Annotated in this window: 50 protein-coding genes and 1 pseudogene (2 of these 51 only partly in view); 14 read left to right on the forward strand and 37 right to left on the reverse strand. The window is 71.6% G+C overall.

The features are described from left to right. Together ACZ418_RS24345 and ACZ418_RS24350 are read right to left on the reverse strand one after the other, a co-directional pair. A protein-coding gene (locus ACZ418_RS24345; protein WP_468366411.1) for an esterase/lipase family protein crosses the window boundary here: on the reverse strand, positions 1-782 show its 5' portion. The gene continues 82 nt to the left of window position 1, outside the view; the window shows 782 of its 864 coding nt (coding positions 1-782); it begins with the start codon at positions 780-782; the stop codon falls past the left edge of the window. Positions 783-949: 167 nt separating this feature from the next. Next, complete coding sequence (locus ACZ418_RS24350) at positions 950-1396, reverse strand: MarR family winged helix-turn-helix transcriptional regulator (protein WP_468366413.1); 447 nt, start codon at positions 1394-1396, stop codon at positions 950-952. Between the two features lie 87 nt (positions 1397-1483). On the opposite strand from ACZ418_RS24350, the gene ACZ418_RS24355 reads away from it, so the two are divergent. Next, positions 1484-1858 (forward strand): cupin domain-containing protein, encoded by a 375-nt coding sequence (locus ACZ418_RS24355; protein ID WP_468366416.1) that lies wholly within the window; start codon positions 1484-1486, stop codon positions 1856-1858. On the opposite strand, the gene ACZ418_RS24360 is transcribed toward ACZ418_RS24355, so the two are convergent. From ACZ418_RS24360 to ACZ418_RS24380, 5 genes are all read right to left on the reverse strand, one after another. Next, positions 1836-2849, reverse strand: coding sequence for a DNA polymerase Y family protein (locus tag ACZ418_RS24360; RefSeq protein ID WP_468366418.1), 1014 nt, complete (start codon positions 2847-2849; stop codon positions 1836-1838). The genes ACZ418_RS24355 and ACZ418_RS24360 overlap by 23 nt on opposite strands. Beyond that, positions 2846-6283, reverse strand: coding sequence for a DNA polymerase III subunit alpha (locus ACZ418_RS24365; protein WP_468366420.1), 3438 nt, complete (start codon positions 6281-6283; stop codon positions 2846-2848). Before ACZ418_RS24365 ends, ACZ418_RS24360 begins: the two co-directional genes overlap by 4 nt. Positions 6284-6531: 248 nt before the next feature. Then, complete coding sequence (locus ACZ418_RS24370) at positions 6532-7431, reverse strand: S1 family peptidase (RefSeq protein WP_468366423.1); 900 nt, start codon at positions 7429-7431, stop codon at positions 6532-6534. Between the two features lie 521 nt (positions 7432-7952). Next, entirely contained in the window at positions 7953-9728 is a 1776-nt protein-coding gene (locus ACZ418_RS24375; protein WP_468366426.1) for an FAD/NAD(P)-binding protein, read from the reverse strand. Continuing rightward, complete coding sequence (locus ACZ418_RS24380) at positions 9725-10582, reverse strand: amino acid ABC transporter permease (RefSeq protein WP_468366429.1); 858 nt, start codon at positions 10580-10582, stop codon at positions 9725-9727. Before ACZ418_RS24380 ends, ACZ418_RS24375 begins: the two co-directional genes overlap by 4 nt. Positions 10583-10989: 407 nt before the next feature. Here ACZ418_RS24380 and ACZ418_RS24385 point away from each other — a divergent pair, with 407 nt between their 5' ends. Beyond that, positions 10990-11916, forward strand: coding sequence for an ABC transporter substrate-binding protein (locus ACZ418_RS24385; protein WP_468366431.1), 927 nt, complete (start codon positions 10990-10992; stop codon positions 11914-11916). A gap of 21 nt (positions 11917-11937) precedes the next feature. Here ACZ418_RS24385 and ACZ418_RS24390 read toward each other — a convergent pair whose 3' ends face one another. Then, the gene (locus ACZ418_RS24390) at positions 11938-13119 is read right to left on the reverse strand and encodes a DUF5685 family protein (protein ID WP_468366433.1); all 1182 of its coding nucleotides are present in this window, start codon (positions 13117-13119) and stop codon (positions 11938-11940) included. A gap of 268 nt (positions 13120-13387) precedes the next feature. On the opposite strand from ACZ418_RS24390, the gene ACZ418_RS24395 reads away from it, so the two are divergent. Further along, the gene (locus ACZ418_RS24395; protein ID WP_388626574.1) at positions 13388-13825 is read left to right on the forward strand and encodes a cell division protein SepF; all 438 of its coding nucleotides are present in this window, start codon (positions 13388-13390) and stop codon (positions 13823-13825) included. Positions 13826-13861: 36 nt separating this feature from the next. Here the strand turns inward: ACZ418_RS24395 and ACZ418_RS24400 are convergent, their stop codons facing one another. Together ACZ418_RS24400 and ACZ418_RS24405 are read right to left on the reverse strand one after the other, a co-directional pair. Next, complete coding sequence (locus tag ACZ418_RS24400) at positions 13862-15052, reverse strand: acyl-CoA dehydrogenase family protein (protein ID WP_468366436.1); 1191 nt, start codon at positions 15050-15052, stop codon at positions 13862-13864. A 98-nt stretch (positions 15053-15150) separates the two neighbouring features. Beyond that, positions 15151-16767, reverse strand: a complete 1617-nt coding sequence (locus tag ACZ418_RS24405; protein ID WP_468366439.1) for an MFS transporter — start codon at positions 16765-16767, stop codon at positions 15151-15153. 261 nt (positions 16768-17028) lie between these two features. Between ACZ418_RS24405 and ACZ418_RS24410 the strand changes: the two genes are divergently transcribed. Further along, complete coding sequence (locus tag ACZ418_RS24410; protein ID WP_468366441.1) at positions 17029-18345, forward strand: glycosyltransferase family 39 protein; 1317 nt, start codon at positions 17029-17031, stop codon at positions 18343-18345. A 237-nt stretch (positions 18346-18582) separates the two neighbouring features. Beyond that, entirely contained in the window at positions 18583-19611 is a 1029-nt protein-coding gene (locus ACZ418_RS24415) for a phosphatase PAP2 family protein (protein ID WP_468366444.1), read from the forward strand. 107 nt (positions 19612-19718) lie between these two features. On the opposite strand, the gene ACZ418_RS24420 is transcribed toward ACZ418_RS24415, so the two are convergent. Next, positions 19719-19934 carry an I78 family peptidase inhibitor gene (locus ACZ418_RS24420; RefSeq protein WP_468366447.1) on the reverse strand — a complete coding sequence of 72 codons (216 nt, stop codon included), beginning with the start codon at positions 19932-19934 and terminating at the stop codon, positions 19719-19721. Between the two features lie 408 nt (positions 19935-20342). Here ACZ418_RS24420 and ctaD point away from each other — a divergent pair, with 408 nt between their 5' ends. Beyond that, positions 20343-22043, forward strand: coding sequence for an aa3-type cytochrome oxidase subunit I (gene ctaD, locus ACZ418_RS24425; protein ID WP_468366449.1), 1701 nt, complete (start codon positions 20343-20345; stop codon positions 22041-22043). Positions 22044-22128: 85 nt separating this feature from the next. Here the strand turns inward: ctaD and ACZ418_RS24430 are convergent, their stop codons facing one another. Then, positions 22129-22791 (reverse strand): LysM peptidoglycan-binding domain-containing protein, encoded by a 663-nt coding sequence (locus ACZ418_RS24430; RefSeq protein WP_468366452.1) that lies wholly within the window; start codon positions 22789-22791, stop codon positions 22129-22131. A 540-nt stretch (positions 22792-23331) separates the two neighbouring features. Here ACZ418_RS24430 and ACZ418_RS24435 point away from each other — a divergent pair. After that, positions 23332-24144 carry a hypothetical protein gene (locus ACZ418_RS24435; RefSeq protein WP_468366454.1) on the forward strand — a complete coding sequence of 271 codons (813 nt, stop codon included), beginning with the start codon at positions 23332-23334 and terminating at the stop codon, positions 24142-24144. Between the two features lie 80 nt (positions 24145-24224). Continuing rightward, entirely contained in the window at positions 24225-24629 is a 405-nt protein-coding gene (locus ACZ418_RS24440; protein WP_468366457.1) for a hypothetical protein, read from the forward strand. Positions 24630-24693: 64 nt separating this feature from the next. On the opposite strand, the gene der is transcribed toward ACZ418_RS24440, so the two are convergent. From der to ACZ418_RS24465, 5 genes and pseudogenes are all read right to left on the reverse strand, one after another. Continuing rightward, entirely contained in the window at positions 24694-26178 is a 1485-nt protein-coding gene (gene der, locus ACZ418_RS24445; protein WP_388626589.1) for a ribosome biogenesis GTPase Der, read from the reverse strand. A 93-nt stretch (positions 26179-26271) separates the two neighbouring features. Continuing rightward, positions 26272-26979, reverse strand: coding sequence for a lysophospholipid acyltransferase family protein (locus ACZ418_RS24450; RefSeq protein ID WP_468366461.1), 708 nt, complete (start codon positions 26977-26979; stop codon positions 26272-26274). Beyond that, on the reverse strand, positions 26937-27632 hold the full coding sequence (gene cmk / locus ACZ418_RS24455) for a (d)CMP kinase (RefSeq protein WP_468366464.1): 696 nt from the start codon (positions 27630-27632) through the stop codon (positions 26937-26939). Before cmk ends, ACZ418_RS24450 begins: the two co-directional genes overlap by 43 nt. A 118-nt stretch (positions 27633-27750) precedes the next feature. Beyond that, entirely contained in the window at positions 27751-28836 is a 1086-nt protein-coding gene (locus tag ACZ418_RS24460) for a prephenate dehydrogenase (protein ID WP_468366466.1), read from the reverse strand. A 59-nt stretch (positions 28837-28895) separates the two neighbouring features. Beyond that, a pseudogene (locus ACZ418_RS24465) lies at positions 28896-28970 on the reverse strand (chorismate mutase); the annotation flags it as partial. Between the two features lie 146 nt (positions 28971-29116). Here ACZ418_RS24465 and ACZ418_RS24470 point away from each other — a divergent pair. Further along, the gene (locus tag ACZ418_RS24470; protein WP_468366468.1) at positions 29117-29503 is read left to right on the forward strand and encodes a Rieske (2Fe-2S) protein; all 387 of its coding nucleotides are present in this window, start codon (positions 29117-29119) and stop codon (positions 29501-29503) included. Between the two features lie 22 nt (positions 29504-29525). Beyond that, positions 29526-30269 carry a nucleotidyltransferase domain-containing protein gene (locus ACZ418_RS24475; RefSeq protein ID WP_468366470.1) on the forward strand — a complete coding sequence of 248 codons (744 nt, stop codon included), beginning with the start codon at positions 29526-29528 and terminating at the stop codon, positions 30267-30269. Here the strand turns inward: ACZ418_RS24475 and ACZ418_RS24480 are convergent. The 11 genes from ACZ418_RS24480 to ACZ418_RS24530 all read right to left on the reverse strand — a co-directional run bounded on the left by ACZ418_RS24480 (position 30195) and on the right by ACZ418_RS24530 (position 43742). Further along, entirely contained in the window at positions 30195-30944 is a 750-nt protein-coding gene (locus ACZ418_RS24480; protein ID WP_468366473.1) for a nucleotidyltransferase domain-containing protein, read from the reverse strand. The genes ACZ418_RS24475 and ACZ418_RS24480 overlap by 75 nt on opposite strands. 4 nt (positions 30945-30948) lie before the next feature. After that, positions 30949-31956 carry an ADP-ribosylglycohydrolase family protein gene (locus ACZ418_RS24485; RefSeq protein ID WP_468366476.1) on the reverse strand — a complete coding sequence of 336 codons (1008 nt, stop codon included), beginning with the start codon at positions 31954-31956 and terminating at the stop codon, positions 30949-30951. Positions 31957-32046: 90 nt separating this feature from the next. After that, the gene (locus ACZ418_RS24490; protein ID WP_468366478.1) at positions 32047-33120 is read right to left on the reverse strand and encodes a pseudouridine synthase; all 1074 of its coding nucleotides are present in this window, start codon (positions 33118-33120) and stop codon (positions 32047-32049) included. Between the two features lie 13 nt (positions 33121-33133). Next, complete coding sequence (gene scpB, locus ACZ418_RS24495) at positions 33134-33781, reverse strand: SMC-Scp complex subunit ScpB (protein ID WP_468366481.1); 648 nt, start codon at positions 33779-33781, stop codon at positions 33134-33136. After that, positions 33778-34932: a segregation and condensation protein A gene (locus tag ACZ418_RS24500; protein WP_468366569.1), complete on the reverse strand. Its 1155-nt coding sequence runs from the start codon at positions 34930-34932 to the stop codon at positions 33778-33780. Before ACZ418_RS24500 ends, scpB begins: the two co-directional genes overlap by 4 nt. Positions 34933-35298: 366 nt before the next feature. Next, positions 35299-35859, reverse strand: a complete 561-nt coding sequence (locus ACZ418_RS24505) for a hypothetical protein (RefSeq protein WP_468366484.1) — start codon at positions 35857-35859, stop codon at positions 35299-35301. Beyond that, on the reverse strand, positions 35844-36977 hold the full coding sequence (locus tag ACZ418_RS24510; protein WP_351803876.1) for a ParA family protein: 1134 nt from the start codon (positions 36975-36977) through the stop codon (positions 35844-35846). Before ACZ418_RS24510 ends, ACZ418_RS24505 begins: the two co-directional genes overlap by 16 nt. Positions 36978-37356: 379 nt before the next feature. Continuing rightward, positions 37357-38472 carry an alanine dehydrogenase gene (gene ald / locus ACZ418_RS24515; protein WP_468366571.1) on the reverse strand — a complete coding sequence of 372 codons (1116 nt, stop codon included), beginning with the start codon at positions 38470-38472 and terminating at the stop codon, positions 37357-37359. Positions 38473-38618: 146 nt separating this feature from the next. Beyond that, entirely contained in the window at positions 38619-40685 is a 2067-nt protein-coding gene (locus ACZ418_RS24520; protein ID WP_468366486.1) for a tetratricopeptide repeat protein, read from the reverse strand. Between the two features lie 697 nt (positions 40686-41382). Then, a complete protein-coding gene (locus ACZ418_RS24525; protein ID WP_468366488.1) occupies positions 41383-42009 on the reverse strand; it encodes an NUDIX domain-containing protein in 627 nt (208 codons plus the stop codon). An 83-nt stretch (positions 42010-42092) separates the two neighbouring features. Next, the gene (locus ACZ418_RS24530) at positions 42093-43742 is read right to left on the reverse strand and encodes a CTP synthase (protein ID WP_468366491.1); all 1650 of its coding nucleotides are present in this window, start codon (positions 43740-43742) and stop codon (positions 42093-42095) included. Positions 43743-44289: 547 nt separating this feature from the next. Between ACZ418_RS24530 and ACZ418_RS24535 the strand changes: the two genes are divergently transcribed. Genes ACZ418_RS24535 through ACZ418_RS24545 form a run of 3 tightly spaced genes read left to right on the forward strand, consistent with a single transcriptional unit; the run spans position 44290 to position 49191 of the window. Next, complete coding sequence (locus tag ACZ418_RS24535) at positions 44290-46092, forward strand: glycoside hydrolase family 15 protein (protein ID WP_468366574.1); 1803 nt, start codon at positions 44290-44292, stop codon at positions 46090-46092. Between the two features lie 49 nt (positions 46093-46141). After that, positions 46142-47500 carry an FAD-binding oxidoreductase gene (locus ACZ418_RS24540; protein ID WP_468366494.1) on the forward strand — a complete coding sequence of 453 codons (1359 nt, stop codon included), beginning with the start codon at positions 46142-46144 and terminating at the stop codon, positions 47498-47500. Between the two features lie 44 nt (positions 47501-47544). Then, positions 47545-49191 (forward strand): PucR family transcriptional regulator, encoded by a 1647-nt coding sequence (locus ACZ418_RS24545; RefSeq protein ID WP_468366496.1) that lies wholly within the window; start codon positions 47545-47547, stop codon positions 49189-49191. On the opposite strand, the gene ACZ418_RS24550 is transcribed toward ACZ418_RS24545, so the two are convergent. The 6 genes from ACZ418_RS24550 to ACZ418_RS24575 form a co-directional block, all read right to left on the reverse strand. Then, positions 49188-50324: a glycosyltransferase family 4 protein gene (locus ACZ418_RS24550; protein ID WP_468366499.1), complete on the reverse strand. Its 1137-nt coding sequence runs from the start codon at positions 50322-50324 to the stop codon at positions 49188-49190. The genes ACZ418_RS24545 and ACZ418_RS24550 overlap by 4 nt on opposite strands. Positions 50325-50592: 268 nt before the next feature. Then, positions 50593-51339: a hypothetical protein gene (locus ACZ418_RS24555; RefSeq protein WP_468366502.1), complete on the reverse strand. Its 747-nt coding sequence runs from the start codon at positions 51337-51339 to the stop codon at positions 50593-50595. Between the two features lie 26 nt (positions 51340-51365). After that, a complete protein-coding gene (recN, locus tag ACZ418_RS24560) occupies positions 51366-53108 on the reverse strand; it encodes a DNA repair protein RecN (RefSeq protein WP_468366505.1) in 1743 nt (580 codons plus the stop codon). A 39-nt stretch (positions 53109-53147) separates the two neighbouring features. Beyond that, positions 53148-54065 (reverse strand): NAD kinase, encoded by a 918-nt coding sequence (locus ACZ418_RS24565; RefSeq protein ID WP_351622663.1) that lies wholly within the window; start codon positions 54063-54065, stop codon positions 53148-53150. Beyond that, positions 54062-54877 (reverse strand): TlyA family RNA methyltransferase, encoded by an 816-nt coding sequence (locus ACZ418_RS24570; protein WP_468366508.1) that lies wholly within the window; start codon positions 54875-54877, stop codon positions 54062-54064. The genes ACZ418_RS24565 and ACZ418_RS24570 overlap by 4 nt, the downstream gene beginning before the upstream one ends. A gap of 56 nt (positions 54878-54933) precedes the next feature. Continuing rightward, positions 54934-55233 carry a hypothetical protein gene (locus ACZ418_RS24575; protein ID WP_468366510.1) on the reverse strand — a complete coding sequence of 100 codons (300 nt, stop codon included), beginning with the start codon at positions 55231-55233 and terminating at the stop codon, positions 54934-54936. A gap of 42 nt (positions 55234-55275) precedes the next feature. Here ACZ418_RS24575 and ACZ418_RS24580 point away from each other — a divergent pair, with 42 nt between their 5' ends. Beyond that, positions 55276-55623 carry an SCP2 sterol-binding domain-containing protein gene (locus tag ACZ418_RS24580; RefSeq protein WP_468366513.1) on the forward strand — a complete coding sequence of 116 codons (348 nt, stop codon included), beginning with the start codon at positions 55276-55278 and terminating at the stop codon, positions 55621-55623. A 4-nt stretch (positions 55624-55627) separates the two neighbouring features. Here ACZ418_RS24580 and ACZ418_RS24585 read toward each other — a convergent pair whose 3' ends face one another. The 3 genes in view from ACZ418_RS24585 to ACZ418_RS24595 are tightly spaced (at most 11 nt apart) and all read right to left on the reverse strand, a layout consistent with a single transcriptional unit that may run on beyond the window. Next, positions 55628-56485: an ABC transporter ATP-binding protein gene (locus tag ACZ418_RS24585; protein WP_468366514.1), complete on the reverse strand. Its 858-nt coding sequence runs from the start codon at positions 56483-56485 to the stop codon at positions 55628-55630. Then, positions 56482-57513: a FecCD family ABC transporter permease gene (locus ACZ418_RS24590; protein WP_468366576.1), complete on the reverse strand. Its 1032-nt coding sequence runs from the start codon at positions 57511-57513 to the stop codon at positions 56482-56484. Before ACZ418_RS24590 ends, ACZ418_RS24585 begins: the two co-directional genes overlap by 4 nt. Before the next feature lie 11 nt (positions 57514-57524). Continuing rightward, a protein-coding gene (locus tag ACZ418_RS24595; protein WP_468366517.1) for a FecCD family ABC transporter permease crosses the window boundary here: on the reverse strand, positions 57525-57671 show its end. Its footprint extends 897 nt past the window's final position; 147 of the gene's 1044 nt are visible here — the last part of the coding sequence; its start codon lies off the right edge, out of view; the stop codon is at positions 57525-57527.

Raw genomic sequence — 57671 nt, forward strand, 5'->3', positions numbered from 1 at the left:
TCGAACAGGCCGATGGCGACGTGCTCGGAGAGGTCGAGCGGGCACAGGTCCTGCAGCAGGACGTTGTGGACGTCGGAACCGCTCAGGTACTGGCTCTGCCAGGGTGTGGCCACCTCGTCGTACTTGGTGGCGATGACCGTGTAGTGCACTCCGGGGACGGTGTCGCCGCCCGCGTTGAGCTTGGTGAGGAAGTCGGAGCCGGGGATCTGGTCGGCGAGGCCGGGGGTGGTGGCCTTGATCAGGTCCGAGGCACCGGGGAAGTACGGCAGCAGGTTGGTGAGGCCGCTCAGGGTGGCGCCGTGGTTGTCGGGGGCGAGGCCGACGAGGGTGTCCACCTTGGCGGATCCGCCGAGGAACCTCAGGTAGTAGCGGGGCATCATGCCGCCCTGGGAGTGTCCGACCAGGTCGGCCTTGGCGGCTCCGGTCGCGGCGAGCACCTTGTCCACGAAGTCCGACAGCTGCTCGGCCGACTTGTCGATGGGACCGAGGCCGTAGAAGAGGGGGACGCCGGTCAGTTGGCCGTAGTCGAGGGAGTAGACGCAGTATCCGCGGTCCTTCAGGTAGGGGGCGAGGGAGAGCCAGTTGTCGACCGAGTTGCCCAGGGTGCCGTGCACCAGGACGACCGGGCGGGGGTGGGCGGTGGAGGGCTTGCAGGAGAAGTCGTTCCAGCCCCTGGAGGGGGCGGTGTCGGCGGCAGCGGCGGTGGCGGCGGGAACGGTGGCGACGGCGGCGGTGAGGAGCAGCGCGGCGAGGGGTCTGAGCACTCGCTTCCAGGGCAGCATCGGGTGATCTCCTTGCGGCTCAAGGGAGGTGGGGGCCTTACCCTGTGATCCGGATCACGAGGATGCTGTTCATTCGTCAAGTTACGGACGAGTAGCGCGCCTGTGAAGTTACGCGTCAGTAAAAACTTCCACTGATAACCAGAGGGCCGCCGAACACTGACGGACCGTCACCAGGCCGGCTTGATCGGCCCATAGGGAGCGATCCGCGCCAAACGCTCCCCCAGCGCGCGCACTTCACCCTCGCCCAGCCGCACGGCCCATGCGCCCACGACCTCGGCCGCCGCCGCCTCCGCCGCCCGGGTGCAGGCCCAGCCGCGCTCGGTCAGCACGACCAGCCGGGCCCGCGCGTCCTGCGGATGCGGCCGCCGCTCGGCGTACCCCTTCCGTACGATCTCGTCCACCAGCTGGCTCGCGGCCTGCTTGGTCACCCCGAGGTGCGCCGCGAGGTCGGTGACGGTGGCCCCGCCCGGGGCGAGCCGCGCGAAGGCGAAGCCGTGCGCCGGCCGCAGATCGGTGAACCCGCGCGCCACCACCCCGTCGTGGATGCGTTGCGTGAGGTCACCGGCGACGGCGAGCAGGGCGGCGGACAGGGCCATGGCTTCGGAGTTCTGCACGCAGGCATTGAAACACCCTTGACAGGTTGGTCAAGTAGCTTGACCATATAGTCAAGCCCCTTGACTACTTGAACGGAGATCACCGCCATGCCCGTCGTCCGCTCGTCCGAGGCCACCACCCACGAGATCCACGGCGCCCGCTTCGTCTCGTACGCCACCCCGCTCACCGGTAGCAAGGAACTCTGCGCCTGGCGCGGCGAGATCCCTGCCGGCACCAAGGCGCCCGCCCACACCGTCAACCGCGAGGAGATCTTCCATCTGCTCGTGGGTGAACTGCTGATCACCCTCGACGGCCGCACCGAGCGCATCGGTGCGGGCGACACGGTGATCGTCAATCCCGGCGCCACCCTCGCCGTGGAGAACCCGACCGATCACACCGCGCTGTCCTGGGTCACCACCTCCGTCGGCCTGGAGGCGCAGCTGGCCGACGGCACCCGTATCACGCCGCCCTGGGCCAATTGACGGACGTGGAGCCGCCGCCGCGCCCCAGCGTCCCCGGCATCACCGCCCTGGGCCCGAACTTCGCCCGTGCGCGGTCCGCGACCTCCTCGATCCGGCGGACCTTCTCGTCCACGGGGTCGAAGGTGAGCTGGTAGGAGGCCTGGTCGGCGGGGGCCAGCCCCTCCGCGCGCAGGACGAGCGCGCGGACCCGGGCGCGCTGCAGGCCGAGCGCCTCGTACATGCCGTAGGCCGCCCTGGTCAGGGCCGCCGAGTGCGCGGTCGGCTCCTTCAGGGTGCGGCTGCGGGTGGTCGAGGACCGGTCGGCGTAGCGCACGGTGAGGGTCAGGGTGCGGCAGACCTTCCGCACCGCGCGCAGCCGGGCGCCCAGCTCCTCGGCGGCGGACAGCAGCGCCCCGCGGTGCCGGTCGGGGTCCAGCTCGTCGAGGTCGAAGGCGCGTTCCGTGGCCAGCGACCGCGAGACGGCGTTCGGCACGACCCGCCCCCGGTCGATGCCGCTCGCCTTCTCGCGCAGCTCACGGCCGGCCTTCGCGCCGATCAGCCGCTGGAGCGTGGACAGCGGTGCACCGGCGACCAGGCCCAGGGTGTCCAGACCGTACTCGCTCAGGGTGCGGGCGGTCGCCGTGCCGACGCCGGGCAGCGCGGACACCGGCCGTTCCGCGAGAAACCCGGCGATGCCGTCCGGATCCTCGGGCACGACACACGTCACCCCGGGCTGGGCGTCGCGCAGCGCCATACGCGCCAGCATCGGGCCGGGACCGGCGCCGATCACACAGTCGACGCCGTACAACGCGAGGGCCCGCACCCGGATCACCGAGGCCAGCTCCACCGCGCTGCGCCCGAAGTAGCGCTCGGCACCGCGCAGATCGGCCAGCGCCCCGTCGGGCGGCAGCGCCTCCACGACCGGGGTGAAGTCCTCCAGCAACCCGAGCAGTCCGGGCAGGGCCGCCTCGTACATCGGTGGCAGCTGGAAACGTACGCAGAGGATGGTCATCCCGCACTCCCCGGACTCTGGTGCCACAACTTCCGTACGGCAGCAGGCCCTTGTGCGGCCTCCTGCCCCGCGGGCCGCAGATCGGCCCATGGATGCATCTCGTATCCGGTCGGCAACTGGATCCGCCGCCCACCGGTCGGATCACCGCCCGTCCCCTCGGCCACGGGCTCCGCGAGCCGCGCCGCCACCTCGTCGAGACCGCCCTCGGCACGCAGCTCGACCAGCTCGGCGAGATTCCAGGCGGCGGAGCCCACCACACTCAGACTGCGCGGACCGCGCCGCTGCACCACTCCCCGCACCAGCAGCAGCCACGAGTGGAAGACGGTGTGGGCGCACGCGTCGTGCGAATCGTCGAAGAACGCCAGGTCGACCAGCCCCGTGCCGTCGTCCAGCGTGGAGAAGATGACCCGCTTGCCGGAGCGGATCGGCGGGGTCTGGGTGGCCGCCTTGGCACCCGCGACCAGCACGGTCTCGCCGTGCCGCGCCTCGCGCAGCCGGCGCGCGGACACCACGCCCAGCTCCCTGAGGAACTCCCGGTGGTCGTCCATCAGATTGCGCGAGGCGTCCATGGACAGCACGCCCAGCTCGGCGCTGAGCCGTTCCGCCGACGTCAGATCCGGCAGCCCCGCCGGCGCGGTCTTCCGCCCGCCCGCCAGCGGAAGCTGTCCGCCGCCACCGCCCCGGGCTCCCCGGTGCAGCTCGGTCAGATGCAGTTGCAGATCCCGCCGGTTGGCACCGAAGGCGTCCAGCGCCCCCACCTGGGCGAGCCGCTGCGCCAGCGGCCGGCTCGGCCGCGCCCGCTCCCAGAAGTCCACCAGGGAGGAGTACGGCTGCCCGTCCGCGATCCTTTTCGCCTCGGCCTCGCTGATGCCGTGCACATCGGAGAGGGCGAGCCGCAGCCCCCACACACCCGGCTCGGACACCAGTTCGATCCGATGGGCGACCCCGGACACATTGACGTCCAACGGCAGGATCGGCACCCCGCGCCGCCGCGCGTCGGCCAGCAGCAGCCGCTTCGGATACATCCCGGGATCGTGCGTGAGCAGCCCGGCATAGAAGGCGGCCGGGTGATGGGCCTTCAGCCAGGCCGACTGGTACGTCGGTACGGCGAAGGCGACCGCATGGGCCTTGCAGAACCCGTAGGACCCGAAGGCCTCCACGATCTCCCAGGTCCGCCGAATCGTTTCCGCCCCATACCCCCTGGCCGCCGCCTGCTGTGCGAACCACACCTTGATCCGCCCCTGCGACTCCGGTTCGGACAACCCCCGCCGCACCCGGTCGGCCTCACCACGCCCGCACCCGGTCATGACGGCGACGATGTCGATGACCTGCTCATGAAAAACAACGACGCCGTACGTCCCCTTCAGCGCCTCTTCCAGATCCGGGTGCGGATAGCGCACCGGTGCCCGCCCGTGCCGCGCCTCGATGAACGGCCGCACCATGTCGGCGGCGACGGGCCCGGGCCGGAACAGCGAAATATCCACAACGAGATCATGAAAGGTGCTCGGCTGCAGCCGCCCCACCAGATCCCGCTGCCCCGGCGACTCGATCTGGAAGCACCCCAGCGTCTCGGTGGACCGAATCAGCCGATAGGTCTCCGGGTCCCCCGCAGGCACCGCGTCCAGATCGATCCGCTCCCCCGTCACCCGCTCCACCTCGGCGACCGCGTGCGCCATGGCCGACTGCATCCGCACGCCCAGCACATCGAGCTTGAGCAGCCCGAGGTCCTCCACGTCCTCCTTGTCGAACTGCGACATCGGCAGCCCCTCACCGCTGGTGGGCACCACCGGCGTACGAGCAAGGAGCGAGGCATCGGACAGCAGCACCCCGCACGGATGCATGGCAACGCCGCGCGGCAGGGCATCGAGCGCCTCGACGAGCTCCCACAGCCTGCCGTACCGCTCCCCATCCCGCTGAAGCTCCCTCGCAAGCTGCTTCAGCTCGGGCAGCTCCGCCAACGCGGCGCGCGCGTCCCGGGCCCGGATGTGCGGAAAGGACTTGGCCACCCGATCGATCTCACCCGGGTCCATGGACAGGGCGGCACCCACATCCCGGATGGCATGCCGCACCCGATAGGTCTCCGGCATGGACACGGTCGCCACCCGCTCCTCGCCGAACCGGTCGATGATCGCCCGGTAGACCTCCAGCCGCCGGGCGGACTCCACATCGATGTCGATATCGGGCAGCACCACACGCTCCTTGGAGAGGAAGCGCTCCATCAGCAACCCGTGCTCGACCGGATCGGCGTGCGCGATGCCCAGCAGATGATTGACGAGGGAGCCCGCACCGGAACCACGAGCGGCCACCCGGATCCCCATCTCCCGCACATCATCGACAACCTGGGCAACCGTCAGGAAATAAGAGGCAAAGCCGTGATGGGCGATGATGTCCAGCTCATGGTGCATGCGCTCCCAGTACGCGCGCCGGCCGCCGTACCCGAGCCGCACCATCCCGGCCACCGCCCGCGAGGCGAGGGCCCGCTGGGCGGAGCGCCGCCCGGCACCCACCAGATGCGCCTCGGGAAAGTGAACGGTTCCGATACCGAGATCCCCCTCGGGGTCGACCCGGCACTCGGCGGCCGTGGCCAGGGTCTGCTCCAGCAGCCGATGGGCGGTGTCCCGCCGATACCCGGCAGCCTCCACCACCCGCTCGGCGACATGCAGCATGGCCTGCGCGTCCTTCAGCCAGGCCTCGCCGGAGTCCAGCTCCCCGCGCGGGTCGATCGGAACCAGCCGCCGCGCGGCATCCAGCACATCGGCAACGGGCCCCGCCCCGGGATCGGCATACCGGACGGCGTTGCTGAGCACCGGCCGGACCCCCTGCTCGGCGGCGAACCCGACGGTACGGGCGGCCAGCCGCAGCGAGCCGAGCCCCATGCCCCCACGCCCGTGCCACACAGCCTCCAGCCGCAGCGCATCGCCGTAGACCTCACGCCACGCCCCGAGAAGCTCCGCGGCCCGGTCGGGACGCCCCGCGGCAAGGGCGCGCCCCACGTCCGACCCCGGGCCGAGCAGCACGGTCAGGCCGTCGCCATGGTTGTCCGACCAGGGCAGCAGAGGCAGACCCGCTCCCCTGTGCGCCGCCGTGACGATCCGGCACAGATCGGCCCACCCCCGGGCCCCGTCCCGGGCGAGAAAGGCCACCCGAGGAGCCGACTCGTCCACGAAGGCCCCACCCCGCACCGGCACCTTCCGCCGCGCACGCCGTACGGCCTCGGCCTCGCCCACCGCCAGATCCACCCCGAAGACCGGCCGCACCCCCACCCCGGCGCAGGCCTTGGCGAAGCGCACCGCCCCCGCGACGGTGTCCCGATCGGTGAGAGCGAGCACGTCCATCCCCCGCTCCGAGGCGCGCTCCGCCAGCCGCTCCGGATGGGATGCCCCGTACCTCAGGGAGAACCCGGAGACGGTGTGCAGATGCGCGAAGCCCGGCACACGCACCTCCCGCACTCGTGAGCCCCGAACAGCTCTCGAACATCAGTTCCCTACTTCCACCCCCACCATACCTCCATTCTCGAACGCATGTACGACATCCGTCCGACGCCCTCCCACCTGCACAAACGCCACGAAAGGACGGTGAGGACATGACACAACCACCGGCGCACACACCGGACCGCACAGAGCGTTTGCAAGAAGCCCCCGCACACCACAAGGCATGCGGGGGCCAACTGGAGCGGAGCGCGTCAGGGCAGCGTGACCCCGTAGTAGCTCAACGCCTCGGTCACCGGCTGGAAGAACGTCGTACCACCGGAGGTGCAGTCACCGCTGCCCCCGGAGGTCAGCCCGTAGGCCACGGTCCCCGCGTACAGCGGACCGCCGCTGTCGCCGCCCTCGGCGCACACCGTGGTCTGGATCAGCCCGTAGACGATGTCCCCGCCGCCGTAGTTGACGGTGGCGTTCAGCGCGGTGACCCGCCCGCTGTGCGTACCGGTGGTGGAACCCCGCCGGTACACGGTCGTGCCCACGGACGGCGTGGCCGCGCTCGTGATGGACTGGCTGCCCACGGAGCTCGGATGAGAGATCGAGGAGTTGGTGTACCGCACCAGGGCGAAGTCATTGCCCGGGAAGCTGTAGCCGACGTTGGTGCCGAGCACCGTGGTGTGGCTGGAGTTGCTGTACCAGGTGGAGGCCACCTGGCCGCAGTGACCGGCGGTGAGGAAGTAGTACGTGCTGCCGCTGTGCACGTTGAAGCCGAGCGAGCAGCGGTACTGACCGCCGTAGATGGCGTCGCCGCCGGTGATCAGCTTGTTGAACTTGCCGGGGGTGCGCTTGATGGTCAGCGCGCCCGCGTCGGCGCCGGCCTGCCGCTTGATCTTGGCGATCCCGGCCTTGGACACCGTGCTGTCGACGGTGACGACGACGCGGTTGGTCTTGCCGTCCACCGCCCAGGCCGTACCGGGTACGTCGGCCTTGAGGACGGCGGAGTCGGCCTTGCTGAGCTGGGCGGCGCTGAACGTGTGGGCGTCACTCGCGTTTGCCGTGGGGGCGGCGAACGCGGCCGCGGCCAGGAAGCCGGTGGCCACGGCGATCAGCCGGGTCCGTCTAGTGGTGCCGCTGCCGGAAGTGGTGCGCTTGATCCTCACTTTTCGTTCCCTCCCAGGGGAAGTCGGGGGCCCGTGTGGGGTCGGGGCCCGTGAGGCGCAGCCAGGAGGGGTACCGGATTCCGCACACGCGTGCCCCCTGGCAAGCGCTGAGGGGGAGTATTCGGTCGAACGACCGGTCGCCACAAGAGTGCCTTTCGGCCGTTGGCTTTTAAACCACCTTTGCGCGAAGGTCCCCTGACGCCTGCTCAGCGCACGCTCACCGCCCGCTCCACCGTGGCGGTCGAGGCAATCCGTCGCCCTGCTGGGCCAGGTGCGGGTGTCGTCGTACGGGGTGGCCTCGATGCCCTCGAAGGCGCGGCGGGCAGCGGACCCGGGGTCGTAGACCTGCACCCACGAAACGCCGCCCGTCCACGCTCAGTCCGTCGGCCTCCACGGCGGTGAGGACCACGCCCTCCCCTTCTGCCACCCAGGTCCCGGGAATGTCCGGAAGTCGCCCGTCCGGATGGTCCTCGACCCTGGGGGTGCCCCCAGGCCGTTCAGGCACTGGGGGAGCGTGGCGGTCAGCGCGAGCGGCCCGTAGGGCGCGGAGGCCTTTCGGGTGAGGTGCTCAGGAAGGCCAGCGCCGCCCGGGCGGTGGCGTCGTTCTGCCGGAACGCGGCCCCGCCGGTGCGCGGCCGGGTGAAGGCGCCGGGGGTGCGGGCGTCGGTGTACGGGCCGAGCGCGAAGCGCCGGGGATGCGGTCGCCCGGCGCCGTCGAGGATCCGGCCGTCGCCGGGGTCGACCCGGAGCAGTCCGTCGGGGGTCTCGGCGGCGCCGTCGGTGTGCAGTGCCCGCAGCAGGCGGTCGCGGGCCCGGCCGACGGTGGGCTCGGGCAGCCGGGCCTCGACCAGCGCCCGGGCCTCGACGACGAAGCCCGGCACGGTGGGACTGGTGGCCCGGAACACCCCGTCCTCGGCGGTGACGGCCATGTCGGCGCCGACGAACCTGAGCAGGCCGGCCCGGGACAGCGCGAGCATCTGCCGCAGCCGGGGTCCGGGCGGCCCGGACGCCAGGTAGCTGAAGAAGCCGTGCCACCAGGGGCCGGTGTTCCCGAGGCGGACGAGCTGCCCGTAGACGGAGAGCAGCCCGAGGAAGACGCCGAGGTCCGCACTGTACGAGGCATCGTGCCGGCGACTCAGGTCCGCCTCGACATACCCCCGCAGGCCCTCCTGAAAGTCCTCGTGGGAGGCGTACCGTACCCCGTCCAGCGGATGGTCGAGCGCGGTGAGGTCGAGCCGGTCGGCCGGATCGGGCACGGCGGCGGCGACGAGCGCCTGCACCTCGGCGAAGTCGCTCGCGGCCGCGTACTTCTCCTCGAAGTCGGCCCAGTCCATCGCCGTACGCTCGGCGTGGGCGGTGAAGAGGCGGTGGTAGTGGGCGAAGCCCAGCTCCTTCTCCACCAGCGGCCACACATCGCGCCGGAAGTCGAGACCGCCGGGACGCGCCCGCAGGGCCTCGACCTGGGCCGGGCCGAGGAAGCGGGGCAGCGGGGGCCGGTCGCCGGTCCAGTCGTAGCCGATCTTCGCGTGGTACGGCACTCCGCGCCGCGAGCCGACGTGGAGCACCGGCTCCCGCCCCGAGGGAACGTAGGTGTCGCCCTCGTACCGTCCGCCACGCCCCTCGGTGAGCAGCACCATCAGGTCGACGAAGGCCAGCCCGAAGCCGCGCACGAGAACGGGTTCGCCGGGCCTCAGCGGGGACAGGTCGCTGTCGGCGGTGAAGTCGGGCGGCAGGTGCACCAGATCGTGCTCGCGGGCGTAGGCGGCCAACTCTGCTTGTTCACCGTCGAGTTGGGCGTCCAGGTGGCCGATCGCCAGGATCACCAGGTCCGCGGGGAGGGGACACGGGCGGCCCTCCAGCCACACCTGCTGGCGGCCCTCACGCGGACCGCTGATCCGCACGGCACGCCGGGGATGGTGCCGAACGGTGATGCCCGCGGGCAGCTCGGCCCGGGCGCGCTCGTACACCCAGCGCAGATAGCGGCCCTGGAGCTGCCGGTCGGCGAAGGTGCCGCCGTCGAGGCCTGCCCACTCGTGCAGGGTGGGGCCCTCGCGCACCGGTCCTTCCATGGTCACCGTCTCGTCGGTGAACATGGTGACGTCCTCGGCGTGCGAGTTCATCCACAGCAACGGGGACTGCTCCTGCCGCCAGATGCGGCCGCCGCCCGGCGGATGCGGGTCGACCAGATGGACGTCGAGGCCCCGGCCGGCGTACAGCTCGGGCACGTTGGCGGCGATGCGCTCCAGCAGTCCGGTCCCCCGCGGCCCGGCTCCCACGATCACCAGCTGCGGCCTCATCGGGCGTGCTCCGTGCCGCGCGCGTAGTACTTCTCGATGTAGTGCTGGCCGAGGCCGAGAGCCGAGGTGACGACCGCGTACCAGAGCGTCGCGACCATCAGCAGCGGGATGACCTGGTAAGTGCGGTGGTAGATCAACTGGGCGGAGAACAGCAGGTCGTTGACGGCGATGACGCTGACGATCGAGGTGCCCTTGAGAGTGCCGACGAGCATGTTGCCGGCGGGCGGCACGATGGCGCGCATGGCCTGCGGCAGCACGATCCGCCACCAGCGCCGCGACCGGCTCAGTCCCAGCGCCTGGGCGGCCTCGATCTGACCGCGGTCGACGGAGAGGATGCCGGCCCGGACGATCTCGGCGGCGAAGGCGGCCTCGTGCAGGGTGAGTCCGACGATCGCGACGGCGACCGGGGTGAGCAGGTTGACGGTCTTCACGCCGAGCACCTGTGGGTACAGCGCCCCGATGTTGAACCACAGCAGCAGCTGCACCAGGATCGGGATCGAGCGGAACAGCCACACATAGCCCCAACCGACCACGCGCAGCACGGGGTTGGCGGAGAGCCGGAAGGCGGCGAGCAGGGTGCCCAGGGCGAAGCCGAGGACCATCACGACCGCGGTCAGCCACAGCGTGAGCCAGAGCCCGCGCAGGATGGAGCCGGTGGTGAAGTAGTCGGCGACGACGTCCCACTGGAACGCCTTGTTGCGCAGGACGGAGTTGACGGCGAACCCGAGCAGCACGAGGACGACGACGGCCGCCGCCCACTGGCCGTACCGGCGCTGCGGGACGATCCGCGGGGCGTCTGCGGGCTCGGGAATCCCCGATGGGGTGGGGGTTTTGGCGAGGGTGTCGGATGACATGCGAAGGCTCCGTGACGCGAAGAGACGTCAGAACACGGGTGATGCCTTCACACGGACGCGCCGTGCGGCGCGGGTACGGCCGAGCCCCTCAGCAGGGCCGTCCACCGAGAGTACGTGGGCGTTTCCCTCCGCTGTCAAGGCTGTCCGAACTCTGAGCCGTACGTCTCAAGTCAGTTGACGCGGAACCGGATGCCTGTTCCACTTGGCCCATGCATCCACAGCAGTGGCTGGTCACCCGCTCCCACATCGACTTCGGTCGCGTGTGGTCCTCTTCCTGTTGAGCTGACCCCCCTGCATGCGCCTGCCCTCGGGCGGGCGTACTCGCGTTCTCCCCTTCTCCTCGCCTTCACACGCGCACCCTTCCCCTCGCGCTCTGCACCCTTTCTGCTCCCAGGAGACCGCAACCGATGCGCAGGCGTCATTTTGTACCCTTTGTTGCCATTACGTCGGCCGCTCTGCTCCTCACCGCCTGCGGCTCGGGCGGCGGGACCGACACATCCGCGGTGGCAGCCGAGTCCGGCCAAGTGCCCACCGCCGATGTCGTCTCCGCCGAGAAGAAGGACAAGGCGGCGGCCGAGTTGCTGCCCGCAGGCACCACCCGCCTCACCGTCGCCATCAGCGTCGGCGGCACCCCGCCCGGCACCACATATCTCTCCGACGGCAAGACGCTGACCGGCCAGGACGTCGACTTCACCAAGGCGGTCGCCAAGCTCCTCGGCCTCAGGCTGAAGGTGGAGCAGGCGAGCTTCGAGGCGATCCTGCCCGCGCTGGACAGCGGCAAGTACGACTTCGGCGCGTCCAACTTCGGCGTGACCGACGAGCGCCGCAGGACCATCGACTTCGTCACCTACATCAACGACGGCCAGGGCTTCGCCACCCGCAGGGACAGCAAGCTGACAAGGATCACCGACCTGAAGCAGCTGTGCGGGCTGAACGTGGCGACCGGGGCCGGCACGACCTTCGAGGCCACACTGGAGGAGAACAAGCACGTGTGCACCGACGCGGGCGGAAAGCCGTACCAGGTGCAGACGTACTCCGAGCCCGGCGCGATCTGGACCTCGGTGCAGCAGGGCCGCAGCGACGTGGTGATGTCCACCATCAACGGCCTGCGCTACGCCGTCGCGCACCAGCCGGGCCTGAAGTTCCTGAACGAGTACCACCGCCTGGACGTCGGCTTCGCCTTCAAGAAGGGCACCAGGCTGGCGCCCGCCTTCCAGGCGGCGGTGAACAGACTGCTGGCCGACGGCACGTACGAGAAGATCCTCAGGAAGTGGGGCACGACGGGCTCGGCCATCACCAGGTCGCGGATCAGCCCGCCGGAACTGAAGAACTGAGCGGGACGGTCACAGCCTCGGTCACAGCCCGCAGTCACAACACGAGCAGCACTCACAGCACTCGCAGCACTGGCAGGCCTCGCAGCACGACAGGTCGCAGTCACAGTCGCAGTTGGCGCAGCAGCCCTCGCGCTTCTTCCGCGACCAGGGACCCTCGAACTCGTCGGCGCAGCACACCTTGCAGGTGCAGCACAGGCCGAGGGCGGCCGCGCAGCCGGCCCAGAAGCCCCGCTTGCCGGGGTGCGGCGGCTGCCCGCCGAAGGGGTTGCCGTACGGGTGGCCCGGCGCGTTCGGCGCGTGCCGACCGGGCGGCGGTCCGAAGGAGGCCTCGGGCGCGTGTCCGCACGCGCGCGTGCCGAACGCGCGGTCCACCGAGCGCTCCAGCTCGTGCACGAGCAGCAGGTGGACCAGCCTGCCGTGGGCGAACTCGGCCTCCCGCAGGGCGAGCCGGATGCCGTGCACGGCGTCGTCGGCGAGCCGGCGGGCCTCGGTCCGGGAGGTGCCGGTCGCGGTGAGGGGGTTCCAGGCGCCCGACGCGGCGTCGGCCTCCTGGTCCTCCACGGCGTCCAGCAGATGCGCGAGCCGCCCGAAGAGCCGGCCCGCCTCCGCGAGCGGCGCCGCGTTGCCCGGCCGGCCGGCCAGCACCGCGGTGTGCGCGAAGGCGGCGGCGGTCGCGCTCTCGGTCGGCTCGGTGACCGTCAGGATCGGGGTGCCGTACCCGGCGAGGGCCTCCAGGCCGAGCTGCCGGTCGACGGCATCGACGAGGACACCGGTGTCGAAACCGACCGCTGCGCCGCTGTGGGCGCCCGCCCTGCCCCAGCCCGCAGCCACCCGGCGCGCGGCGGCCGCCACGGGCGGGCGGGCGAGCAGCCCGTCACGGTCGGCGACATGGTCGCGCACCTTCGCCGCGGCGAGCACCAGCGAGACGGCGGCGGCGAGCCGCGCGCCCTCGCCCTGGGCGACGGAGGCGGTGCGCATCCCGCGCAGCGCGCACGGCCCGGCCGTACGGCGACCGTCGGCGGTCCGTCCGGTCTGAGCCTCCGTCAGGACCGATATGAGAAGGCCGTCATAGTTCGTCACGATGCGCGCGAGTTGTCCGTGGTCGCGCCGCAGGGCGAGGCAGAGCCCGCACAAGTGCGCCATCCACTCGACCTTGAGGCTTTCGCCGAGTCGATGAGAGCACGGTCTGACGATTCCGAACACGACGATCCCCCGCGATGTGGTACGACGTTGACATTCACCCGTACGCACCGATCATCACCCATCCGCCGCCGACAATCATATTTCACTCTCAGTCAGCAGCCGTATGAGTCGCGACCCTTGGGGCACAAGGACTCTCGACGGATCGGCTGTGCACCAGTACCGTCACAAACCCCCCGCGCGGCGTCTATCCACTTGGCGCGCCGTCCGCATCATGGATGACCATAGGGACGCGGAAAGCAGAAAAAGACCGCTGTGAGAGGAGGCGTCCATGGGATCGGTACGCAAGGCGAGTGCGTGGCTCGGCCTCGTCGACGACAACGATGACGAGCGTTACTACGACGACGAGTACTCCGAGGGCTCCGAATCCGGGGACGCCTGGGTCACCGACCCCCGGGTGAAGGTGGCCTCGGACACGGCCGAGGAGAAGGGCCGCCGGATCGGCACGGTCACCCCGGACAGCTTCCGGGACGCCCGCGCCATCGGCGAGCTGTTCCGGGACGGTGTCCCGGTCATCATGAACCTCACCAACATGGAGCCCGGCGACGCCAAGCGCGTCGTGGACTTCGCGGCGGGGCTCATCTTCGGGCTGCGCGGTTCGATCGACCGCGTGTCCAACCGGGTGTTCCTGCTCACGCCGGCCGACACCCAGATCATCAGCGGCGAGGCGTCCGCCCACCGCGAGGACGGCTTCTTCAACCAGAGCTGAGGCAGGGCCGCTCACCGGCCCTGCCCGCCCCGGGCCTCACCGGAAGGCGTCGAGCCCGGTGAGCGCCTTGCCCAGCACGAGCTGGTGCATCTCGACGGTGCCCTCGTAGGTGAGCACCGACTCGAGGTTGGTCGCGTGCCGCATCACGGGGTATTCGAGGGAGATCCCGTTGGCACCGAGGATCGTCCGCGCCGTACGGCAGATCTCGATGGCCTCGCGGACGTTGTTGAGCTTGCCGAAGCTGACCTGCTCGGGACGCAGGCGGCCGGCGTCCATCCGCCGCCCCAGATGGTGGGCGAGCAGGATTCCCTTGTGCAGTTCCACCGCCATGTCGGCGAGCTTGGCCTGGGTGAGCTGGAAGCCGCCGATGGGCCGCCCGAACTGCTCCCGCGTCCTCGCGTAGTCGAGGGCCGCCTCGAAGCTGCTGCGCGCCGCGCCCATCGCACCCCAGACGATGCCGTACCGGGCGTGCGACAGACAGCTGAGCGGTCCGCGCAGTCCGGTGACCTCAGGGAGTACGGCGTTTGCCGGCAGTCGTACGTCGTCCAGCACCAGTTCGCTGGTGACGGAGGCGCGCAGGGACCACTTGTGCTTGATCTCCGGCGCCGAGAAGCCTGGGGTGTCGGTGGGGACGACGAAGCCGCGGATGCCGTCCTCGGTCTGCGCCCAGACGACGGCCACCCCGGCGACCGACCCGTTGGTGATCCACATCTTGCGGCCGTTGAGGACCCAGTCCTCGCCGTCGCGCTTGGCGTGGGTGCGCATGGAGGCGGGGTCGGAGCCGTGGTCGGGCTCGGTCAGCCCGAAGCAGCCGATCACCTCGCCGGCCGCCATGCGGGGCAGCCACTGAAGCTTCTGCTCCTCGCTGCCGAACCGGTGGATCGCGTACATGGCGAGGGAGCCCTGCACGGAGACGAGGGACCGGATGCCCGAGTCCGCCGCCTCCAGCTCCAGGCAGGCCAGCCCGTACTGCACGGCCGTCGCCCCCGCACAGCCGTACCCGGTCAGGGACATACCGAGGGCGCCGATGGAGCCGAGTTCGCGCGCGAGCTCACGGATGCCGGGCAGCTCCCCCTTCTCGTACCACTCGGCGACGTACGGCAGCACGCGGTCCGCCGCCCAGGCTCGCACGGTGTCCCGCACGGCCAGGTCCTCCGGTTCCAGCAGGTCGTCGATCCCGAGCGGGTCGGCGGGATCGAAAGGGGGCAACTTCGCGGACGCGGACATGGGACACCCTCCGGCACACAGAAAACTAGCACCGCTAATCACTTATGTGCCGCCGACGTTACGGTGCGGTGTCCCGCACGTCCAGTACGTCGGACAGCTCAGGCCGAGACCCGGGACTCCACCACTTCGCGCGGGGCGGGCAGCTCCACCGCCTCCACCGCCGCCGCGGTTTCCGCGCACTGCATGACCCGCGGCAGCCGCAGCGCCATCATCGCGCCCAGCAGCAACAGCCCCGCGCTCACCAGCAGCGTCACATGCAGGCCGTGCACGAAGGAGTCCCGCGCGACCCGGCGCAGCGCGGCCCCGGTGGACCCGCCCAGCCGTCCGGCGACGGCGTAGGCCTCGCCGAGCGAGTGACCGGCCGCGTCCGAGGCGGGCCGCGGAACGCCCGGCACCGCTCGCAGATGCGGTGCGTAGGCCGCGTTCATCACGCTGCCCAGCAGCGCGATGCCGATGCCGGCGCCGAGCTGGTACGACGTCTCGCCGATCGCCGCCGCACCGCCGGCCTGCTCCGCCGGGGCCTCGCTGAGCATCGACTCGTACGCCCCGAAGAGCGTGGTCTCCAGACCGAAGCCGAGCAGCACGAAACCGGAGAGCAGCAGCGGTGCGTCGTCGGTGCCGCCCATCGCGGTGAGCATCAGGACCGCGGCGGCGGTGAGGCAGAAGCCGAAGCAGACCATCCGGCGCGGCCCGAAGCGGCGCAGCATCCGCGCGCCCGCCAGGCCCGCCGCCATCGCCGCGACGGTCAGGGGCAGCAGCCTCAGCCCGGTCTGCAGCGGGGAGAGCCCGAGCACCAGTTGCAGATACTGGGCGGCGATCAGCTCCAGGCCGACGAGCGCGAGCATCGCCAGCACGATGCAGCAGACCGAGGTGCTGAACGCGGGCCGGCGGAACATCCGCAGGTCCACCAGCGGATGCGGAAGCCTGCGCTGCCGCCGTACGAAGAAGAAGAGGAGGGCCGCGCCGGCCAGCAGCGGCAGCACGGTGAAGGGGCTCGCCGGTGCCTCGCCGCCGCCCAGCCGCTTCACGCCGAGGACGACGCCGAACAGTCCTCCGGCCGCCATCAGGGCGCCGACGACGTCCCAGGGGCCACGCCGGTCACCGCGCGACTCGGGCAGCAGGATCCGGCCCACCGGGAGGCTGATCAGCATCAGCGGGATGTTGACGAGGAAGACCGCGCCCCACCAGTAGTGCTCCAGCAGGAAGCCGCCGAGCAGCGGGCCGACGGCCGCGCCGACGGCGGCCACCGCACTCCAGACGCCGATGGCGAGCGCGCGTTCGCGCCGGTCGGGGAAGACCTGACGGAGGATCGACAGGGTCGCCGGCATGATCATCGCGCCGCCGACGCCGAGCAGCGCGCGGGCGAGGATGAGCATCTCGGCGGTCTGCGCGAAGGCGGCCACGGCGGAGGCGACGCCGAACAGGCCGTAGCCGAGCAGCAGGACGCGTCTGCGGCCGACCCGGTCGCCGAGGGTGCCGAAGAGAATCAGCAGCGAGGCGCAGACCAGCGGATAGACGTCGACGATCCAGAGCAGTTCTATGGCGCCGGGCTTGAGGTCCTCGGTGACGGCGGGGACCGCCACGTGCAGCACGGTCGCGTCGAGGGCGACGAGCAGCAGGCTGGTGCAGAGGACGACGAGGACGACCCAGCGGTTCGCACCGGGCCCGGCCGTCCTACGGCGCGGCCGTACGGCAGCCGTGGTCGTCCCGGACATGTACGTACCTCCCAGATGTGCCGCGCGTGGGGGCGGACCGACGGGGTGGGGACTCCCTGTCGTACGGCCGGAGAGGAGCGGGGTCTCCGGCCCGCGCACAACCCACGCGGGTGACTCGTCAGCGTACGCGAGTTCGGCACGGGGGCACGTGGCGGACCTCTCACACGCGGGATGGAACCCGTGTGGTGTACGCCACGTCGCTCCCTCTTGACCACGCCCCGGGTACCGGTCCGGTTCCGCCGCCCGTCGATAATCGAGTCCGTGACCGATCTTGAGACGCGCGTGGCCCCACCCCACGCTCCACTTCTGCGCCGGGCGATCCCGGCCCTCCTGGGCTGTGCGGCGGTCCGCGCCCTGGGGCTGGTCGTGCTGGTGTTGTGGAGCGCCGCGCGCGGCAAGAGCGCGTACACCCTGCTGACCGCGCGCTGGGACTCGCTCTGGTACACGCGGGTCGCCGAGCTGGGGTACGGCTACGAGGTGCGGCTGCCGAACGGCGATGTGCACTCCAATCTGGCGTTCTTTCCGCTGCTGCCGTGGCTGGAGCGGCTGGGGCACGCGACCCTGCCGCTGTCGTACGCGGACGCCGGTTTCGTCGTCAGCCTGCTCGCCTCGCTCGCCGCGGCCTGCGGGATCTTCGCCGTCGCCGAGCGGGTGTACGGCCCCCGGGTGGGGATCTGTGCCGTGCTGCTGTGGGCGGTGCTGCCGGTCGGGATCGTGCAGTCGATGGCGTACAGCGAGTCGCTGTTCACGGCGCTGGCGGCCTGGTCGCTGTACGCCCTGCTGACCGGCCGGTGGATCACCGCGGGCACGCTGGCGGCGCTGGCGGGGCTGACCCGGCCGGTGGGGGCGGCGGTGGTCGCGGCGGTGTGGGTGGCGGGGGTGCTCTCGTTCGTGCGGTACCGGAGCACGATGCGCACGTCCGGCGCACACAACGGAAAACACGCCCCGGCGCACATATCCAGCGCATCCGACAGCACGCGCGCTCCGGCGCACACGCCCGGCGCGGACACCACTTCGCACAACCCGCGTCTCCCTGAGTCCCCGAACGACACCCACGCCTCCGGCGCCCCACCAGCCCCCGCATGGCGCCGGACCCTCGGCATGGTGATCGCGCCGCTCGGGGCCGCCGGTTATGTGCTCTGGGTCGGACAGCGGACCGGTAAGGGATTGCTCGGTTACCTGGACGTCCAGGCCGGATGGCGCAATGGGTTCGACGGCGGCTATGCGTTCGCGCGCTTCGTGGCCGACAAGTTCACGTCGTTTCCGTCCGCGTTCGCCGGCGCCGGTCTGATCATCGGGGTCGCCCTGCTGCTGTGGCTGTACGCGACCGGCGTCCGAAGGCGTCAGCCGGCCGAACTGCTGGTGTACACGGGTGTCGTCCTCGCCCTCGCCCTGTGCGCGTCGAGCTACTTCGGCTCCAAGCCGCGGCTGCTGATGCCCGCCTTCCCGGTACTGCTGCCGCTCGCCTGCGCCCTCGCCCGGCTGCGCACGTCCCGATCCGTGCTGGTCACCGCCGGGTTGGCGGTCGCCACGGCGGTCTACGGGGCCTTCTGGCTGAACGGCTCCGGTCCTCCGTGATCGGCTTCACCGGCCGATGACGCTCCGGAAAATTCCGCACCAGGACCGGGTTAACGCATTCATAAGCGCGATATAAACAACGCCCGGCATGATCAAAGGAATTGAAGGGAACCGCCTCACAGGATTGCGGAATGCCTGGAATTCGGGCGACCCTTGAGAGGTTTCCCACATCACATCGTCATCACAAAGCCGCTGTTTCGACCGGGAACACAGCTCACTCGCTGTAACGTCGATTGGGTGCGTACCGAACGAAACCTCACCCGGCGTCTGGACCGGGTGTTCGCCAGACTCGACCGTGAGCCGGAACGACCGGCCCACATCGATGTGCCAAGGATGAGCAGGCACCGGGTCGTTCTGTTCACCGCGACCCTGGCTTTCTACCTGGCGATCGTGTGGGCCGTGGTGATCACGTCCTGGCTGGTCCGGCTCGACTGGCAGGTCATGTTCTTCCGGCCGTACCAGCAGTGGCCGCAGATCCACGCCTTCCTCGACTACTACGTGGTGCTCGGCCAGCGCGGCCCCACCGCGGTGATGGTCGCGGCCTGGCTCGGCTGGCGCTCGTGGCGGCAGCACACCCTGCGCCCGCTGCTCACCCTGGCCACCTCCCTGCTGCTGCTGAACATCACGGTCGGCGCCGCCAAGCTCGGCATGGGGCGCCTCGGTCCGCACTACGCGACCGTGATCGGCTCGAACGAGATGGGCCTGGGCGGCGATATATTCCCCAGCGGCCACACCGCCAACGCGGTCGTGACCTGGGGCATCCTGGCTTATCTGGCCTCCACCCCGAGAGCGCGCCGCTGGCTGTCGGCGCTGTCCGCGATCACGGCGCTGGGCGTCGGCCTCACCACCGTCTACCTCGGTACGCACTGGCTGAGCGACGTGCTGCTGGGCTGGGCCGCGGGCCTGCTGATCCTGCTCGCCCTGCCGTGGTTCGAGCCGCTGATCGCCAGGGCCGAGACCGCGCTGTTCGACCTGCGCGACCGCTGGCGCGCCCGCCGCAGCCGGCCCGTGCCCGAACCGGCCGTCCCGGTCACGCCGGTGGTGCTCAGGCCGGCTCGCGCACGGGCCGAGCAGCCGGCCCCGGCGCGCGAGCCGGCCGCCTCGACCCGTGCCTCCAGAGGGCTGGCGCATCTGGCCCCGGGACCGCACACGACCCGCTCGGAACGCACCCCGGTCACCCCGGCGGGCAGCCGGCGCCCGTCACACGCCGACCACCGCGTGCCGCGCGGCACGACCCAGCCGGTCCGGCCGCTCACGGGCGGCTGATGCCGGGGCCCGGTACGCACAACGGCCCCGCGCATACGACGAAGGCCCCGCTTCCCGAAGGAGGGAAACGGGGCCTTCGCCCTGTATGTGCCCGAAAGGCTCGGCCCTCAGCCTTTCCAGGCGCGAGCCACCACGCCCTCCCTCACCTCGAAGTTCAGCCGCCCCACCCGGTACTCCATGGTGATGATCGCGCCCGGCGGCAGCGACCGCACCGTCGACCACCCCCGCTCCCGAGCGAGCCGCTCGGCGTGGGTGGCGTCGAGGCCGACATACCCGTCCGGACTGTCCTGGGGCTCCGCTGGCGGAGTGGGAATCGGTGCCATGCCGCCACGCTACCGCGCAGCGCAAGGTAAGAGTCGTATCCGGCTCCCGTCACACTTCTGTCACAGCCGCCCGGCCGCGTTTCCCTCGAACTCCATCACACGTACGGGCGTTTCCGCGGGGGGCACCGGGGTAATCGAACAGAATTCACGCGCCCCTGAGCAACCCGCCGAATTACCCGCCGGAAAGTCCCGCTGCCGGGATCCCGACGGAGCCCAGGAGTGTGATTCCCCGCGCAATCCGGCAGCGAGGCCAGGTCATCTGACACCGCATAGGAATTTTCACGGATTCAGCACATCAGCGCCCTACGCCCCCTGTCGGAACGGGCGATCCCGCGAGCATCATGGCGCCAGCCCGCGGGTACGCGGGTCGGCGGGCCCGGGCGCGGCGATGCGAAGGGCGGGCGATCGATGGGGACCGAGACCGTAGGGGCGGCGGCAGGGCGGGCGCGCGGCAGGAACCGGGCCGGCCGGATGGTGGTCGACTGGCTCACCACCACCGACCACAAGAAGATCGGGCATCTGTACCTGATCACGGCGTTCGGCTTCTTCCTGGCCGGCGGGGTCATGGCGCTGCTCATGCGCGCCGAACTGGCCCGGCCGGGCCTGCAGATCATGACCAACGAGGAGTACAACCAGCTGTTCACGCTGCACGGCACGATCATGCTGCTGCTCTTCGCGACCCCGAGCTTCGCGGGCTTCGCCAACGAGCTGATGCCGCTGCAGATAGGTGCGCCGGACGTGGCCTTCCCGCGTCTGAACATGCTGTCGTACTGGCTGTTCGCCTTCGGCGGGCTGATCGTGCTCGGCTCGCTGTTCACCCCGGACGGGCCCGCGGCCTTCGGCTGGTTCGCCTACGCGCCCCTCAACGACTCCCTGCACTCCCCCGGCATCGGCCCGGATCTGTGGATCATGGGGCTGGCGCTGTCCGGCTTCGGGACGATCCTCGGCGCGGTCAACTTCATCACCACGATCGTCGGGATGCGCGCGCCGGGCATGACGATGTTCCGGATGCCGATCTTCACCTGGAACACGCTGTTCACGTCGATCCTGATCCTGCTGGCGTTCCCGGTGCTGGCGGCGGCACTGCTGGTACTGGAGGCGGACCGGCGGTTCGGCTCGCAGGTGTTCGAGGCGGCGAACGGCGGGGCGCTGCTGTGGCAGCACCTGTTCTGGTTCTTCGGGCATCCCGAGGTGTACATCATCGCGCTGCCGTTCTTCGGGATCATCACGGAGATCATCCCGGTGTTCAGCCGAAAGCCGATCTTCGGCTATCTGACGCTGGTCGCCGCGACCATGGCGATCACCGGGCTGTCGATCGTGGTGTGGGCGCACCACATGTTCGCGACCGGCGCGGTGCTGCTGCCGTTCTTCTCCTTCATGTCGTTCCTGATCGCGGTGCCCACGGGCGTGAAGTTCTTCAACTGGACCGGCACGATGCTGGGCGGCTCGCTGTCCTTCGAGACGCCGATGCTGTGGGCGACGGGCTTCCTGGTGACCTTCCTGTTCGGCGGCCTGACCGGGGTGATCCTGGCGTCCCCGCCGCTGGACTTCCATGTCACGGACTCGTACTTCGTCGTCGCGCACTTCCACTACGTCGTGTTCGGCACGGTCGTCTTCGCGGTCTTCGGCGGCTTCTACTTCTGGTGGCCGAAGTTCACCGGGAAGATGCTGGACGAGCGGCTGGGGAAGATCCAGTTCTGGACCTTGTTCACCGGCTTCCACACCACGTTCCTGGTGCAGCACTGGCTGGGCGCCGAGGGCATGCCCCGCCGGTACGCCGACTATCTGGCGGCCGACGGCTTCACCGCGCTGAACACGGTCTCGTCGATCGGCTCCTTCCTGCTGGGCCTGTCGACGCTGCCGTTCCTCTACAACGTCTGGAAGACCGCCAGGTACGGCGAGAGGGTCGAGACCGACGACCCCTGGGGCTACGGCCGCTCGCTGGAGTGGGCGACCTCCTGCCCGCCGCCCCGGCACAACTTCCACGCGCTGCCGCGGATCCGCTCGGAGTCCCCGGCGTTCGACCTGCATCACCCGGAGTACGCGGCGAAGGAGCGGGCGCCGGGCCCCGCGCCAGAGCCGCGTCGAGCCGGTCCCGGATCCTCCTGATCTCCTCGGTCAGCACGGTGAAGGCGCCCAACGCGGACAGCCGCTGTCCTCGACGGGCAGCGGCTGTCCTGCACGGGTGCTGGGCTCAGACCGCGAGGCGCTGGCCGGGCACGATCAGGTTCGGGTCGTCGCCGATGACCTTCTTGTTGGCGGCGTAGATCCGCTGCCAGGTGGTCCCGTGCCGCGCGGCGATGGCGCTCAGGGTGTCGCCCTCGCGGACGGTGTAGTCACCCGTGCCGCGGGACTCACTGCGGTTGGTGTGGCCCGCCGGGCGTTCCGGCGCCTTCGCCGGGGCGGACTTCGTCGTCACGCTGCCCTTGTCGGCGCCGGCCCCGGTGGTCGCGGCCGCCGGGGCCGCGCCAGAGGCTCCGGCGCGGGCCGAGCAGACCGGCCAGGCGCCCCAGCCCTGGGCCTGCTGGACCTTGGTGGCGACGGCGATCTGGGCGCTCCTGGAGGCCTGGTCGGCCGTGGGGGCGTAGGCGGTGCCGCCGTACGCGCGCCAGGTGCCGGCGGAGAACTGGAGCCCGCCGTAGTAGCCGTTGCCGGTGTTGATGTGCCAGTTGCCGCCGCTCTCGCACTGGGCGATGCGGTCCCACACTCCGTTGTCCGCCGCGGCGGCGTTGCCGGTGGCGGCCAGCAGCCCCAGCGGGGCCAGCAGCGCGGCTCCGGCCAGCGCGGCCGTCGTACGGCCCTTGCGGGCACCCTCGGGACGGGCGGTGTTGCGGGTGGTATCGGCACACTCGGACATGTAATTCCCTCTCCACGAACCCGGGCTCCCCCGGGCGGAGCACGCCTCGCCGCGCAGGACCGCGGTCGTTCGTGCCCGCCCCGTCCGTGTGACCGGTGCCGGCGGTGGTGCTGTGCCGGTGCCGGGCGTCGGACGTACCCGAGCGGTGCTCGTTGCACACGGCGGAGGAATGTAAGGAGGACGAGCGGTCCGAATCAACCAACTCGCTGTCATTCCAGGCCAGTTGCCCATTACCGCGGGTAGCGATGATTTTCGGCCACCCACTACATCACCTGATTTCCTGATTTTTCGACCAGCGGCTGAAGCGATCTGTGACCCACTTCACCGCTTCAAGTTCCTTGACGAGGCGACGAGTTGACCGTGAGTAGCGCATTCCGGACCGTTGGTGACCGTGTGCGCCGCTTGGTTCGAACCGGTCGTCCTCGGAGCGTGACTCCCACCACAGGACGTCCGTTGTCTTCTTCATGAGCCCGGAACCCCGGGACTCAGCGGCCGGGAGCCACCCGGCCGACCCCAGCACCGCATCCCGAGGGAGCCACCGTGCCGCGCATGCTCGACGTCAGTGACGCCGTACGCGCCGAGATCGGCGACGAAGAAGCCGACCGGCTGCTCGCCGGAGAGAACGCCCCGGGCAGTTACGACTGCACGTCCTGCCGCACCCCGGGCGACTCCGAGCAGGAGCGCACCAGCACCGTTCTGTTCGTCGGCGACGAGACCGCCGTCCTCGCCTTCGCCCACGCCAGCTGCCTTCCCTCGCAGGTCGTCCAGGTCACCGAGGAGCAGCTGCAGGGCGCCGTCCGGTCCATCGGCGGCGGCGTCGCCGCGGGCTCCGGGGCCGCCGGTTCCGCCGCCGCGGGCGAGCCGCAGAAGGCCGTGCCCGAGCAGGCCGTGCTCGGCGTGACCAGCGGACTCGTCCTGATCGAGGGAGAGTTGCACCCCGCGCTCGTCGTCGAGCCGACCACGCCGATCGTGCGCCCGGGCTCCACCGGCGCCGGCGACGACTTCCTGCCGCTGCTCATCGAGCAGGGGTTCATGCCGCTGACCGAGCTGGCGTCCGTGCCGCCGGTGCTGCACGGCTGGTCGGTGCTGCTCGCCGTGGGCCAGCTGCACGCGGTGCTGCAGCCTTCGGCGAGCGGCGGGCAGCCGGTGGCCTGGTGGCAGGCGCATCAGCCGCTGCAGGTGACGGACAGCTGGCGGGCCGCCGCCAACAAGCATCAGCAGGTGCTGATGTTCGCGGCGCCGGTGGGTTCCATCGGCCGGCAGCCACGGGAGGATCTGCTGCGGGAGTCTCTCGACAAGGCGGCGGCGAGTGGGAAATTGGTCGCTGCGGCGCTTCCGCTTGCGGGGACGTGATGCTTTCGCCCGGTGGGTGGGGGGCCGCGCCCCTGACTCAGTGACCGCATCCCTTTGAGGTTCCGGTCGTTTGGACATACGTGCACGCATACGACGCTTCCCCTCCCCGCCGGTCCGCCTTCGTCTCTGTTCCCTCTGCGCGGTTGGCGCAGGACGGGGGCGGTGGGGGCTCGGCCACGCCGATCTACGACTCGCTCTACGCGGAGTGGGTCAAGACCTTCCGTGCGCTGCCGGGTGACCGCAGCGGGGAGGAGGAGCTGACGTTCAGCCCCTTCGGGCAGCTGCCGGACCGCACGGGGGGCTACGGGGGCCACCGGGCGGGCTCGTTCAGCAGCTCGTACAGCGCCTACAGCGCGGGCGCGTACAGCGCGCGGCAGCAGCAGTCGCAGTGGCAGCGGGTGGGCACGCTGGGGCGGCAGCAGGAGGACACCGGGATGCAGCACGTGCCGGCGGCGCTGCCGCCGGGGCCGCGGCGGGGTGTGTAACCGGTTCACGACGTGAAGGGCGGCCCCTGGAGGACCAGGTGCCGCCCTTCGCGTCGTACCGCCGCTACTTCTTCTTCGCGCCGCGCTTCTCGCGCACCCGCACGGAGATGTGGATCGGGGTGCCCTCGAAGCCGAACTCCTCGCGCAGGCGGCGCTCGATGAAGCGCCGGTAGCCGGCCTCGATGAAGCCGGAGGCGAAGAGGACGAAGCGCGGGGGCTTGGTGCCCGCCTGGGTGCCGAACAGGATGCGGGGCTGCTTGCCGCCCCGGATCGGATGCGGGTGGGCCGAGACCAGCTCGCCGAGGAAGGCGTTGAGGCGGCCGGTGGGGACGCGGGTCTCCCAGCCGGCGAGAGCGGTCTCGATCGCCGGGACCAGCTTCTCCATGTGGCGGCCGGTGCGCGCCGAGACGTTCACGCGCGGGGCCCAGGCGACCTGGCCCAGCTCGGTCTCGATCTCGCGCTCCAGGTAGTAGCGGCGCTCCTCGTCGAGGGTGTCCCACTTGTTGTAGGCGAGGACGATCGCGCGGCCCGCCTCGACGGCCATGGTGACGATTCGCTGGTCCTGCACGGAGATGTTCTCGGAGGCGTCGATCAGGATGACGGCCACCTCCGCCTTCTCCACCGCGGCCGCGGTGCGCAGGGAGGCGTAGTAGTCGGCGCCCTGCTGGAGGTGGACGCGCTTGCGGATGCCCGCGGTGTCGACGAACTTCCAGGTCACGCCGCCCAGTTCGATCAGCTCGTCGACCGGGTCGCGGGTGGTGCCCGCCAGCTCGTTGACGACGACGCGCTCCTCGCCGGCCACCTTGTTCAGCAGGGAGGACTTGCCGACGTTCGGGCGGCCGATCAGCGCGATCCGGCGCGGGCCGCCGATGCCGGTGCCGCCGAAGGTCTCGCGCGGCGCGTCCGGCAGCACCTCCAGGACCGCGTCGAGCATGTCGCCGGTGCCGCGGCCGTGCAGCGCCGAGACGGGGTGCGGCTCGCCGAGGCCGAGGCTCCACAGGTAGGCGGCGTCGGCCTCGCCGCTCGGGCCGTCGACCTTGTTGGCGCACAGTACGACCGGCTTGCCGGCCTTGCGCAGCAGCCGTACGACCGCCTCGTCGGTGTCCGTCGCGCCGACCTTGGCGTCCACGACGAAGACGACCGCGTCGGCCGCCTCGATCGCGTACTCGGCCTGGGCGGCCACGGAGGCGTCGATGCCGAGGACGTCCTGCTCCCAGCCGCCGGTGTCGACGACCTTGAAGCGGCGGCCGGCCCATTCGGCCTCGTAGGTGACGCGGTCGCGGGTGACGCCCGGCTTGTCCTCGACCACCGCCTCGCGGCGGCCGATGATCCGGTTCACCAGGGTCGACTTGCCGACATTGGGGCGGCCGACGACGGCGAGCACCGGCAGCGGACCGTGGCCCGCCGCCTCGATGGCGCCCTCGACGTCCTCGATGTCGAAGCCCTCTTCCGCGGCGAGCTCCATGAACTCCGCGTACTCGGCGTCGCCGAGAGCCCCGTGGTCGTACTCGTGCTCAGCCGAGTCGCCGGGCTGGATGTCGTCGTTCATGTAGTCCGTACCTCGTCGTTCTTCGTGGTGATCGGTGGAACAGGCCCCGGATGGGACGAATCCCGGTGGGCTGATCCACTACTCAAGTGTCGCCTAGCGCCCGGTCAGGCGCCTGGCGTTTTCCAGGTGGCTGGTGAGCTGCTTCTGGATGCGCTCGGTCGCCTCGTCCAGCGCCCTGCGGGTGCGCCGGCCGCTGCCGTCGCCCGCCTCGAAGGGGTCGCCGAAGACGACGTCGATACGCGAACGCAGGGGCGGGAGCCCCTTTATCAACCGTCCGCGCCGGTCGGAACTTCCCAGTACGGCGATGGGCACGATCGGCGCCCCGCTGCGTACGGCGAAGTAGGCGAGCCCGGCGCGCAGCGAGGCGAAGTCGCCCTCGCCCCGGGTGCCCTCCGGGAAGATGCCCAGCACTCCCCCGGCCTCCAGCACGCCGAGGGCCCGGGTGATCGCGGTGCGGTCGGCGGTGGCGCGGTCCACCTTCAGCTGGCCGATGCCGGTCAGGAAGGGGTCCAGCGGGCCGACGAACGCCTCCTTCTTGATCAGGAAGTGCGTGGGCCGGGGTGCCACGCCCATGACCATCGGGCCGTCGACGTTGTGGGAGTGGTTCACGGCGAAGATCGCCGGGCCGCTCGTGGGCACCTTCCAGGCGCCGAGCACGCGCGGCTTGAACAGCCCGTGCATCAGGCCGACGCCGATGCGCCGCCCGACCTCGGCGCCCCGCAGCGAGGGAAGCTTCTCCGAAGCAGCTGACGGAAGGCTCACTTCCCCGCCCGCTTCTCCTCGACCAGGGTGACGACGCACTCGATGACCTGGGCGAGGGTGAGCTCGGTGGTGTCCACCTCGACCGCGTCGCCGGCCTTGGCGAGCGGCGAGGTCTTGCGGGAGGAGTCGGCCGCGTCCCGCTTGATCAGCGCCTCGCGGGTGGCGTGGATGTCGGCGCCCTTCAGCTCGCCGCTGCGGCGGGCCGCGCGGGCCTCCGGAGAGGCGGTGAGGAAGATCTTCAGGTCGGCGTCCGGGAGGACGGTCGTACCGATGTCACGGCCCTCCACCACGATGCCGTTCTCGGCGCCGGCGGCGATCGAGCGCTGCAGCTCGGTGATCCGGGAGCGCACCTCGGGCACCGCGCTGACCGCGCTGACCTTGGAGGTGACCTCCTGGGTGCGGATCGGGCCGGCCACGTCGACGCCGTCGACCGTGATGGCCGGGGCGGCCGGGTCGGTGCCGGAGACGATCTCCGGCTTGCCCGCGACGGCGGCGATGGCGGTCGGGTCCTCCAGGTCGATGCCGTTGTTCACCATCCACCAGGTGATCGCCCGGTACTGGGCGCCGGTGTCCAGGTAGCTCAGGCCGAGCTGCGCGGCGACGGCCTTCGACGTGCTCGACTTGCCCGTGCCGGAGGGGCCGTCGATCGCGACGATCACGGGCTTGGCGGTCGGGGCGGCGCCGTTTTCCACGGAGGGACACCTTCCTGGTGCTGTGTGGGCGGGTGCGGGGGCAAGAGCGCCCTGCACAAGGTTACTGGGTGCGGGTCACTCGTCCGGCCGTACGGGCGCGGGCACGAGAATCAGCGGGCTACTGCCGCAGAGCCCACCCGCGCTCCCGGAGCGCGCCCGTCAGCACCGGTACCGCCTTCGGCTCCACCATCAGCTGCACCAGACCGGCCTGCTGCCCGGTCGCATGCTCGATCCGCACGTCCTCGATGTTGATCCCGGCCCGTCCCGCGTCGGCGAAGATACGGGCCAGCTGCCCCGGCTGGTCGTCGATCAAGACTGCCACGACCTCGTAGACCCGCGGAGCGGACCCGTGCTTGCCTGGTACGCGCACCTGGCCCGCGTTCCCGCGGCGCAGCACGTCCTCGATGCCGGCGGTGCCCTCGCGCCGCTTGTCCTCGTCGGAGGACTGCAGGGCACGCAGGGCCTCGACGGTCTCGCTCAGGTCGGCGGCGACGTCGGAGAGCAGGTCGGCGACCGGGCCCGGGTTGGCGGACAGGATGTCGATCCACATGCGTGGGTCGGAGGCGGCGATCCGGGTCACGTCCCGGATGCCCTGTCCGCACAGCCGTATGGCGGCCTCCTCGGCGTTCTCCAGACGCGCGGCGACCATGCTGGACACCAGGTGGGGCATGTGGGAGACGAGGGCGACGGCGCGGTCGTGGGCGTCGGCGTCCATGACGACCGGTACCGCCCGGCAGTGCGAGACCAGCTCCAGGGCCAGGTTCAGCACCTCGGTGTCGGTGTCCCGGGTCGGGGTGAGCACCCAGGGACGGCCCTCGAAGAGGTCGGCGCTCGCGGCCAGCGGGCCGGACTTCTCGCGGCCGGACATGGGGTGCGTGCCGATGTACGCCGACAGGTCCAGGCCGAGCGCCTCCAGCTCGCGGCGCGGGCCGCCCTTGACGCTGGCCACGTCGACATAGCCGCGGGCCGCACCCCGGCGCATGGCGTCGGCGAGGACGCCGGCCACATGGGCGGGCGGGGCGGCCACGATCACCAGGTCGACCGGGCCCTCGGGGGCCTCGTCGGTGCCGGCGCCCAGCGCGGCGGCCGTACGGGCCTGCTCGGGGTCGTGGTCGGCGAGGTGGACGGTGACGCCGCGCTGGACGAGGGCCAGGGCGGCGGAGGTGCCGATGAGGCCGGTGCCGATGACGAGTGCGGTTCTCACTGGGCGATGTCCTTGCGCAGGGCGGCCGCGACGCCGGGGCAGACGCGGCCGATGCCGGCTCCGGGCTGCTCGTCCATGTGTCCGGCCTCGTCCCGCCCGAGTGGGACGGCCCCCCGGACCGCTCGTACCGCCACGGCGCTGCTCCCTGCTGACGTGCGGATCTTTTCTTGGTCCGTCCAGCGTAGTCAGCGCGCGCGGACGAAGCGCACGGCGCCCGACCGCTGAGACGATGCAGAGAATTCGGTATTTACCGATTTCGACGTGTTGTACGGAGGTCGGCATGACTGAGGGCGCGACGCGGCGCACGGTTCTGGCGACGGGCGCGGCGGCGGTCGTCGCACCCCTTGCGGCATGCGGTGGCGGCACCACCACCAGCGCCGGCGAGCAGCTGGCCACAACCAGTGACATCCCGGAGGGCGGCGGCAAGATCTTCAAGGACAAGAAGGTCGTCGTCACTCAGCCCAAGAAGGGTGACTTCAAGGCCTTCTCGGCGATCTGCACGCACTTGGGCTGCACGGTGAGCACGGTCGCGAACGGCACGATCAACTGCCCCTGCCACGGCAGCAAGTTCCACATCGGGGACGGATCGGTGGCCCACGGCCCGGCGAAGCGGCCGCTGCCCAAGGAGTCGATCAAGGTGGAGGGAAACTCGATCAAACTGACGTGAGGGGTCGGCGTACGCTCCCGGCATGCAGCCCGCGACCCTGGTACGTGACCACACCGTCTACGCCTGTGTCATGGGTTCCCGGGCCTTCGGTCTGGCGACGGACACGAGCGACACCGACCGGCGGGGCGTGTTCCTCGCCCCCACCCCGCTCTTCTGGCGGTTCGAGAAGCCGCCGACGCATGTGGAGGGGCCGGGCGAGGAGCAGTTCTCCTGGGAGCTGGAGCGGTTCTGCGAGCTGGCTCTGCGCGGCAACCCGAACATCCTGGAGTGCCTGCACTCCCCGCTGGTGGAGCAGGTGGACGACACCGGCCGGGAGCTGCTGTCCCTGCGCGCGGCCTTCCTCTCCCGCCGGGCGCACGGCACCTTCACCCGCTACGCCCTCGGCCAGCGCAGAAAACTGGACGCCGACGTCCGCACGCACGGCGCACCTCGCTGGAAGCACGCCATGCATCTGCTGCGCCTGCTGATGAGCGCCCGGGACCTGCTGGCGACGGGCGAGCTGCGGCTCGACGTCGGCGACCAGCGGGAGCCGCTGCTTGCGGTGAAGCGGGGCGAGGTCCCCTGGGCCGAGGTCGAGAGGTGGATGGCCCGGCTCGGGACGGAGACGGAACAGGCCGTGCACCGCACTCCGCTCCCGCCCGAACCGGACCACGCGCGCGTGGCCGACTTCCTGTTCCGGGCGCGCCGGGACTCAGCCTTCCAGACGCACGCGGACCACGAAGTCGTGCAGGGCGTCGTGCCCGCTGGGCGCGTCGGGCAGGGCTGAGGCGGCCTGTGCCTCGTCGAGCTCGGCGTGCAGCCGCTCCACGTCGGCCTCCACGCGCGCGTGCGGGACAGCCGCGCCGCCGTGCTCCCGCTCCGCCTTGGCGGCGATCAGCTCGGGCAGATAGCCGGGGGCGTCGAGGTGCTCCAGCAGCGTGGGCAGGTGGGCCCGGACCTCTCCGCTGCGCATGAGGTGGATGCCGGTGAGCAGCACCCGGAACGTGTAGAGCAGCGGCTTGAGTTCGCCGGTCTTCTCGAACAGCCGCCACTGGGTCACCGCGAATCCCCGGTAGTGGTGGGCGTGGTGGCTGGTGAGGACGCCGGGGGCGAGCGCGGCCAGCTCCCGGTGCGCGTCCCCGGTGTGCACGACGAGCGGCGAGAGCAGCTGCTCCAGCACATAGCCGTTACGGCGCAGCATCAGCCGTACGAACTTGCGCAGGTCGTGGGTGACGAGGTCCAGTTCGACGCCGTAGCGCACCCAGGCCCGGGAGCGGGTCTCCTCCGGCTCGCGCAGCCCGACGAGGTCGGCCGCCGGGAGCAGATGGACGCCCCGCAGGTCCACGTCGGAGTCCTGCGAGGGGAAGCCGTACAGATGGGCTCCGGACACGGTCGCGAACAGCAGGGGGTCGGGCTGTTCCGCGACCACGGGCTTCAGGTCGATGTCGAGGTCGTCGATCATGGGCCTAAGCGTCCCAGAGCGTGCCCAGCGCCAACAGATCGCCCCGGTACTCGATCCGCTCGCTCCAGTCGGCCGGCCAGGCCCGCTCGCCCAGCCACGCGCCCGCGAACGCGCCGGTGAGGCAGGCGATGGAGTCGGAGTCGCCGGAGGAGCAGGCGGCCCGGCGCAGGGCGGTGACGGGCTCGTCGGGGAAGAGCAGGAAGCACAGCAGTCCGGTGGCGAGGGCCTCCTCGGCGATCCAGCCCGCGCCGGTGGCCAGGCACGGGTCGGTCTCCGGGGAGACGGTCCGTACGGCCTCCTGGAGCCGGTCGAGGACCGCCAGGCACTCGTCCCAGCCGCGTGCGACGAAGTGCTCGGGGGTGGGGTCCTGGGATCGGGTCCACAGGTCGCCGAGCCAGGTGTGGTCGTAGTGGGTGCGGTGGTCGAGGGCGTAGGAGCGCAGCCGGCCGACCAGGCCCGTCGGATCGACGCCCTGCGCGAGCAGGTGGACGGCGTGGGCGGTGAGGTCGGAGGCGGCGAGCGCGGTGGGGTGGCCGTGGGTGAGGGCGGACTGCAACTGGGCGGCGCCGGAACGCTGTTCGTCGCTCAGACCGGGGGCGAGGCCGACCGGGGCGACCCGCATGTTGGCACCGCAGCCCTTGGAGCCGATCTGGCTGGCGTCCTGCCAGGCGCGGCCCTGCTCCTTCAGCAGGGCGCACGCGGTCAGGCAGGTGTTGCCCGGGGCCCGGTTGTTGTCCGGGGAGTGGTACCAGTCCACGAACTCCTCGCGCAGCGGCCGCTCCAGCCGCTTCGGGGCGAGGTACCCGCGTTCCATGGCCGTCCCGAGCGCGCGCCCGACGGCGAGGGTCATCTGCGTGTCGTCGGAGACGAAGGCGCGCCGTGGCAGCTCCATCTCCCGCCAGGGCCCGCACTTGGCGAGGATCTGCGGTACGTCGTTGAACTCGGTCGGGAAGCCGAGGGCGTCCCCGAGGGCCAGGCCCAGAAGTGCGCCGGTGGCCGCGCGCTTGGACATAGGATCACCATCCCCCTTTATCGTCACTCTGACAATAAAGGGGGATGGTGATCGCGGCAAGGCGTTCGGGCGGGCGACTTAGCGGTCGACTTAGAGGTCGACCTCCTTCATCAGCATCCCGACCTCGGTGTTGGACAGGCGCCGCAGCCAGCCCGACTTCTGGTCACCCAGGGTGATCGGGCCGAAGGCCGTGCGGACCAGCTTCTCGACCGGGAAGCCGGCCTCCGCCAGCATGCGCCGCACGATGTGCTTGCGGCCCTCGTGCAGGGTCACCTCGACCAGGTAGTTCTTGCCGGTCTGCTCCACGACCCGGAAGTGGTCCGCACGCGCGTAACCGTCCTCCAGCTGGATGCCGTCCTTCAGGCGCTTGCCCAGGTCGCGCGGGATCGGGCCGACGATCGCCGCGAGGTAGGTCTTCTTCACGCCGTACTTGGGGTGGGTCAGGCGGTGCGCCAGCTCACCGTGGTTGGTGAGCAGGATGACACCCTCGGTCTCGGTGTCCAGCCGGCCGACGTGGAACAGCCGCGTCTCGCGGTTGGTGACGTAGTCCCCGAGGCACTGCCGCCCCTCCGGGTCCTCCATCGTGGAGACGACACCGGCGGGCTTGTTCAGCGAGAAGAACTGGTACGACTGCGTCGCGACCGTCAGGCCGTCGACCTTGACCTCGTCCTTCTCCGGGTCCACCCGGCGGCCCTGCTCCAGGACGATCTCGCCGTTGACCTCGACCCGCGCCTGCTCGATCAGCTCCTCGCAGGCCCGCCGCGAGCCGTAGCCGGCGCGCGCGAGGACCTTCTGCAGCCGCTCGCCCTCCTGCTCGGCGCCCGGGAAGGTCTTGGGCAGCTTGATGTCCTTCTTGCCGGCGTAGCGCTCCCGGTTGCGCTCCTCGACCCGCGCCTCGTACTCACGCGAGCGCGCGGGGGCCGTACGGCCGCGCCCGCCGCCCTGCTGGGCCTGCTTGGGGCCGCCCTTGGCGCCGCCGCGGGCCGCGCCGCCGCGCCCGGACTTGGGGCCGTCCTTCGAGGCGGCCGGGCCCACGTCGTAGCGGCGCTCCTCGGGGCGGGGCTTGCGGGGACGGCCCTGCCCCTGTCGCTCGTCCCGGTTGTTGCCGGCGCCGCGGTAGTTACCGCGCCCGCCGCTGTTCCTGCCGCTGCCGCTGCTTCGCATCAAGGTTTCCGTCTTAGTCGTCTGCGTCCTGAGCACCGGGCGCGTCGGGCGCGTCCGGGTCGAACGACGGCACCCCTTCCTGGGTCTCGGCCTCGATCGCCTCCGCCTCCGGGAGGAAGGGCGCGAGCTCCGGAAGCTCGTCCAGGCCACGCAGGCCCATCCGCTCCAGGAAGTAGTTCGTCGTCCTGTACAGGATCGCACCTGTTTCGGGTTCCGTGCCCGCCTCCTCGACCAGACCCCGTTGCAGGAGGGTGCGCATCACACCGTCGCAGTTGACTCCGCGTACGGCGGAGACGCGGCTGCGGCTGACCGGCTGGCGGTAGGCGACGACCGCGAGGGTCTCCAGCGCGGCCTGGGTGAGCCGGGCGGTCTGGCCGTCCAGGACGAGCCGCTCGACGGCGGGCGCGTAGTCGGCCCGGGTGTAGAAGCGCCAGCCGCCCGCGACGAACCGCAGCTCGAAGCCGCGGCCCTGCACCGTGTACTCGTCGGCCAGCTCCCGCAGCGCGTCCGCGACCTGCCGTTTCGGCCGCTCCAGCAGCTTGGCCAGGTGCTCCTCGGTCGCGGGCTCGTCCACGACCATGAGCATCGCCTCCAGGGCGGGCTTGAGGTCGAGATCGGCGACGCCGCGCAGTCCCTGGGGGAGCTCTGTGGTCTCGCTCATACCTTCTTGTCCTCCTTGGGCTGCTCCGGCGGCCGGTCGAACTCGTCGGTGACCATCGGTGCCGTGTCGGTGTCCCCGCCGGTCCAGCGCACCATCAGCTCCCCGAGCGCGGCCTCCTGCTCCAGGGCGACGGCCTTCTCGCGGTACAGCTCCAGCAGGGCGAGGAACCGGGCCACGACGGTGAGGGTGTCGTCGGTGTCCTCGACCAGCGCCCGGAAGCTGGCCTCGCCCAGCTCCTTCAGCCGCGCGACCACGATTCCGGCCTGCTCCTGCACGCTGACCAGCGGGGCGTGGATGTGGTCGACGTAGACCTCCGGCTTGGGCTTGGGCTGCATCGCCTTGACCGCGAGCCTGGCGAAGCCCTCGGGGCCGATGCTGATGACGACCTCGGGCAGCAGCTCGGCGTGGTGCGGTTCCAGGCCGACGGTACGGGGCCAGCGGCGGGCTTCCTCGTCGAGCCGCCGGTTGAAGATGTCCGCGATCTGTTTGTACGCGCGGTACTGCAGCAGCCGCGCGAACAGCAGGTCCCGCGCCTCCAGCAGCGCCAGGTCGGCCTCGTCCTCGACCTCGGCGGCGGGCAGCAGCCGGGCCGCCTTCAGATCGAGCAGCGTGGCGGCGACGACGAGGAACTCGGTGGTCTGATCCAGGTCCCAGTCGGGTCCCATGGCCCGGATGTGCGCCATGAACTCGTCGGTCACCTTGGAGAGGGCCACTTCGGTGACATCCAGCTTGTGCTTGGAGATCAGCTGGAGGAGCAGATCGAAGGGCCCCTCGAAGTTGGCGAGCCGGACCTTGAAGACACCGTCGACGGAGCCTTGGGGCTCCACGGCCTCTCCGGGTTCAGCGGCTCCGGGCGCTGCGATACCACCGAGCCCGCCGACTGCGGGAGCTTCGGACTCGGCGACCGGGAAAGCCTCCAGCTCGGCGGCCACCACCGCTTCCGGCTCGGCAGGCGCCGACCCAACGGAGTCGGCAGCAGCGGGCACTTCCAGCTCGCCGACTACGGGCACTTCGGACTCGGCGACTGCGAAGGCTTCCGGCTCGGCAGCTGCGGGCCCTTCCGACAGGACGACTGCGGCAGCCTTGGGCTCGGCGACCGCGGGCCCTTCCGACTCGACGGCTGCGGCAGCCTTGGGCTCGGCGGCCGCCACCGCTTCCGGCTCGGCGGGCGCGGACCCAACGGAGTCGGCAGCGGCGGGCGCTTCCGGCTCGCCGACTACGGGCACTTCGGACTCGGCGACTGCGAAGGCTTCCGGCTCGGCAGCTGCCGGCGCTTCGGGCTCGGCGGCTTTCGGTTCTTCGGGTGGTGCGGATGCCGGATCCTCGGGTGGGGTGGCTACGGGTGCCTCTTCCAGCAGGCCGTCGTGCCCACCGGCCTCTGCCACCGGCTCGCTCTGCGGCGCAACCGGCGGAGCCACTCGCGGGACCCCCGGACCCCGTCCCAGCGCACGCCGACGGCCGGCGCCGGTGCCGGGGAGGGGAACGTCGTTCGAGGTCATAGCCCCCGCAGGCTACCCCTACCGCCCCCGCAGCCGGCGTACGAGGATGCTCGCGTCCCCGCGGGACTCCAGGTCGGCCAGGACCACGGCCACCGCCTCGCGGACGATGCGCCCGCGGTCGACCGCCAGTCCGTGCTCGCCGCGGAGCACCAGACGGGCGTGCTCGAGGTCCATCAGCTCCTCGGCCGACACATACACCGTGATCTTCTCGTCGTGCCGCTCACGACCACTGGGCCGCCGCGCCGCCGCCCGCCCCCGCTTCCTCGGCGCCGCGGCGGCGGAGGGTGCGTCAGAATCTTCCTGTGCCGCCTGCCGCCGCGCCGGGCGGGTGCGGGACTCGCCGGCCCCGTCCTGCTCGGCCTCCGCCGCGACATGCTCCGCGCCCTCGCCGTCACCGCCCTGGACCGGCACCGACTGCGGCGCGTCCTCGGCGGCGGCCGCGCCGTCGCTCTCCCCCGCGGGAGCCGGCACCCGGGCCTCACCGTTGGCCGAGCGGCGGGGAGTCGACGGCTGCAGCGCCGTCCCCCCTGTCGTACGGAAGAGTTCGTCGGCCCCGGGCAGACTCACTCGGCGTGACACCGGGCGAGCACCTCCCTGGCGAGCTGGCGATAGGCGGCGGCACCGACGGAGTTGGAGGCGTACGTGGTGATCGGCTCACCGGCGACCGTGGTCTCCGGGAAGCGGACCGTGCGGCCGATGACCGTGTGGTAGACGTGGTCGTCGAACGCCTCGACCACACGGGCCAGGACCTCACGGCTGTGGACCGTGCGCGAGTCGTACATCGTGGCGAGGATGCCGTCCAGTTCGAGCTCGGGGTTGAGCCGCTCCTGGACCTTCTCGATGGTCTCGGTCAGCAGGGCCACACCGCGCAGGGCGAAGAACTCGCACTCCAGCGGCACGATCACCTTGTGAGCGGCCGTCAGGGCGTTGACGGTGAGCAGGCCGAGCGAGGGCTGACAGTCGATCACGATGTAGTCGTAGTCGGGCATCAGCGGCTTCAGGGCGCGCTGCAGCGTCGACTCGCGGGCGACCTCGGAGACCAGCTGGACCTCGGCGGCCGACAGGTCGATGTTGGACGGAAGCAGGTCCATGTTCGGGACCGCGGTCTTCAGCAGGACCTCGTCCGCGGACATCCCCCGCTCCATGAGCAGGTTGTAGACCGTCAGGTCGAGTTCCATCGGGTTGACGCCGAGACCCACCGACAGCGCGCCCTGCGGGTCGAAGTCCACGAGCAGCACGCGCCGGCCGTACTCCGCGAGCGCGGCACCCAGGTTGATGGTCGACGTGGTCTTGCCGACGCCGCCCTTCTGGTTGCACATCGCGATGATCTTCGCGGGGCCGTGGTCGGTCAGCGGGCCCGGGATCGGGAAGTACGGCAGCGGGCGTCCGGTCGGACCGATGCGCTCGCGGCGCTGGCGGGCCGCGTCGGGCGCGAGCGTGGCCGCGTACTCCGGATCGGGCTCGTACTCGGCGTCGGGATCGTAGAAGTGCCCCTCGGGCAGTTCGTCGTAGTCGGCGAAGTGGTTGTGGGGCGCGCCACTTCCGTCGCCGGCCATGGCGTTCACGTGATGGCCATCCATGCTCGGGTGTGCTGTCCCGGCCGCCTGCGGACCGGAACTCTGGTGGGCTGCGAAGGTGCGCACAGCTACGGAGCCGACAGCCTCGAATCCCGCGGGGCCCTGGCCCCGTGCAGGCATTCCTGGTTGACCACCCCCGGGAGAAAATGTCGACTCATTCACAAGTCGTCTTACCTCCTTGGTGACCAGGAAACTTCTAGACAAGGTCAGCGTGGCACCATGCCGACGGTTGGCGACTCTATGGCGTGTCGGCGGTCCGCAGCAACACAATCCGCCGGACCCGGCAGGATGTGTCGGCAATGAAACATCTCGCTGTCAAGGGCGTACGGCCGTCGCACAGCAGGTTTCACCGGTGTACGAATCGGTCGAAGGGTTGCGTTCGAGGCGAGTTGGCCAAGAGTCGCCAAGTGACCATACACACATCCGGCCGGACCTTGTCGGGCAAGGTCCGGCCGGTCGCGCGCTGTTGACGAGTCGTGTTGACGAATCGCCTTTTACATCAGCCGAGCAGGGTCTCCAGCTCCACGTGCTCCAGGCCGTGCGCCTCGGCGACCTCCTTGTAAACGACCTTGCCGTCATGGGTGTTGAGACCCTTGGCGAGCGCGGCGTCGCGGCGCAGCGCCTCGACCCAGCCGTTGTTGGCGAGGGAGACGATGTAGGGCAGCGTCGCGTTGGTGAGGGCGTTGGTGGAGGTGTTGGGCACCGCACCGGGCATGTTGGCGACGCAGTAGAAGACCGAGTTGTGCACCTGGAAGGTCGGCTCGGCGTGCGTCGTCGGGTGGGAGTCCTCGAAGCAGCCGCCCTGGTCGATCGCGATGTCGACAAGGACACTTCCGGGCTTCATACGGGCCACCAGCTCGTTGGTGACCAGCTTCGGGGCCTTGGCGCCCGGGATGAGGACCGCGCCGATGACGAGGTCGGCGTCGAGGACGGCCTTCTCCAGCTCGAAGGAGTTGGACATGATCGCCTTGACCTTCGTACCGAAGATCTTGTCGGCCTCGCGCAGCTTGTTGATGTCACGGTCGAGCAGGGTCACCTCGAAGCCCATGCCGACGGCGACCTGGGTGGCGTTCCAGCCGGAGACGCCACCGCCGATGACGACGGCCTTGGCCGGGGTCACACCGGGGACGCCACCGGGCAGCACGCCACGGCCGCCGGCCGCGCGCATCAGGTGGTAGGCACCGACCTGCGGGGCCAGCCGGCCCGCGACCTCGGACATCGGGGCCAGCAGCGGCAGGGCGCGATTGGGTAGCTCGACGGTCTCGTAGGCGATGGCCGTGGTGCCGGACTCGATGAGCGCGTCCGTGCACTCCTTGGAGGCGGCCAGGTGCAGGTAGGTGAAGAGGATCTGGTCCTTGCGGAGACGGTGGTACTCCTCCGCGATGGGCTCCTTGACCTTCAGCAGCAGGTCGGCGGTGGCCCACACCTCGTCGGCGGTGTCCAGGATCGCGGCACCGGCGGAGACGTACTCCTCGTCCGTGATCGAGGAGCCGAGGCCGGCGCCCCGCTCGACGACGACCTGGTGCCCGTTGCGCACCAGCTCGTGCACACCGGCGGGGGTGATGGCCACCCGGAACTCGTTGTTCTTGACCTCGCGGGGGATGCCGACCTTCACGTCGATCACGGTCCTTGACTCAGAGGGTATGGGGGTGCTTTACAGACGTACCCAGACATGCAAGGGCATACCGGGAGACACCGCAGGAGAACGTGCGGCAGAGCCAGTTTAATGAAGGTGTTCCGAGTGTCTAGCCTTTCATTGCATCAATCTTCGCCGGATGCACTGCGGATTTCGCAGGCATCGACGTCCTGATTGGGGCTTGCCTCGTCCTCCGAGCCCTCCTCGTCCAGCATGCGCCCGGCCGTCGCGCGGTGCAGACGGGCGGCGGCCGGGTCCCCCAGGCGCTCCAGCGTGTCGGCGAGCCGGAGATGCAGCGCGGCCTGCAACCGGAGGTCGTCGGCGCGCCGCGCCCACTCCACCGCCTCGTGGCAGGTGTGCAGGGACTCCTCGAACCGTCCCGCGTACTCCTGCACCCGGGCCAGCTCGCTCAACGCCCGCGCGTGGGCGGCGACATCGCCGCTCCTGCGGTAGCCCGCGACGGCGGCCCGCCAGTTCCGCAGGGCCTCGCCGTAGCGGCCCGCGTAGGTGTGGGCGGTGGCGATCCGGCCGTACAGGCGGGCGGCCTGCTCGGGCTCGCCGCGCGCCAGCCGCTCGGCGAGGGCCCGGCCGAACCAGTCCGCGGCCCGGTCGTAGTCCGCGAGCTCCTGGTAGGCACCACCTACGGATTCCATTGCGCGACCGGTCGCGTACGGGTCATTTGCTCTGCGTCCTGCGTCCAAAGCTGATCGATAGCGTTCCAGCGCATCCCTGGTACGCCCGGTCTGCGCGTCCACGTCGCCCAGGTTCAGCAGGGCCGCGGCCTGCTCCCGGGCCAGCCCGCGGCGCTCGGCGACATCGAGGACCAGGCTGTGCACCTCGTACAGGTCGGGCGCCGCGGCCTGCGTGCCGACATGCGCCACCATGGCCCTGACCAACTGGGACATCAGCCGTCGGGCGAGGGTGTCCAGCTCGCCGTCGGCCACCGCCAGCCGTGCGCACGCCAGCAGCGCGGGGCGCCGGATGCGCAGCCAGTCCGCGGCCGCCCTGGGGTTGGGGAAGCGCACCTCGCGGGGCATCGCGCTCAGCTTCTCCCGGGCCTGCGGGCTGTCCGTCTCGGTGATCGCCCGGCACGACTGCAGCAGCCGCACGGTCCGCTCCAGCATCCGGGCCCGGGCCAGCTGCAGCTCCGCGGGCCGTTCCTGGCTCTCGGCGCGGGCGCGCAGCAGCGGCTGCAGGCAGCCGGGGACGTCGTACTGGGGCAGCGGGGAGTCCGGCGCGCGCAGCAGGCCGAGGGCGACGAACTCGTCCAGGGAGGCGCGGGCGGCGCTCACCGAGCAGCCGGCGAGGGCCGAGGCGGTGTGCGGGTCGATCAGGCCGGCCGGGGCGAGGGAGAGCAGGCGCAGTATCCGGGCGGCCGGGCCGGGCAGGTCACCGAGGACGTGCCGGAAGACACGGGCGAGCGGGGTGCCGTCCGGGCCCTCGTCGGCGGCCGTGTGCAGCCGTTTGGCGAGGTCGGAGACGGCGGCCTTGGGGTGGGCGGCGAGCCAGCCGCCGGCCAGCACGAGGGCGGTCGGATGGCCCTGGCAGGCCTCGACCAGGCTCTCGGCGGCGCGTGGGTCGACCGTGATGCGGACGGTGCCGGTGTAGCGGGTGAGGAGTTCCACCGCGGACTTGGTGTCCAGGCCGCCCAGGGTGCAGGGGCGGACGTCCGCGATACCGGTGAGGGGGCCCGAGGAGACGGCCACCACCAGGCAGTCCGGGGCTTCCGGGAGCAGCGCGTCGACCTGCTCGGCGCCGGCCGCGTCGTCCAGGAGCAGCAGGGCGCGCCGGTCGGCGAGGGCGGTGCGCAGGGCCTCGGTGAGGTCGTCCTCGGCGGCGCCGGCCGGGGCCGGCAGCTCCAGCGCGGCGAGCAGCTCGCGGGCGGCGCGTCCGACGGGGACGGGGGTGCCGTCGGGCTCGCTGAGCCGGGCCCGCAGCACCCCGTCGGGGTAACGGCCCTCGATCTGCCGGACGAGTTCCTCGGCCAGGGCGGTCCGGCCGGAGCCGGGGCGGCCCGCGATCAGCAGCACGCGCGCGCGTGGCGCCTTGCGTCCGGAGAGGGTGTCCAGTCCCGCGCGCTCGATGTCGGCGCGCAGTTCCTTCAACTCCCTTGTACGGCCCAGGAAATGGTCTTGTGTGCCCTCGTGCGCCGACAGTCGCACGCCGTCCGTGTCCACCGCCTGATCCGTCACGGGCCACGCTCCCGTCCCACCGCACACGCAAGCCCGCCGGATCTTCCGCTACGGGCGTGCAAGAGCCTAGTTCACGCTCTGCGAGGTGCCGTGACGAGCGCGACGGACGGATCCCCTGATCGGATCAGCCGATCGTCACACCAGTACGCCGATCGGCTGCGGTTCCGGGCGAGGGATTCGGATCAGGAATGGGCCACGGGCGCGGTTCAAGACCGGGCCACGGGCGCGGCCCAGGACCGGCCCAGCAGGCGCGGCCCAGGACCGGGCCACGGGCGCAACTCAAGACCGGACCACGGGCGCGGCCCAGGACCGGCCCAGCAGGCGCAGCCCAGGACCAGGCCACAGGCGCGGCTCAAGACCGGGCCACAGGCGCGGTTCAGGACCGGATCACGGGTGCGGCTCAAGACCAGGCGACGGCTGCAGCTCAGGACCGGACCAACAGGCGCAGCCCAGGACCAGGCCACAGGCGCGGCCCAAGACCGGGCCACAGGCGCGGTTCAGGACCGGGCCACAGGCGCGGTTCAGGACCGGGCCACAGGCGACGGCTGCAGCTCAGGACCGGACCAGCAGGCGCAGCCCAAGACCGGGCCACGGGCGCGGCCCAGGAACAGGCCACGGCTGCAGCTCAGAACCGGGCGACGGGCGCGGCCCAGGACCAGGCCACAGGCGCGGCCCAGGACCGGGCCACAGGTTCGGGTCAGGACTGGAAGGGCCGGGCCGGCCAGGGGGCGTCGGCCGGGCGGAGTGCGTCGAGGCCGTCGCCGCCGCGCGCGGCCACCAGGGAGAGGACGCCGACGACCAGGCAGTTGTTGTGCACGTCGCCGGCCAGGACCCGGCGCACCAGTTCCTCGACCGGCACGCGTGCGTGCTCCATGTCGGTCTCCTCGTGCTCCGCCTCGAACCGCTCGCCCTCCGCCTCGGACAGATCGCGGGCGAGGAAGATCCGTACGGCCTCGTCGCAGCCGCCGGGTGTGGTGTAGACGTCGGTCAGCACCCGCCAGTCCTCGGCCTTGACGTGCGCCTCCTCGTACAGCTCGCGCTGGGCGGCGTGCAGCGGGTTCTCGCCGGGCACGTCGAGAAGACCGGCCGGGATCTCCCACAGCTTGTGCCGCACCGGGTGGCGGTACTGGTTGATCAGCAGTACCCGGTCCTCCTCGTCCAGGGCGAGGACGGCGACCGAGCCGGGGTGGACCTGGTAGTCGCGGCGGGCCACCGAACCGTCGGGCATGACCACGTCGTCCGTGCGGACCGAGGTCTTGTTGCCCACGAAGGGGGTCTCCGTCGCCCGGATCTCCCACTCCTCGGGGGTGTCCTTGATCGTCATGCCCTGTCCTTCCCCAAAGCGCCAAGCGGCCGGGGCGCGATCGTTTTGAATGCGCGCGCCCCGGCCACCGTACAACCCTTGTGTTACTTCGAGATCTTCCGCTCGACCGCGGCCTTCACCAGGCCCGCGAACAGCGGGTGCGGACGCGTCGGCCGCGAGCGCAGCTCGGGGTGCGCCTGCGTGGCGACGAGGTAGGGGTGGACGTCACGGGGGTACTCCACGTACTCCACGAGCTTGCCGTCCGGCGAGGTGCCCGAGAAGAGGATGCCGGCCTTCTTCTCCAGCTCCGCGCGGTAGGCGTTGTTGACCTCGTAGCGGTGGCGGTGCCGCTCCTCGACGTACTCCTTGCCGTCGTACACCTCGCGCACGATCGAGCCCTCGGCGAGCTTCGCCGGGTACATGCCGAGCCGCATTGTGCCGCCCATGTCGCCCTCACCGGCGACGATGTCCAGCTGCTCGGCCATGGTGGAGATGACCGGGTGGCCGGTGGCAGGGTCGAACTCGGTGGAGTTGGCGTCCGGGATGTCGGCCAGGTTGCGCGCGGCCTCGATCACGATGCACTGCAGGCCCAGGCACAGGCCGAGCAGCGGGATCCTGTTCTCGCGGGCGTACCTGATCGCGCCGACCTTGCCGAGCACACCGCGGTCGCCGAAGCCGCCCGGGACGCAGATGCCGTCCACGTCGGACAGCTGGGCCTTGGCGCCGGCCGGGGTCTTGCAGTCGTCGGAGGTGACCCACTTGATCTTCACGCGGGCGCGGTTGGCGAAGCCGCCGGCGCGCAGCGCCTCGGTGACCGACAGATAGGCGTCGGGCAGGTCGATGTATTTGCCGACCAGTGCGAGGGTGATTTCGTGCTCGGGGTTGTGGACGCGGTCCAGCAGGTCGTCCCACGTGGTCCAGTCGACGTCGCGGAACGGCAGGTCCAGCTTGCGCACGACGTAGGCGTCCAGGCCCTCGGAGTGCACGACCTTCGGGATGTCGTAGATCGAGCGGGCGTCGGGGCAGGCGACCACGGCGGCCTCGTCGACGTCGCACATCAGCGAGATCTTGCGCTTGATCGCGGTCGGCACCTCGCGGTCGCAGCGCAGCACGATCGCGTCGGGCTGGATACCGATGTTGCGCAGCGCGGCGACGGAGTGCTGGGTGGGCTTGGTCTTCAGCTCGCCGGAGGGCCCGATGTAGGGCAGGAGAGAGATATGAACCACGAAGACGTTGTCCCGGCCGACCTCGTGGCGGACCTGGCGGACGGTCTCCAGGAACGGCAGCGACTCGATGTCACCGACGGTGCCGCCCACCTCGGTGATGACGACGTCCACCTCGTCGGTGGCCATGCGCCGGATGCGGTGCTTGATCTCGTTGGTGATGTGCGGGATGACCTGCACCGTGTCGCCCAGGTACTCGCCGCGCCGCTCCTTGGCGATCACCGTCGAGTACACCTGTCCTGTAGTGACGTTGGCGGTGCCGTCCAGGTCGCGGTCGAGGAAGCGCTCGTAGTGTCCGATGTCCAGGTCGGTCTCGGCGCCGTCGTTGGTGACGAACACCTCACCGTGCTGGAAGGGGTTCATCGTGCCCGGGTCGACGTTCAGGTACGGGTCGAGCTTCTGCATCACGACGCGCAGGCCGCGGGCCTTGAGCAGCATGCCCAGGCTCGAGGCGGTCAGGCCCTTGCCGAGCGAGGAGGCGACGCCCCCGGTGACGAAGATGTGCTTGGTCGTCGTAGATTTGGGCGGCATGGCCAAGAGGGGGCTCCCGTGGTCGCTGTCTGTGATGCGGAGCGGCTGCCCGGCCGGAGATCTCCGGGGGTGCCGTCGCTGCGGTTCGGGGGACCCCTTGGTTCTCCTTGGGGGCCCACCGGTCCACGGGCTACCAGCGTATCAGCGCCTGGCGCAGATGGCTTCCGGCCACGCTCCGCGCTCGTCCGGGTACGGGGCGGCCCGCCACAGGCGTCAGCACAGGCACGCACATGTCACATGGTTGTCACCCGCTGCTCACCCGTTCGGCCCACACGGGTTGCCCGGAGCGGCACGCAGATCATCTACGTGCGTCGTATCCTGCTCGGACACTCTCTGCCGAGCCCGGCCGGAACGACGGCACACCCCAGCCTGCACCACCCGGAACAACGTGAGCGCGGCAGTTCGTTGAGCAAAGACTGTCGTATTGCCTTAAGGATCGGCGGGCTGCTTTGCTTCACCGCTCAACGACGCATAACAACGACCCTTGACCGCACTAGCGACAGCCCCCCTGTGCGGGGGTGACGTGGCCGTTCGACTGGAGTTGCACGTGGCCGGGCGCATCGAAGACTACGCACTCATCGGAGACATGCAGACCGCAGCCCTGGTCTGCCGGGATGGCACGGTGGACTGGCTGTGCCTGCCCCGCTTCGACTCGCATGCCATCTTCGCCGGTCTGCTGGGCACCGAGGAGCACGGCTTCTGGCGGCTCGGCCCGGCCCACGCCGCCGACTGCCCGCCGCCCACGGCCGCCCGGCGGAGCTACCGGGGCGACTCGCTGGTCCTGGAATCGGAGTGGGACACCCCGCGCGGCACGGTCCGCGTGACCGATTTCATGCCCCCGCGTGAGGGCGCGCCGCAGCTGATCCGGATCGTGGAGGGCGTCACCGGCCGAGTGCCGATGCGCTCGGCGCTGCGGATGCGGTTCTCCTACGGCCGCGTCATCCCCTGGGTGCACAAGCACGAGGGCCGTACGGTGGCGGTCGCCGGGCCGGACTCGGTGTGGTTCGACACGGAGGCCGAGACCTACGGAAAGTCGCTGACGACGTACGCCGACTTCACGGTCGCCCCGGGTGACCGGATCGCGTTCACCATCTCGTGGCAGCCCTCGCACAAGGAGCCGCCGCCGCTGCCGGAGCCGGAGGCCTCGCTGGAGGCGACGGAGGAGTTCTGGCGCGAGTGGGTCGAGCACTGCACGTACCACGGGCCGTACCGCGAGGCGGTGATCCGCTCCCTGATCACCCTGAAGGCCCTGACGTACGCCCCCACGGGCGGCATCGTCGCGGCCCCGACGACCTCGCTCCCCGAGGACATCGGCGGGGTCCGCAACTGGGACTACCGCTACACCTGGCTGCGCGACGCCGCGATCACCCTGTCCTCCCTGCTGCGCACCGGCTACCGCGAGGAGGCCCGCGCCTGGCGCGAGTGGCTGCTGCGCGCGGTCGCCGGCGACCCGGACAACCTGCAGATCATGTACGGCATCGCCGGCGAGCGCGAGCTGGGCGAGGCCGAGCTGGACTGGCTGCCGGGCTACGAGAACTCGGCCCCGGTCCGGGTGGGCAACGGCGCCGCGCACCAGCTCCAGCTGGACGTGTACGGCGAGGTCACCGAGGCCCTGCACCTGGCGCACATGACGGGCCTGGCCCGCAACGACTACGCCGCCCTGCTCCAGCTCAAGCTGATCCGCTATCTGGAGGACCACTGGCAGGAGCCGGACGAGGGCATCTGGGAGGTGCGCGGCCCGCGCCGGCACTTCGTGCACTCCAAGGTGATGGCCTGGGTGGCGGTGGACCGCACCATCAAGCTGATCGAGTCCGGGGACGCGGACGGCCCGCTGGAGCGCTGGAAGGAACTGCGCGACGACATCCACCGGGACGTGTGCGAGAAGGGCTACGACAAGGAGCGCAACACCTTCACGCAGTCCTACGGCTCCCAGGAGCTGGACGCCTCGCTGCTGCTGATCCCGCAGATGGGCTTCCTGCCGCCGGACGACAAGCGGGTGATCGGCACCATCGAGGCGATCCAGCGCGAGCTGTCCACCCCGGACGGCTTCATCCTGCGCTACCCGACGGAGGGCGCCCTCGCCGGCGTCGACGGCCTGCCCGGCGACGAGGGCGCCTTCCTGGCCTGCTCGTTCTGGATGGCGGACGACCTGGCGATGATCGGCCGCGTGGACGAGGCCCGCAAGCTGTTCGAGAAGCTCCTCGCGCTGCGCAACGACCTCGGCCTGCTGGCCGAGGAGTGGGACCCGCGGCTGCAGCGGCAGGTGGGCAACTTCCCGCAGGCGTTCAGCCATGTGCCTTTGATCGATACGGCACTGCGGCTCACTGCTTCGGGGGCCTACGGAGGCTGAGCGGCCCGCCTAGGCTGGAAGGCGGCACCCTGCCGGAAAGGGGGCTGCCATGGCTGCCCGTTCCAAGGCGCACACGGCGCTCGCCGCGCTCCGCGAGGATCTGGCCGGCGACGTGTTCGCCCCGGGGGACCCCGGCTACGACGACGCCCGGACCGTCTTCAACGCCCGGCTCGACCGCCGCCCCGCCGTGATCGCGCAGTGCGCCGACGCGGCCGACGTCGTCCGGGCGGTGCGCTTCGCGCGCGACCTGGATCTGCACATCGCCGTCCGCGGCGGCGGGCACGGCCTGGTGGGGGCCCGGGTCGACGGCGCGCTCGTCGTGGATCTGCGCCGGATGCACGAGGTGACCGTCGACCCGGCGGCCGAGGCGGTCCGGGTCGAAGGCGGGGCCACGATGAGCGACCTGGACCGGGTGACCCAGCCCCACGGCCTCGCGGCCCCCGGCTCCTGGGTTCCGGACACCGGTGTCGGCGGATTCGTCCTCGGCGGCGGCACCGGCTGGCTGGACCGCTCCTTCGGCCTCGCCGTCGACAACCTCATCGGCGTGGAGCTGGTGACCGCCGACGCCGAGCGGGTGCACGCCAATGCCGACGAGAACCCCGAGCTGTTCTGGGCGCTGCACGGCGCGGGCGGCAACTTCGGCATCGCCACCGCGCTCACCCTGGAGCTGCACGAGCTGCCGGAGTTCTCCGTGGCGCTGCTGCGGTGCCGGCCGGAGTTCGGCCCGGACGTGGTCCGCGTCTTCCGCGAGATCATCCGTACCGGTCCGGACGAGGTGGGCGGCGCCGTGCTGTACCTGACCGGTCCGCCGGCGGAGTTCGGGCTCCTGTGCGCCGCCGTGCTGACGTACGTGGGCGGCGAGACCGGCCTGCGCAAGCTCGCCGAGCCGCTGCTGGCGCTGCCGCACGAGACGGAGGTGCTCGGCGCCCTGCCGTACGCGGATGTGCAGTGCCTGCTGGAGCCCCTGTGCGGCCTGCGGAACCACTGGTCGGCCGAGTGCCTGACGGAGCTGCCCGACGAGCTGGTGGGCCTCTTCCGCGCCCGTGCGGACAGCATGCCCGGGTCGAACGGCAGCCGGCACGTGCTGCACCCGCTGGGCGGTGCGATCGCCGCCGGACCCCGTGCGTACCCGGTGCCGTACCGGGACGCGTCCTGGCTGGTGCACCCCTTCGCCTGCTGGGCGGACCCGGCCGACGACGAGCGGGCGACGGCCTGGGTGCGGGAGGCGTGCGCCGAGGTACGGCCCTGGAGCGCCGGTGCGGTCTGCCTCGACCTCGTCGGCGACGAAGGCCCCGAGCGCGTCCGGGCGGGCCTGGGCGCCGGGAATCTGCTGCGGCTGGAGAAGATCAAGCGGCGCTGGGACCCCGACAACGTCTTCCGCTTCAACCACAACATCAAGCCCGTCTGACAGGGAGCTGTCCCGAGGGCGTTTACGCAGGTAGCGTCCGCTGCATGGACAGCCGTACGGACAACCGATTCGACACCCAGGGCGCCGGGATCACCGTTCAGCGGGCCCTGGAACTGCCCGGTCTGCGCAGCGGGCTGCCGGAGATCCTGGCGGGTGCCGACCGGCTGGGTCGCACGGTGCGCTGGGTGCACGCGGGCGAGGTGCCCAACATCGCCTCGCTGCTCAAGGGCGGCGAGCTGCTGCTCACCACCGGCTACGGCCTCGGCACCCGCCCGGCCGAGCAGCGGGCGTTCGTGCGCACCCTGGCCGAGCGCGGGATCGCCGCCCTGGTGGTGGAGCTGGGCCCGCGTTTCAGCCGGCTGCCCGCGGCCCTGGTGGACACCGCCCGCGCTGCCGAGCTGCCGCTGGTCCAGCTGCACCGCGAGGTGCCGTTCGTGACGGTGACCGAGGAGATCCACACCGAGATCGTCAACGGCCACTACGCCCTGCTCCAGCGGGCCGAGGAGGTGCACCGGCGCTGCACCGAGGCGCTGCTGGGCGGCGGCGGGGTGCCGCAGGTGCTGGGCATCCTGGCGGACTTCAGCGGCAACCCGGTGTTCCTGGAGACGGCCGACGGCCGCCTCCTGTACGCGGCCGGGGAGGGGCCCGAGGGCGCGGACCCGCTCCAGGTGTGGGAGGGGCTGCGCGGCCCGCACAAGGACGTCCCGCCGCCCGCCGGCTCGGTGCTGGTGGACGTGCCCGGCGGCGCCCCCGGTACGGGGGGCTCGGTGCGCGCCCGCCTGGTCCTGCTGCCGGTCCGCGCGCCGCTCGCCCCGGTGCACCGGATCGCCGCCGAGCGGGCCGCGGGGATCCTGGCCGTGGTGCTGATGCAGGCCCGGCAGGAGGAGGAGCTGGCGGCGCGCGGGCGCGGCGACTTCCTCACCGATCTCGCCGAGGGCCGGATCACCGCGGAGGACGCCCCGGCGCAGGCCCGGGTCCTCGGCTTCAAGCCCGGCGACAGCCCGCTGCTGCCGGTGGTGATGCGGATCGGGGACAGCCTGTCCCCGGGCGGTGGCTGGGCGGTGCTGGCGCGGGCGGTCTCCGAGGAGCTGGCCGCCGTGGGCGTGCCCGTACTGCTGGGCGTGCGGCCGGTGGAGGGCCGGGTGCTGGTGCTGCTCGGGCTGCGCTCGGAGTCGGAGCGCTCGGCGGTCGCCGACCGGGTGGCGGCGGCGCTGCGGGCGGGCGTGGAGCGGGCCGGGATGCGCCGGCCGGGCTCGCCGCCGCCGGTCGTCGTGGTCGGCGTGGCGGGCGGCTGGGCGGCCGCCTCGGCGGGGCTCAGACACGCGGCGGAGACGGCGACCGCGGCGCAGGGCCTCACGGACCGCCCCTGGTACGACGCCCGCCGCCTCGACATCGACCTGCTGCTGTGGCGGCTGCGCGACCACCCGGACCTCGCCGCGTTCGTGGACCGGGCGATCGGCCCGCTGCGCGACCACGACAACCGGTCCAAGCCGCCGCTGCTGCCGACCCTGCAGACCTATCTGGCGCACGCCGGGCGCAAGGCGGAGACGGCACGCGAGCTGCACCTCAACCGGCAGACCCTGTACAACCGGCTCGCCCGCATCGGGGAGTTGCTGGGCACCGACCTCGACGACCCGCAGACGGTCCTGGCGCTGAGCCTGGCCCTGCGGGCCCGCAGACACGTGCCCTAAGCGAGCGGCCGGGGCTGGGTCAACTCGTCGTAGATGCTGAGCACTTGGGCGACCGTCTCGTCCTCGGTCGGCCAGCCGGCAGCCTGCCGCACGCCGCGCTCCCGCAGCTCCTCCCGGCGCTCCGGGTCCGCGAGGAGCCGTACGACGGTGGACGCGAGCGCCTCCGGGTCGCCGTAGGGGACGAGTTCGGCCGCGTCGCCGACGAGGTCGGGGATGCCGCCGACCCGGGTCGCGACGAGTGGCACGCGCGCGTAGAGGGCCTCCTGGGCGAGGACGGACCTCGACTCCCAACTGCTCGTCAGCAGCGCCAGATCGGCGGCGGCGAGCAGCTCGGGCACGTCCTCGCGGGTGCCGATGAGCCGCACCGGCAGCTCCTCGTCCTCGATCCGCCGCTGCAGCGCCGCCCGCAGCGGCCCCTCCCCGGCGATGACGACCAGCGGCACGGGGTCCAGGTCCCGCCAGGCGCGGGCCGCGTCGAGCAGCACGTCGTAGCCGCGGTGCCGGTCGAGGGAGCCGACCGCGATGAGCAAGGGGCGGCCGGTGGCGCCGAGTTCGGCCCGGGTCTTGGGGCGCAGCCGGTCGGGGTCGTCGAGGTCGACGGGCCGCCGCTGCCCCGGCAGGCCCACGGCGGCGAGCCGGGCGTCCCGCGCCCCGGTGTCCCGGGCCCGGTCCACCAGGTCGGAGCTGGTGCCGAGGACCACGGCCGCCGTCCGCACCACCCGTCGCTCCAGCAGCCGCAGCAGATGCGCCCGCGGACCCTCCGCCTGGGCCCGGTTGTGCCAGGTGACCACCAGCGGGGTGTGGCGGCCGCTGAGCGCGAGGACGGCGCGGAAGGAGGCGTGCAGCCCGTGCGCGTGCACCAGGTCGGCGTTGGCGCAGGCGGTCCGCAGCGCGGCCACCGAGACGGGGTCGCTGCTGCGCGGCACGTGCACGTGCTCGGCGCCGGCGCCGGTGAAGTCGTAGGCGCGGTCGGCCTCTACGGGGGCGCACACCGTGACCCGTACGCCCCTCGCGACGAGCCCCTCGGCCAGCGAGCGCACATGCGCGCTGCTGCCGGCGTTGCCCCCGCCCAGCACCTGCACGGTGCGCAGCGGCGCCTGGCCGTGCGGTGCGTTGCTGCTCAGGGGGCTCACGGGGCCGGGGCTCCTGGTTCGGCGTGGGCGGTCACGAGGAAACGTACAGAAGGTAGCGGGCTCAGGGGGGTGGAAGGACATACCCCGCGCGCCTCCCGCGCGGACCGTGTGCCCTCAAGCATGCCAGGGGGAACGTCGGTTACGGGAAATCCGGAGGGCGCACTCGGCGGCGGGCCGGGGCAATGCGCCGGAGCACGTCACCCACACGGATGAAGGAAACCCAGGCACGGGCGAACGCCGTGCGACCGCGTCCGACGAGGTCAGACGCTCACAGCGCCCGCGCCCACGCGCTGACCCGGTCCCCGTGCACGGCAACGGCCACGACCGCGACGGCGTGCGCGAGCAGTCCCGCGCGCCGGTTGCCCGCCACCACGGCCGCCCCCAGGGCGGCGCCGAGCGCGTGCGCCCCCGTGTCCCCGATCATCGCGCGCTCCCCGAGGTCGTCGGGCAGGACGGCCGCGGCGCCGCCCATCGCGACGGCCGACAGCTCGGCCGCGGGCCCCTTCCGCAACAGCCCCGGCGCCCCGAGCGCGAGCACCGCCCCGGCGGCCCGCCCCGGCCGTACGTCGACGAGGTTCACGAAGTGCGCGGTACCGGCGATCACGATCCCGGCGAGCACCTTGTCCAGCACCCGCTCCTTCAGGGCCGCCCCCGCGAGCAGCCCGGCAGCCGAGATCCCGAACAACTTCACGGCCCCGCTGGTGACTTCACCGCCCCGCAACGCCTGCAGATGCGCCCGGAATCCCCGCCGGTCGTCCCCGGCGACATCGTCGTACGCCCCGCAGACCCCGGCGGCGAGCACGGCGAGCCCGGCCTCGGGACGCACCCGCGCGGCGGCGACGGCCGCACCGAGCACCGAGGCGGGCCCGGCGTACAGCCCGACGGTGCGTCCGGCGTAGTTCTTCCGTTCCCACAACTCCCGCCCGCCGGGCGCCGCCTTGCGCAGCACGGCCTGGCCGGCCCGGGTGAGCGCGGCGGACAGCAGGAGGCAGCGGGACTTGCGCTCGGCGATCATCCCACCACCCTAGAACCCCAACCCGCCTACAGGTCCGCCCTGGCCGTCGCCAGCAGTTCCTCCGCGTGGGCGCGGGCCGTCTCGGAGTCCTCCTGGCCGGCCAGCATCCGGGAGAGTTCGCGGACGCGTTCCTCGCCCTCCAGGACCTTGACACCGGAGCGGGTGACCGAGCCGTCGTTGGTCTTCTCGACCAGCAGCTGCCGGTCGGCGAAGGCGGCCACCTGGGGCAGGTGGGTGACGACCACGACCTGCGCCGTCTTGGCGAGCTTGGCCAGACGGCGCCCGATCTCCACCGCGGCCTTGCCGCCGACACCCGCGTCGACCTCGTCGAAGAGGTACGTCGGCACGGGGTCGGTGCCCGCGAAGACGACCTCCACGGCAAGCATCACACGGGACAGCTCACCGCCGGACGCGCCCTTGGCGATGGGCCGCGGCGGGGCGCCCGGGTGCGGGGCGAGCAGCAGCTCGACCTCGTCCACGCCCGAGGGCCCGTACGCGACCGTGCGCCCGCCGACCTCGACCCCCTCCGGGTCCTCGGTCTGCCGGATGTCGAAGGACACGCGCGCGTGCGGCATCGCCAGCGAGGCCAGCTCGGCCGTCACGGCGGCGGCGAACCGCTCGGCGGCCTCCGTCCGTGCGTCCGTCAAGGCCTGTGCCAGACCGCCCAGTTCGACACGGAGCGCGTCCCGCTCGGCGGTCAGCTCCTCGATCCGCTCGTCGTCGCCGTCCAGCTCGGTCAGGCGCGCGGCGCTCTGCTCGGCCCAGGCCAGGACGGCGTTCACGTCGTCGCCGTACTTGCGGGTCAGCGCGGTCAGCGCGGCCCGCCGCTCCTCCACCGCGGCCAGCCGCAGTGGATCGGCGTCCAGGTCGTCGGCGTACCCCGCCAGCTCACCGGCCACGTCACCGAGCAGGATGCCGATCTCCCCGATCCGGTCGGCGAGGGATGCCAGCGCCGGGTCGTGCGAGCGGACGGCCTCCAGCGCGCGATGGGCGCCCGCGACGAGGGTCGAGGCGTCGATGCCCTCGGGGTCCTCGGGATTGCCCGCGAGAGCGGCGTGCGCGGCCGTCGCGGCGGACGACAGCGCCTCCGCGTGCCCCAGCCGCTCGGCCTCCTCGGCGAGCTCGACGTCCTCTCCGGCGCGCGGCTCGACGGCGGCGATCTCCTCCAGCCCGTACCGCAGCATGTCGGCTTCCTGCGCCCGCTCACGCGCGCGCGTGGTGATCTCCTCCAGCTCGGCGGAGACCGCCCGCAGCCGCCGGTAGGCCTCCGTGTACTTGGTGAGCGGCACGGCGACCGCGTCCCCCGCGTACCGGTCCAGGGCCTGCCGCTGCCGGGACAGCTTCAGCAGCCCCTGCTGGTCGGTCTGCCCGTGCACGGCCACCAGGTCGTCGGCCAGCTCGGCGAGCAGCCCGACCGGCACCGAACGCCCGCCCAGATGGGCCCGGGAGCGCCCCTCGGCCGAAACGGTACGGCTGATCAGCAGCGACCCGTCGTCCAGCTCGGCCCCGGCCTCCTCGGCGCGTACGACGGCGGAGGCGTCCGCGGAAACGGTGACCCGCCCCTCCACGACCGCCTTGTCGGCCCCGATCCGCACGAGCGCCGGGTCCGCCCGCCCACCGAGCAGCAGTCCCAGGCTGGTGACCACCATGGTCTTGCCCGCACCCGTCTCACCGGTGACGGCGGTGAACCCGGGCGACAGCTCGACGACGGCATCGTCGATGACCCCGAGCGACCGTATCCGCATCTCCTCCAACACGGAACAGACCATACGAGGTCCGGGGCGGGGAGTGCACACAGGCCGCCTTTATCACTCCGCCGAGTGGTGAGGTGCCCCTCGCCATCCAGTCGTCGGCAACGCAAACTTCGCAACCAGCCGATCCGTGAACGAAGAGTGATGCAGCCGAGCAAGCCGCACCGGCACCGCCCCCCGCCGCACCTCCACCCGCGCCCCCGGCGGCAACTCGACCGTCCGCCGCCCGTCGCACCACAGGACCCCCGGCGGGATGTGCGGCAGGACCTCCACCGCGAGCACCGAATCCGGCGAGGTCACCAACGGCTTGGCGAACAGCGCGTGCGCACTGATCGGCACCATCAGCAGCGCCTCCACCTCGGGCCACACCACAGGCCCGCCGGCGGAGAAGGCATAAGCAGTGGACCCGGTCGGCGTGGACAGCACAACCCCGTCGCACCCGAACCCCGTCACCGGCCGTCCGTCGATCTCCAGCACGACTTCCAGCAGCTTCTCCGCGCCGGCCTTCTGCACCGCAGCCTCGTTCAGCGCCCAGTCCGTGTGCACGATGTCCCCGTTGCGGTGCACGACGACGTCGACGGTCATCCGCTCCTCGACCTCGTAGGACCGCGCCACCACCCGGTCGACCACCCGATCGAGGTCGTCGCGTTCGGCCTCCGCGAGGAATCCCACCCGTCCGAGGTTGACGCCGAGCATCGGCACCCCGGAGGCCCGGGCGAACTCGGCCCCGCGCAGCAGCGTGCCGTCGCCGCCGAGCACGATCAGCAGCTCGCACCCGTCGAGGCACTGCGGAGTCGCCTCCTTGACCAGCTGCACCTCGTCCGGGAGCGGCAGGTCGCACGCCTCCTCCTCCAGCACCCGCACCCCGATGCCATGCCGCAGCAGACCCTTGACGACGAGTTCCGCACTGCGGATCGCCGCGGGCCGCCCGGTGTGGGCGAGCAGGAAAACAGTACGCGCCAGGTTCTGTGTCAACGCGGCCCCTCCGCCACTGCACGGTCGACGTCGGCCGGGTCCACCTCGGGTGCCCCCGCCCGCAGCCAGAGAAAGTACTCGACGTTCCCCGAGGGGCCGGGCAGCGGACTGGCGGTGACTGACTGCACCCCGAGCCCCAGCTCCCAGGCCTTCTCGGCCACTCCCCGCACGGCCTCCGCCCGCAACAGCGGACTCCGTACGACACCCCCGCTGCCGAGCCGCTCCTTGCCCACCTCGAACTGCGGCTTGACCATCATCACCAGGTCGGCGTCCGGCTTCACGCACCGCTTCAGGGCCGGCAGCACCAGCCCGAGCGGAATGAAGGACAGATCGCCCACGACAAGATCCACAGGTTCTCCATCGATCGCCTCGAGCGTCAACTCGCGTACGTTCGTACGGTCCTTGACGGTGACGCGTTCATCGTTCTGGAGAGACCAGGCGAGCTGTCCGTATCCGACGTCCACGGCGACGACGTGCGCGGCGCCCGCGCGCAGCAGGACGTCGGTGAAGCCGCCGGTGGACGCGCCGGCGTCCAGCGCGCGCCGGCCCTCGACCACGAGCCCCTGCGGGACGAAGGCCTCCAGCGCGCCGGCGAGCTTGTGCCCGCCGCGGGAGACGTAGTCCGGGTCGCTGTCGTCGGACTGGACGACGATCGCGGCGGCGGCCTCCACCTGGGTGGCCGGCTTGGTCGCCACGGTCTTGCCGACGGTGACCCGCCCGGCGGCGATCAGCTGGCTGGCGTGCTCACGCGAGCGCGCGAGCTTCCGGCGGACCAGCTCCGCGTCCAGACGGCGGCGTGCGACTCCTGCCACGTTCGGTTCAGCTCCTGCTTTCGTACGTCGATCTGAAGGTGTGACCTTGAAGGGTCTCATTGAGGGGCGGCGGTCGGGTGACGGGTGGGAGCCGGAGGTCCCGGGCGGGCGTCGAGCGCGGTGAGCGCGTCGCGCAGCCCCCGATGTACATCCTCGTACACCTCGACGTGCCCGTCGGTGGCGAGGTGGTCGGCGTCACCCAGCCGCTCCAGTTGGGCGTCGACCTCGGCGTTGCCGGTGGGGGTGCGCGGGACGTTCAGGGGGGCGGGCGCGGCGGGGTCGTACGCCTGAAGTGCCTCCACCGCCTCCTGCACCGAATCCTGCGGGATCTCCGTCTCCGGAACCGAGTCGCTCATGCCCCGACGCTACCGCGAACCGCTGGGGTACCGTCGGGGGCGATGGCCACGATCGAGGAGTGCCGCGCCGCACTGGGAAAGCTTTCGGACAACATGCAGGGCGCCGAGGGCGACGTTCGGGCGGCCGCCGCCCTGGACCGCTCGGTGAGCTGTCACATCACCGACCTGGACGTCACCTTCACCGGCCGGATGACGGGCGGGCGGATCGAGGTGGACGAGACCCGTCCCGGGCCGCCGCGCGAGAAGGCGCAGATCAGGCTCGCCATGGCCGGGGACGACCTGGTGGCCCTGGTGGACGGCCGGCTGAACTTCGCGACCGCCTGGGGCTCGGGCCGGGTGCGGCTGGAGGCGAGCCTGCTGGATCTGTTCCGGCTCAGGAAGCTGCTGTGACGCTTCAGGGAGCCGCCGTGACGCTTCGGGAAGCTGCCGTGACCCGTGCCTTTCGGGCCGCCGGTACCACCAGCGGGGTGCCGGTCTCCGGGTCCTCGATGACCTGACACCGCAGCCCGAACACCTGCTCCACCAGCTCGGCGGTGACGATGTCGTTCGGGGCGCCCTCGGCGATCACCTCGCCGCCGCGCAGGGCGATGAGGTGGGTGGCGTAGCGGGCCGCGTGGTTGAGGTCGTGCAGCACGGCGACCAGGGTGCGGCCCTGGGTCTCGTGCAGCTCGGCGCACAGGTCGAGGACGTCGATCTGGTGCTGGATGTCGAGGTAGGTGGTCGGCTCGTCCAGGAGCAGCAGCGGGGTCTGCTGGGCGAGCGCCATGGCCATCCACACCCGCTGCCGCTGCCCGCCGGACAGCTCGTCCACGTACCGGTCGGCCAGCTCGGCGACCCCGGTCTGCCGCATGGACTCCTGGACGACCCGCTCGTCCTCCGCCGACCACTGGCGCAGCAGGCCCTGGTGCGGGTAGCGGCCGCGGCCGACGAGGTCGGCGACCGTGATGCCGTCGGGCGCGATGGACGACTGTGGCAGCAGACCGAGGGTCCGGGCGACCTTCTTGGCGGGCATCGCCTGGATGACCTGCCCGTCGAGCAGCACCCGGCCCCCGCTCGGCCTGAGCATCCGCGACAGCGCCCGCAGCAGCGTCGACTTGCCGCACGCGTTCGGGCCGACGATCACCGTGAAGGAGTTGTCGGGGATCTCCACGGACAGCTGCTCGGCGATGACGCGCTGGTCGTAGGCGAGGGTGACGTTCTCGGCGGACAGGCGGTTCACAGTGCTCCTCGTGTTCGTGTCGGTGCCGCTCATATCCGGCCCGCCCTGCGCTCGGTGACCAGCAGCCACAGCAGATAGGCGCCGCCGAGGACGCCGGTGACCACCCCCACGGGCAGCTGGTCGGCGCCGAAGACGCGCTGCGAGGCCCAGTCGGCGGCGACCAGCAGCGCGGCACCCATGCACAGGGAGGGCACGAGGTTCGGGCCCGGCGAGCGGGTCAGGCGCCGGGCCAGCTGGGGCGCGGTCAGCGCGACGAAGCTGACGGGTCCGGCGGCGGCCGTGGCCGCGGCGGTGAGCAGCACGGCCGAGACCATCAGCACCAGCCGGACGCGCTGCACGCGCACGCCGAGGGCGTTCGCGACGTCGTCGCCCATCTCCAGCATCCTCAGGCCGCGCGCGTTGCCGAGGACCAGCGGGACGAGCACGGCGCACAGGGCGAGGAGCGGCCAGACCTGGTCCCAGTCACGGCCACCCAGGGAACCGGTCATCCATACCACCGCACGGGCCGCGTCGACCAGGTCGGCCTCGGTGAGCAGATAGCCGTTGACCGCGGTGGCGATCGCGGACACGCCGATGCCGACCAGGACCAGCCGGTATCCGTGCACGCCCTGCTTCCAGGCGAGCAGATAGATGGCGAGTCCGGTCACCAGGCCGCCGACCAGCGCGCCGACGGTGACCTGAGTGGCGCTGCCGGACAGCAGCACGATGACGACCAGCGCGCCGGCCGTCGAGCCCTGGGAGAGGCCCAGTACGTCCGGGCTGCCGAGCGGGTTGCGGGAGACGGACTGGAACAGCGCGCCGCCCAGGCCCAGCGCGGCGCCGACCAGCAGGCCGACCAGGACCCGTGGCAGCCGCAGCTCGCCCACGATGAAGTCCTGGTAGGCGTTGCCGTTCCCGGCGAGGGTCCGGAGCACGTCGGCCGCCGGGATCTTCGCGTCGCCGGTGCCGATCAGCGCGACACCCGCGGCACAGGCGGCGGCCAGCAGCAGGACGACGACGAGCAGGGCCCGCAGGTCCAGGCGCAGGGACAGCCCGCCGGGGATGCGGACGGCCCGGTTCATGGATCGGGTCTTCACAGCTGGGCCGTCCTCCGCCGTCGTACGAGAAGGATGAAGACCGGGCCGCCGATGATCGCGGTGACGATGCCGACCTGGAGTTCCGAGGGGCGGGCCACGACCCGGCCGACGACGTCCGCGCCGAGCAGCAGCACGGGCGACAG

This window comes from Streptomyces sp. NPDC030820, assembly GCF_055572075.1.

Coding starts and splice junctions, on each gene's coding strand:
- ACZ418_RS24355 (WP_468366416.1), top strand. CDS start 1,484: ATGCCCGTCGTCCGCTCGTCCGAGGCCACCACCCACGAGATCCACGGC.
- ACZ418_RS24360 (WP_468366418.1), bottom strand. CDS start 2,849: ATGACCATCCTCTGCGTACGTTTCCAGCTGCCACCGATGTACGAGGCG.
- ACZ418_RS24375 (WP_468366426.1), bottom strand. CDS start 9,728: ATGAGGCCGCAGCTGGTGATCGTGGGAGCCGGGCCGCGGGGGACCGGA.
- ACZ418_RS24380 (WP_468366429.1), bottom strand. CDS start 10,582: ATGTCATCCGACACCCTCGCCAAAACCCCCACCCCATCGGGGATTCCC.
- ACZ418_RS24385 (WP_468366431.1), top strand. CDS start 10,990: ATGCGCAGGCGTCATTTTGTACCCTTTGTTGCCATTACGTCGGCCGCT.
- ACZ418_RS24395 (WP_388626574.1), top strand. CDS start 13,388: ATGGGATCGGTACGCAAGGCGAGTGCGTGGCTCGGCCTCGTCGACGAC.
- ACZ418_RS24400 (WP_468366436.1), bottom strand. CDS start 15,052: ATGTCCGCGTCCGCGAAGTTGCCCCCTTTCGATCCCGCCGACCCGCTC.
- ACZ418_RS24405 (WP_468366439.1), bottom strand. CDS start 16,767: ATGTCCGGGACGACCACGGCTGCCGTACGGCCGCGCCGTAGGACGGCC.
- ACZ418_RS24420 (WP_468366447.1), bottom strand. CDS start 19,934: ATGGCACCGATTCCCACTCCGCCAGCGGAGCCCCAGGACAGTCCGGAC.
- ctaD (WP_468366449.1), top strand. CDS start 20,343: ATGGGGACCGAGACCGTAGGGGCGGCGGCAGGGCGGGCGCGCGGCAGG.
- ACZ418_RS24430 (WP_468366452.1), bottom strand. CDS start 22,791: ATGTCCGAGTGTGCCGATACCACCCGCAACACCGCCCGTCCCGAGGGT.
- der (WP_388626589.1), bottom strand. CDS start 26,178: ATGAACGACGACATCCAGCCCGGCGACTCGGCTGAGCACGAGTACGAC.
- ACZ418_RS24470 (WP_468366468.1), top strand. CDS start 29,117: ATGACTGAGGGCGCGACGCGGCGCACGGTTCTGGCGACGGGCGCGGCG.
- ACZ418_RS24475 (WP_468366470.1), top strand. CDS start 29,526: ATGCAGCCCGCGACCCTGGTACGTGACCACACCGTCTACGCCTGTGTC.
- ACZ418_RS24480 (WP_468366473.1), bottom strand. CDS start 30,944: ATGATCGACGACCTCGACATCGACCTGAAGCCCGTGGTCGCGGAACAG.
- ACZ418_RS24485 (WP_468366476.1), bottom strand. CDS start 31,956: ATGTCCAAGCGCGCGGCCACCGGCGCACTTCTGGGCCTGGCCCTCGGG.
- ACZ418_RS24490 (WP_468366478.1), bottom strand. CDS start 33,120: ATGCGAAGCAGCGGCAGCGGCAGGAACAGCGGCGGGCGCGGTAACTAC.
- scpB (WP_468366481.1), bottom strand. CDS start 33,781: ATGAGCGAGACCACAGAGCTCCCCCAGGGACTGCGCGGCGTCGCCGAT.
- ACZ418_RS24510 (WP_351803876.1), bottom strand. CDS start 36,977: ATGCCTGCACGGGGCCAGGGCCCCGCGGGATTCGAGGCTGTCGGCTCC.
- ACZ418_RS24525 (WP_468366488.1), bottom strand. CDS start 42,009: ATGACGATCAAGGACACCCCCGAGGAGTGGGAGATCCGGGCGACGGAG.
- ACZ418_RS24530 (WP_468366491.1), bottom strand. CDS start 43,742: ATGCCGCCCAAATCTACGACGACCAAGCACATCTTCGTCACCGGGGGC.
- ACZ418_RS24540 (WP_468366494.1), top strand. CDS start 46,142: ATGGCTGCCCGTTCCAAGGCGCACACGGCGCTCGCCGCGCTCCGCGAG.
- ACZ418_RS24545 (WP_468366496.1), top strand. CDS start 47,545: ATGGACAGCCGTACGGACAACCGATTCGACACCCAGGGCGCCGGGATC.
- ACZ418_RS24555 (WP_468366502.1), bottom strand. CDS start 51,339: ATGATCGCCGAGCGCAAGTCCCGCTGCCTCCTGCTGTCCGCCGCGCTC.
- recN (WP_468366505.1), bottom strand. CDS start 53,108: ATGGTCTGTTCCGTGTTGGAGGAGATGCGGATACGGTCGCTCGGGGTC.
- ACZ418_RS24575 (WP_468366510.1), bottom strand. CDS start 55,233: ATGAGCGACTCGGTTCCGGAGACGGAGATCCCGCAGGATTCGGTGCAG.
- ACZ418_RS24580 (WP_468366513.1), top strand. CDS start 55,276: ATGGCCACGATCGAGGAGTGCCGCGCCGCACTGGGAAAGCTTTCGGAC.
- ACZ418_RS24585 (WP_468366514.1), bottom strand. CDS start 56,485: ATGAGCGGCACCGACACGAACACGAGGAGCACTGTGAACCGCCTGTCC.
- ACZ418_RS24590 (WP_468366576.1), bottom strand. CDS start 57,513: ATGAACCGGGCCGTCCGCATCCCCGGCGGGCTGTCCCTGCGCCTGGAC.